47 protein-coding genes (1 of these 47 only partly in view) are annotated in these 57,671 nt (G+C 73.7%); 22 read left to right on the forward strand and 25 right to left on the reverse strand.

Translation table 11 applies throughout. The annotated features are described in order from the left end of the window. Positions 1–200: 200 nt before the first annotated feature. The 6 genes from AB0B76_RS37230 to eccD form a co-directional block, all read right to left on the reverse strand. Positions 201–1,112, reverse strand: coding sequence for a class I SAM-dependent methyltransferase (locus AB0B76_RS37230; RefSeq protein ID WP_360384466.1), 912 nt, complete (start codon positions 1,110–1,112; stop codon positions 201–203). Between the two features lie 93 nt (positions 1,113–1,205). Continuing rightward, a complete protein-coding gene (locus AB0B76_RS37235) occupies positions 1,206–6,143 on the reverse strand; it encodes a CHAT domain-containing protein (RefSeq protein WP_360384468.1) in 4,938 nt (1,645 codons plus the stop codon). Then, positions 6,140–8,146 (reverse strand): AAA family ATPase, encoded by a 2,007-nt coding sequence (locus tag AB0B76_RS37240; RefSeq protein ID WP_360384470.1) that lies wholly within the window; start codon positions 8,144–8,146, stop codon positions 6,140–6,142. The genes AB0B76_RS37235 and AB0B76_RS37240 overlap by 4 nt, the downstream gene beginning before the upstream one ends. After that, on the reverse strand, positions 8,143–8,964 hold the full coding sequence (locus AB0B76_RS37245; protein WP_360384472.1) for a hypothetical protein: 822 nt from the start codon (positions 8,962–8,964) through the stop codon (positions 8,143–8,145). Before AB0B76_RS37245 ends, AB0B76_RS37240 begins: the two co-directional genes overlap by 4 nt. 129 nt (positions 8,965–9,093) lie before the next feature. After that, positions 9,094–10,344: a type VII secretion-associated serine protease mycosin gene (gene mycP, locus AB0B76_RS37250; RefSeq protein ID WP_360384474.1), complete on the reverse strand. Its 1,251-nt coding sequence runs from the start codon at positions 10,342–10,344 to the stop codon at positions 9,094–9,096. Continuing rightward, positions 10,341–11,732, reverse strand: a complete 1,392-nt coding sequence (gene eccD, locus AB0B76_RS37255) for a type VII secretion integral membrane protein EccD (RefSeq protein WP_360384476.1) — start codon at positions 11,730–11,732, stop codon at positions 10,341–10,343. Before eccD ends, mycP begins: the two co-directional genes overlap by 4 nt. Positions 11,733–11,863: 131 nt before the next feature. Here eccD and eccCa point away from each other — a divergent pair, with 131 nt between their 5' ends. From eccCa to AB0B76_RS37295, 8 genes are all read left to right on the forward strand, one after another. After that, the gene (gene eccCa, locus AB0B76_RS37260) at positions 11,864–15,838 is read left to right on the forward strand and encodes a type VII secretion protein EccCa (RefSeq protein WP_360384478.1); all 3,975 of its coding nucleotides are present in this window, start codon (positions 11,864–11,866) and stop codon (positions 15,836–15,838) included. A 178-nt stretch (positions 15,839–16,016) separates the two neighbouring features. After that, positions 16,017–16,532 (forward strand): hypothetical protein, encoded by a 516-nt coding sequence (locus tag AB0B76_RS37265; protein ID WP_360384480.1) that lies wholly within the window; start codon positions 16,017–16,019, stop codon positions 16,530–16,532. A 38-nt stretch (positions 16,533–16,570) separates the two neighbouring features. Then, on the forward strand, positions 16,571–16,882 hold the full coding sequence (locus AB0B76_RS37270) for a hypothetical protein (protein WP_360384482.1): 312 nt from the start codon (positions 16,571–16,573) through the stop codon (positions 16,880–16,882). A 16-nt stretch (positions 16,883–16,898) separates the two neighbouring features. Then, on the forward strand, positions 16,899–17,201 hold the full coding sequence (locus AB0B76_RS37275) for a hypothetical protein (RefSeq protein ID WP_360384484.1): 303 nt from the start codon (positions 16,899–16,901) through the stop codon (positions 17,199–17,201). A 67-nt stretch (positions 17,202–17,268) separates the two neighbouring features. Further along, complete coding sequence (locus tag AB0B76_RS37280) at positions 17,269–17,613, forward strand: hypothetical protein (RefSeq protein WP_360384486.1); 345 nt, start codon at positions 17,269–17,271, stop codon at positions 17,611–17,613. A gap of 12 nt (positions 17,614–17,625) precedes the next feature. Beyond that, the gene (locus AB0B76_RS37285; RefSeq protein WP_360384488.1) at positions 17,626–19,209 is read left to right on the forward strand and encodes a hypothetical protein; all 1,584 of its coding nucleotides are present in this window, start codon (positions 17,626–17,628) and stop codon (positions 19,207–19,209) included. 13 nt (positions 19,210–19,222) lie between these two features. Continuing rightward, positions 19,223–19,558: a hypothetical protein gene (locus tag AB0B76_RS37290; protein WP_360384490.1), complete on the forward strand. Its 336-nt coding sequence runs from the start codon at positions 19,223–19,225 to the stop codon at positions 19,556–19,558. A 135-nt stretch (positions 19,559–19,693) separates the two neighbouring features. Next, entirely contained in the window at positions 19,694–19,834 is a 141-nt protein-coding gene (locus tag AB0B76_RS37295; RefSeq protein WP_360384492.1) for a hypothetical protein, read from the forward strand. 29 nt (positions 19,835–19,863) lie between these two features. Here AB0B76_RS37295 and AB0B76_RS37300 read toward each other — a convergent pair whose 3' ends face one another. From AB0B76_RS37300 to AB0B76_RS37310, 3 genes are all read right to left on the reverse strand, one after another. Further along, the gene (locus AB0B76_RS37300; RefSeq protein WP_360384494.1) at positions 19,864–20,592 is read right to left on the reverse strand and encodes a response regulator transcription factor; all 729 of its coding nucleotides are present in this window, start codon (positions 20,590–20,592) and stop codon (positions 19,864–19,866) included. A 268-nt stretch (positions 20,593–20,860) separates the two neighbouring features. After that, positions 20,861–21,670, reverse strand: coding sequence for an NAD(P)H-binding protein (locus tag AB0B76_RS37305; RefSeq protein ID WP_360384496.1), 810 nt, complete (start codon positions 21,668–21,670; stop codon positions 20,861–20,863). A 196-nt stretch (positions 21,671–21,866) separates the two neighbouring features. Continuing rightward, complete coding sequence (locus AB0B76_RS37310) at positions 21,867–22,103, reverse strand: hypothetical protein (protein ID WP_360384498.1); 237 nt, start codon at positions 22,101–22,103, stop codon at positions 21,867–21,869. 47 nt (positions 22,104–22,150) lie between these two features. On the opposite strand from AB0B76_RS37310, the gene AB0B76_RS37315 reads away from it, so the two are divergent. Both AB0B76_RS37315 and AB0B76_RS37320 read left to right on the forward strand, forming a co-directional pair. Continuing rightward, positions 22,151–22,321 (forward strand): RHS repeat domain-containing protein, encoded by a 171-nt coding sequence (locus tag AB0B76_RS37315; protein WP_360384611.1) that lies wholly within the window; start codon positions 22,151–22,153, stop codon positions 22,319–22,321. A gap of 60 nt (positions 22,322–22,381) precedes the next feature. Further along, a complete protein-coding gene (locus AB0B76_RS37320; protein WP_360384500.1) occupies positions 22,382–25,021 on the forward strand; it encodes a glycosyl hydrolase in 2,640 nt (879 codons plus the stop codon). A 451-nt stretch (positions 25,022–25,472) separates the two neighbouring features. Here the strand turns inward: AB0B76_RS37320 and AB0B76_RS37325 are convergent, their stop codons facing one another. The 5 genes from AB0B76_RS37325 to AB0B76_RS37345 form a co-directional block, all read right to left on the reverse strand. Then, positions 25,473–26,189 (reverse strand): hypothetical protein, encoded by a 717-nt coding sequence (locus AB0B76_RS37325; protein ID WP_360384502.1) that lies wholly within the window; start codon positions 26,187–26,189, stop codon positions 25,473–25,475. Between the two features lie 107 nt (positions 26,190–26,296). After that, positions 26,297–27,202, reverse strand: coding sequence for a hypothetical protein (locus AB0B76_RS37330; RefSeq protein ID WP_360384504.1), 906 nt, complete (start codon positions 27,200–27,202; stop codon positions 26,297–26,299). Next, positions 27,199–28,176 (reverse strand): 2OG-Fe(II) oxygenase, encoded by a 978-nt coding sequence (locus AB0B76_RS37335; RefSeq protein ID WP_360384506.1) that lies wholly within the window; start codon positions 28,174–28,176, stop codon positions 27,199–27,201. The genes AB0B76_RS37330 and AB0B76_RS37335 overlap by 4 nt, the downstream gene beginning before the upstream one ends. Positions 28,177–28,296: 120 nt before the next feature. Then, complete coding sequence (locus tag AB0B76_RS37340; protein WP_360384508.1) at positions 28,297–29,508, reverse strand: hypothetical protein; 1,212 nt, start codon at positions 29,506–29,508, stop codon at positions 28,297–28,299. Further along, positions 29,505–32,231 carry a hypothetical protein gene (locus tag AB0B76_RS37345; RefSeq protein WP_360384510.1) on the reverse strand — a complete coding sequence of 909 codons (2,727 nt, stop codon included), beginning with the start codon at positions 32,229–32,231 and terminating at the stop codon, positions 29,505–29,507. The genes AB0B76_RS37340 and AB0B76_RS37345 overlap by 4 nt, the downstream gene beginning before the upstream one ends. 137 nt (positions 32,232–32,368) lie before the next feature. Here AB0B76_RS37345 and AB0B76_RS37350 point away from each other — a divergent pair, with 137 nt between their 5' ends. Next, the gene (locus tag AB0B76_RS37350; protein ID WP_360384512.1) at positions 32,369–34,351 is read left to right on the forward strand and encodes a hypothetical protein; all 1,983 of its coding nucleotides are present in this window, start codon (positions 32,369–32,371) and stop codon (positions 34,349–34,351) included. Positions 34,352–34,374: 23 nt separating this feature from the next. On the opposite strand, the gene AB0B76_RS37355 is transcribed toward AB0B76_RS37350, so the two are convergent. The 5 genes from AB0B76_RS37355 to AB0B76_RS37375 form a co-directional block, all read right to left on the reverse strand. Then, entirely contained in the window at positions 34,375–36,429 is a 2,055-nt protein-coding gene (locus tag AB0B76_RS37355; protein WP_360384514.1) for a hypothetical protein, read from the reverse strand. Further along, on the reverse strand, positions 36,429–36,794 hold the full coding sequence (locus tag AB0B76_RS37360; protein ID WP_360384516.1) for a hypothetical protein: 366 nt from the start codon (positions 36,792–36,794) through the stop codon (positions 36,429–36,431). The genes AB0B76_RS37355 and AB0B76_RS37360 overlap by 1 nt, the downstream gene beginning before the upstream one ends. After that, on the reverse strand, positions 36,791–37,042 hold the full coding sequence (locus AB0B76_RS37365) for a hypothetical protein (RefSeq protein ID WP_360384518.1): 252 nt from the start codon (positions 37,040–37,042) through the stop codon (positions 36,791–36,793). The genes AB0B76_RS37360 and AB0B76_RS37365 overlap by 4 nt, the downstream gene beginning before the upstream one ends. 126 nt (positions 37,043–37,168) lie before the next feature. Further along, on the reverse strand, positions 37,169–37,867 hold the full coding sequence (locus tag AB0B76_RS37370) for a hypothetical protein (RefSeq protein WP_360384520.1): 699 nt from the start codon (positions 37,865–37,867) through the stop codon (positions 37,169–37,171). Continuing rightward, complete coding sequence (locus AB0B76_RS37375; RefSeq protein ID WP_360384522.1) at positions 37,864–39,102, reverse strand: type VII secretion protein EccE; 1,239 nt, start codon at positions 39,100–39,102, stop codon at positions 37,864–37,866. Before AB0B76_RS37375 ends, AB0B76_RS37370 begins: the two co-directional genes overlap by 4 nt. A gap of 100 nt (positions 39,103–39,202) precedes the next feature. Here AB0B76_RS37375 and eccB point away from each other — a divergent pair, with 100 nt between their 5' ends. The 3 genes from eccB to AB0B76_RS37390 are packed head-to-tail and all read left to right on the forward strand — an operon-like array spanning position 39,203 to position 42,347. After that, the gene (eccB, locus tag AB0B76_RS37380) at positions 39,203–40,585 is read left to right on the forward strand and encodes a type VII secretion protein EccB (RefSeq protein ID WP_360384524.1); all 1,383 of its coding nucleotides are present in this window, start codon (positions 39,203–39,205) and stop codon (positions 40,583–40,585) included. After that, positions 40,582–41,319, forward strand: coding sequence for a phytanoyl-CoA dioxygenase family protein (locus AB0B76_RS37385; RefSeq protein ID WP_360384526.1), 738 nt, complete (start codon positions 40,582–40,584; stop codon positions 41,317–41,319). Before eccB ends, AB0B76_RS37385 begins: the two co-directional genes overlap by 4 nt. Continuing rightward, positions 41,316–42,347 (forward strand): methyltransferase, encoded by a 1,032-nt coding sequence (locus AB0B76_RS37390; RefSeq protein WP_360384528.1) that lies wholly within the window; start codon positions 41,316–41,318, stop codon positions 42,345–42,347. Before AB0B76_RS37385 ends, AB0B76_RS37390 begins: the two co-directional genes overlap by 4 nt. 3 nt (positions 42,348–42,350) lie before the next feature. On the opposite strand, the gene AB0B76_RS37395 is transcribed toward AB0B76_RS37390, so the two are convergent. Together AB0B76_RS37395 and AB0B76_RS37400 are read right to left on the reverse strand one after the other, a co-directional pair. Beyond that, positions 42,351–42,959: a hypothetical protein gene (locus AB0B76_RS37395; protein WP_360384530.1), complete on the reverse strand. Its 609-nt coding sequence runs from the start codon at positions 42,957–42,959 to the stop codon at positions 42,351–42,353. 191 nt (positions 42,960–43,150) lie between these two features. Then, positions 43,151–44,383: an FAD-dependent monooxygenase gene (locus AB0B76_RS37400; RefSeq protein WP_360384532.1), complete on the reverse strand. Its 1,233-nt coding sequence runs from the start codon at positions 44,381–44,383 to the stop codon at positions 43,151–43,153. Positions 44,384–44,498: 115 nt separating this feature from the next. On the opposite strand from AB0B76_RS37400, the gene AB0B76_RS37405 reads away from it, so the two are divergent. The 5 genes from AB0B76_RS37405 (at position 44,499) to AB0B76_RS37425 (ending at position 48,188) form a co-directional block, all read left to right on the forward strand. Beyond that, a complete protein-coding gene (locus AB0B76_RS37405) occupies positions 44,499–44,846 on the forward strand; it encodes a DNA polymerase ligase N-terminal domain-containing protein (RefSeq protein WP_360384534.1) in 348 nt (115 codons plus the stop codon). A 101-nt stretch (positions 44,847–44,947) separates the two neighbouring features. Then, a complete protein-coding gene (locus AB0B76_RS37410; RefSeq protein ID WP_360384536.1) occupies positions 44,948–45,922 on the forward strand; it encodes an endonuclease/exonuclease/phosphatase family protein in 975 nt (324 codons plus the stop codon). Positions 45,923–45,968: 46 nt separating this feature from the next. Then, entirely contained in the window at positions 45,969–46,685 is a 717-nt protein-coding gene (locus AB0B76_RS37415) for a hypothetical protein (RefSeq protein WP_360384538.1), read from the forward strand. Positions 46,686–46,700: 15 nt separating this feature from the next. Further along, a complete protein-coding gene (locus AB0B76_RS37420; protein ID WP_360384540.1) occupies positions 46,701–47,483 on the forward strand; it encodes a DUF6193 family natural product biosynthesis protein in 783 nt (260 codons plus the stop codon). A gap of 48 nt (positions 47,484–47,531) precedes the next feature. Continuing rightward, positions 47,532–48,188, forward strand: coding sequence for a hypothetical protein (locus AB0B76_RS37425; protein ID WP_360384542.1), 657 nt, complete (start codon positions 47,532–47,534; stop codon positions 48,186–48,188). 68 nt (positions 48,189–48,256) lie between these two features. On the opposite strand, the gene AB0B76_RS37430 is transcribed toward AB0B76_RS37425, so the two are convergent. The 4 genes from AB0B76_RS37430 to AB0B76_RS37445 form a co-directional block, all read right to left on the reverse strand. Continuing rightward, positions 48,257–48,769: a hypothetical protein gene (locus AB0B76_RS37430; RefSeq protein WP_360384544.1), complete on the reverse strand. Its 513-nt coding sequence runs from the start codon at positions 48,767–48,769 to the stop codon at positions 48,257–48,259. 341 nt (positions 48,770–49,110) lie between these two features. Beyond that, a complete protein-coding gene (locus tag AB0B76_RS37435) occupies positions 49,111–49,467 on the reverse strand; it encodes an HTH domain-containing protein (RefSeq protein WP_360384546.1) in 357 nt (118 codons plus the stop codon). After that, a complete protein-coding gene (locus AB0B76_RS37440; RefSeq protein ID WP_360384548.1) occupies positions 49,464–51,233 on the reverse strand; it encodes a glycoside hydrolase family 76 protein in 1,770 nt (589 codons plus the stop codon). The genes AB0B76_RS37435 and AB0B76_RS37440 overlap by 4 nt, the downstream gene beginning before the upstream one ends. Positions 51,234–51,323: 90 nt before the next feature. Further along, entirely contained in the window at positions 51,324–54,527 is a 3,204-nt protein-coding gene (locus tag AB0B76_RS37445; protein WP_360384550.1) for a DUF5127 domain-containing protein, read from the reverse strand. A 195-nt stretch (positions 54,528–54,722) separates the two neighbouring features. Between AB0B76_RS37445 and AB0B76_RS37450 the strand changes: the two genes are divergently transcribed. From AB0B76_RS37450 to AB0B76_RS37460, 3 genes are all read left to right on the forward strand, one after another. Further along, positions 54,723–55,226 carry a SigE family RNA polymerase sigma factor gene (locus tag AB0B76_RS37450; RefSeq protein ID WP_360384552.1) on the forward strand — a complete coding sequence of 168 codons (504 nt, stop codon included), beginning with the start codon at positions 54,723–54,725 and terminating at the stop codon, positions 55,224–55,226. After that, on the forward strand, positions 55,223–56,356 hold the full coding sequence (locus AB0B76_RS37455) for a hypothetical protein (RefSeq protein WP_360384554.1): 1,134 nt from the start codon (positions 55,223–55,225) through the stop codon (positions 56,354–56,356). The genes AB0B76_RS37450 and AB0B76_RS37455 overlap by 4 nt, the downstream gene beginning before the upstream one ends. Before the next feature lie 113 nt (positions 56,357–56,469). Then, a protein-coding gene (locus AB0B76_RS37460) for a GH92 family glycosyl hydrolase (RefSeq protein WP_360384556.1) crosses the window boundary here: on the forward strand, positions 56,470–57,671 show its start. The gene runs 1,927 nt beyond the window's last position; 1,202 of the gene's 3,129 nt are visible here — the first part of the coding sequence; the start codon lies at positions 56,470–56,472; its stop codon lies off the right edge, out of view.

Below are 57,671 nucleotides of genomic sequence, written 5' to 3' on the forward strand. Positions count from 1 at the left end.
CCCGCGCCCAGCGGCCAGGTCCACCCGGAGGTGGCGACGTTGGTCAGGACGCCGGCGGTGACCGCGAGCAGGGTCGAGACGCCGGCCGTCAGCCCTTGATGGAGCGGTCTGCGGTTCAGCGCGGCCTCCGATCCCGATGTTGCCCAGGGTATCGACGAACCTGCCCACTGTCACCGCCGGAGGGCGCTCGTGTACGCCGGCTAGGGACCCTCCGGGGGAAGCTCGAAGTCCCAGACGATGACCGCGGGTACCGCCCACGCGGCCCATGCCGCCTCGGGCAGCAGCGCGATGAGCGACCACGGCCAACCGGCCCAGTCGCCGGGGTGCGCCTCCGCGAGAGGCACCGGCGGTGGCGGTGGAGGCTGGTCGGTGCCCGAGCCGCGCGGCTCCTCGCATGCCCGGATCCGGAGCCCGGCGGCCAGCGCGGCGCGTACGAAGTCGCCGGCGGTGTGCCGGTACGTGGCGACGACGCCGGGCTCGCCGTCCGGGCCGAGCGCGTGCGGGACGGAGCCGCGGAAGCCGATCTCGCAGTGCGCGTCGGAGATCACCGCGTGCCCGCCGGGGCGCAGGACGCGGGCGAACTCGGTAAGCACCGGCTCCAGCGAGGGCGAGTGGGACAGTGCGAGACCGGAGACGACGAGGTCGACGCTGTCGTCGGGGAGCGGCAGATCGCGCAGATCGCCCAGGCGGAAGTCGCCGGACGGTACCCGGTTGCGGGCCCGCTCCAGCATCTCCGGCGAGCTGTCCACGCCGATCACCGCGAACCCTTGCCCGGCAAGGTACTCGGCGTGCCTCCCCGTACCGCAGGCCGCGTCGAGGGCGTCGCCGACCGGCAGCGCCTCGATGCGCCGGTGCACGACCGGCTCGTCGATGTCGAACAGGCTGTTGCGCGGCTCGTCGTAGGTCGCCGCCCACTGCCGGTACCCGGTGAGCGTGTCGCCCCGCCCGACCGGTACCCCCTCGTGCCCGGTGAGCGCCGGGTTGGCCAGCAGGGCCCGTACCTCGGCCAGCCGCCGCTGCGTGAACTCCTCGTCGTACTCCCCGCCCCACGCGTGCAGGAGTGCGAGGCCCTCGATCCCGAGCAGGTACGCCAACGGATGCTGGTAAATCATGCGGCGACCATAGCCCGCCGCGCGATATCGATCCACGTGATTTCGGTCGGCCCGGGCGGTCACTGCCCGGGCCGCCGAGCCCGGCTCCGCGGACTAGACCGCGAGACGGAGTTCAGAGATCAGTTCGGCCCTCAATTCGTCCGGCACCTCGCGTTCGACGAGGGACAGGAGCTGCGCGTCAGTGACCATCCCGAAAAGCTGCCGGAGGGCGGCTACGTTGGCGTCACCCCACTGGCCGGTCGTCATCCGCTCGGCGACGGCGGTGCTCAGCTCGATCGCCATGGCCTCGCGGACCCGGCCGGCCTCAACCAGCAGCCCGGCGAGCCGGCGGCCGATCCGCCCCTTTTCGTACTGATCGCCGAGCGCGGCCATGATGTCGGCCGCCCGGCGGTAGTATCGCTCGGCCTCATCGGGCCGGCCGGCTGCTGCGGCGGTATTGGCCAGTTGCTCGAAGGCCCGGGCGCTGCGGTACTGATCGCCGAGCGCGAGCGTGTGTCTGAGGGCCGCCTGATGATGCGACGCCGCCTCGGTGTACCGATGCGTCTCCTGCAGCAGCAGTCCGAGTTGTTGATGGACGGTGGCGAGACCGTCGAGGTCATCCAGCCGGCGGAACAGGTCGAGCGCCTCGGTCAGGTCGGACTCGGCCTCGGCGAAGCGGCGTCCGGCCTGAGCCGCCACGCCGAGCTGGTATCGGGCGGCGGCCACGGTCGGAGCGCTGCCGGTCACCAGCGCCAGCCGGAACTGCGCCTCCGCCTGGCCGAGGTCGCCGGCGCGCAGCTGCGTCACCCCGAGCCGTAGGTGCGTTTCGGGCTCATCCTCGATCTCGGCCGCCAGTTGGTAGTACCGCGCCGCTCGCAGCAGGTTGCCGCGGCGCTCCTCGGCCTGGCCCAGCCCGATCAGGGCGGCGGCCTCCGCCGACCGATCGCCCAGCTCGGCCGCGAGGGCAAGCTCCGCTTGGCCGTGGATCTCGACCTCATCGAACGCGTGCCGCCCGAGGGCCAGCTCCCTCGCCCGGCGACGGACCTGGATGAGCTCTCGGCGCTGATCATCGCCGGTCGTGTGCGCGTGGTCGGCGATGACCCGCAGGAGCAGGGACCAGCGCGCATCTCCCTGCCCCGTCTGCTCCAGGAACGCATCGATCGGCCCCAGCACGGGCAGCACCGGCCGACCGGCGTTCAGCGCGTAATCGAGCGCAGTGTGCAGGTTGCCGAGCTCGATCTCGGTCAGCGCCCATGCGGCCACGCGCCGCGGTGGTTCGACATCGGCGAGCAGCTGTTCCAGGGCCTGCCCGACGCGGGTGTACAGATGGTAGTGGGCGGCTTCCGCCCGGGCGCGCAGCTCCGGCTCGTCCTGGAGCGCGGCCCGCAGGAAGAACACCAGCGCCGGGGCGAGCCGCAGGTAGGCGGAGTTGTCCGGGTGCGGGGTCGCCAGCCCGGCCTCGACGAGATCGCCGCCGAACATGGCGAGGTCCTCGTCGGCGAACTCGGCCGCGTAGTCGGTCAGGGTGTGGAAGAGGATCCAGTCCGCGAACGGGGCCAGGAGCAGCGCGGCCCGCCGTCGGCGCGGCTCGACGTGATTGTGGCTGATGTCGATGGCTCGCCATACCACCTCGAAGCGCCGGCCCTCCTCAAAGCGCCGGCCGTCGATCCCACCAAGCTTGGCCAGCAGTGTCGCCGGAGACTCGACGGACAGCCGGGGCAGCGCCACCCGCATCGCGAGCGGATGGCCGGCGAGCACCGTCAGCAGGTCGCTCAGCTCCGCGCCGCGGCGCTCGTCGGCATGTTCCCGCACGCTCCCCGAACGGAATCCCGACCTGACTATCCGCTCCAGCAGGCTGGACGCGGCCGGCGGGTCGAGGCCGTCGAGCTCGTGGACGTGGTCGGGCAGCAGGCAGGCCGGCCACTCGTCGCGGCGGCGGGCCGACATGAGCACCATCGTCCGGCCGCCGCGTAGCAGCCCCAGCAGGCCGGCCAGGCGGGCACGGTCGGCGCCGGGCAGCAGGTCGGCGTCGTCGATCACGATCAGGAACGGGTCCGCTCGAAGCTGCGCGGCGACCTGCGCGTCCCGGGCGGCCGGCGGTCTCGCGTCGCGGCGGGGCGCATCCGGACCCAGCAGCACCCGTGCGATGTCGTCGAGCAGGTCGCCGTCGGCACCGGTCCGATCGCTGGACATCCTGACGGTTTGCCGCGCGAGGCCGGTGCGCCGCCACCACCAGGTCGCGTGCGCCAGCAGCGCGGTCCGTCCGATGCCGGTCGGGCCGACGACCACCGCCTGGCGTACGTCGCCGTCGAGCAGCATGAGTCGCTCGATGGCGTGGATGTCCAGGTCCCGGCCGACGAACCCGTACTTGACGGGAGGTTCGGCGCCGGCGCCGGCCTGCCGCGCGTAGAAGTCGTCGCGTTCCCGGTCCGACATCGGGCGCAGGCCCAGCCGGACCGGGCGCCGTTCGAAGACCACGGGCAGGAGCCAGTCCTCCAGGTCGAGGGTGTAGTCGAAGTAGGCCTGCCGGGTCTTGTTGTCGTGGAGTACCTGCCGCATCGCCCAGGCCGCGGCGGCCGGGTCGGCGCCGCCGGCGAGCTGCCGGTAGAACTCCGGCATCGCCCGGGCGGCGGCGGACACCGTCACGGTGTAGGCCATGCCCACGGCCACCGGGGCTCCGGCGGCGACGAGCTCCTGGGCCAGGCCGACCTCGTCGTCCTCGCCCACCGCCGACTGGCAGGCGTTCAGCACCGCCACGCCGACGCGATGCTCGGCCAGCACCGCCGCGACCCGTGCGGCCGGGACCGGGTCGGCCTCGCCGTCGGTCCCGGTCTCGAAGAACAGGTACCCACCGGGCGGGAGCGGGTCGGGGCCGGTCACCGCCACCGGAAAAGCGTTGCGATTCGTCGGCTCGCCGGGATGTCCGGCCGGCCGGGCGCGCCGGGTGTCGTCCGCGACGAACGCTCCGTGCATGTCGAAGTGCACCACCTGATAGTGGCCGGTCCCGTGCCGCCGGGACGCGTCGCGCAGGTGGTCGCGCAGTGCCGCCCAGGTTCCGACGCCGACCAGGTCGACGACGACCGGGATCCGGGCCTGCCGGACCGCGTCCAGCAGGGGCCGGGAGATGGTTCGGTACCCGACGTCCGCGCGGCCGTCGGGCCGCGCGACGAGCACGAGGATGCGCAGCACCGACTGCTCGGCCGGCAGCTCGAAGCCCGGGCCGATGTCCTTCGGCCGCCGCAGCACGGGCATGCGCAACGCCACGAGCAGGTTGGCCGCCCGGTCGCGCAGCGCCTCCCAGTGCAGCCGCTGAAACTGCGGGGAGCCGGCGACGACCAGCCGGTACCCGTCGAATCCCCGCTCCCGGGCCCGGCGGTAGGCGGGCGCCGCGGCGCCGCCGAAGAGCTGCGCGAACAGTGCTTCGCCGTAGTGCCGGATCTCGGCGGCCGCCCGGGCCCGCCGGTCGTGGTCGAGGTACGGGTAGCGGATGTGGTCCTCGAAGTACCAGCGCAGCAGTTCCTCGGTGTCGGCGTGACCCGGGTCCGTGAGCGTCGCCCGGATCGCCTCGCCGCCGCCGAAGTTGATCTGAATGGTGAACGCGCCGCCGGGGTCGCGCGCCTCCTCGGAGATCAGGATCGTGTGCTCCTCCGGCCGGGGCGACAAGGTCCGTACGGTCCGGGGGACGACCGGCGTCTCGGCCGATCGTGTTGCCGCCGGCGGATTGTCGGCCGGTGCCGTGAGCTCGGCCGGCACCCGCAGGACGGCCACGCCGCCGGTGCCGGCCAGCGCAAACCGGCCGTCCCCGCCGGCGCCGGGCAGCGCGGCGAGGGCCCGTGCCGGCATGCCGGTGGTGCAGGACGCGACGGCGGCGCCGCCCACCGGGTCCCACACCCGTACCTCGCCCGCGTCGTCGGCCGACAGGAGCAGGGTGGCGCGACCCGGGTGCACCAGCGTCGCCAGTGCGTGCACGGCGTGGGCGTGCCCGGTCAGGGGCGGCCCGGCCGGTGCGCCGGCGGCCGGGTCCCACAGCCGGATCTCGCCACCGTCCCCGGCCGACGCGAGCCAGTTCCGGCCGTGGCCGACGGGCACGACCGCGAGCGCCCGGACCGAGTCGGCGTGGCCTTGCAGCACGGCCACCTGCCGCACCCCGAGCGGGTTCCACAGCCGGATCTCGCCGCCGTAGCCCGCCGACGCCAGCAGCGCCGGTCCGTCCGCGACGGGCACGACAGCCAGGGCGAAAATGGGGCCGGCGTGGCCGGTCAGCGTGGCGGCCGGTGCCCCGGCGGCCGGATGAACGAGGTGGATCGAGCCCCGCCGGTCGGCCGCGGCGAGCATGGAGCCGGCGTCGGTCGGCACGGCGGCGAGTGCCTGCACCACGCCTGACTGCAGGTTCAGCGCTTCGCCGGCGGCCCGGCCGCTGTCCGGATCGACGAGCTGGACCAGTCGCCCGGTGGCGACGGCGATCAGGGTGCGCCCCTGGTCCGCCGGCAGCGCGGCGAGCGCCGATGGCCGCAGCTCACCGATCGACTCCGCCCGGCCGGTGTCCGACTCGTAGAGCCGGATGCCGGCGGGCCGGTCGGTCGTCGCGAGCCGCGTGCGCTGACCGGGACCCGGCAACGCAATCAGCGTGTCGAATCCGTCCTGGTACAGGGCGAAGCGCCAGTCGGCCCAGTCGGTGTGCAGCCACGAGCCCTGAGGGCCGATGGCGACGCCGGAGGCCTGGCCGGCGAACTCGAGGCTGGCCATCCGGGCGGCGGCGCCGGCGTCCGGCGGCAGGCTCGCCTCGACGTGGGCCCAGGCGGTCAGGTGGTCCCGCGCTCGCTCGGCCGGCACCGCTTGCGACAGCAGGTGACCGATCCGGCGGCTGGTGTCCCACCGCAGGAACTCCGGGGGAACATGGGCCGCGTCCAGGACGAGCCCGCGTGCGGCGTGGTCGGCCAGGTAGCGGCGCAGGTACGGATGGGGTGCGCTGTCCCCGCCGGCCCGGACGAGGCCGGCGAGGGCGTCGGCGATGCGCCGGTGGACCTGGACGTGTTCCGGGTTGATGGTCATGGGCCGCCCTCGCCGGGCTCGAGGCTTTCCGGGGCGTTGCGGAGGGCCTCGGCCACCCGCTCGTGCAGCGGGCGGTACACCATCCGCTCGTCTAGGACGTCCGTCACCAGGTATCCGCCGAGCCGGCTGTTCAGGACGTCGGCGATGACGGCGCCGGCGTCCGGCCAGGGCCGGCCTCGGACCGCCGTCGCCGCCACCGGCCACACCTCGGCCCACGGCAGGCCGGGGCCGAGCGCGAACGCGGTCGCGCGCAGCACCGCCACGAGGTCCGCCACGGGACGGCCCGTTTCGCCGGCGACGTCCGCGAGGTCTTCCCGCAGCAGGCCGAGGGTGCCCTCGTTGAGCCGGGCGAGCCAGTCGGGGTCGTCGAGGCGTTGCTGTGCGGATGCCTCGCGCAGGCGCCGGGCGGCGACCCGGGCGTCGAGGAAGGACGGCGCGACCGCCTTGGCAACGGTCGCCGCGGCCGCCTCGGCATCGTCCGGGTGGTCCGCGTATGGGCTTCCCGGATCGCCGGCGAGCAGTGCCCTGACGTACTCGGTGATGTCCGGCACGACGTCGTCCCGGTCGACGCGGAGGACCTCCGGCCGGCCCAGCACCGGGCCGAGCGCGGTGAGCAGGTAGTCGGGGCCGGTCGCGTCGATGCCCTCCGCGATGCCGCCGGGGCTGCGTACCCCGATCAGCAGTCGCACGCCGGGGGCGCCGGACGGCGTCGTCACCTGGCCGAGCGGCGTGAACAGCTCGCTCACCAGCCGCAGGGGGTGGGCCGCTTCGTCGACGCCATCGATGACGAGCACGGTCGTGCCGCCGTTGGCCGCCGTCTGGTTCAGCCGGTCCAGCAGCGGGGACGGCGCCGCGCCGGGCGACTGCGGCAGCCGGGTGGCGATGTCCTCAGCGATCTCTTCGGGCCCGCGATTGCGGGCGGAGACCGCCACTTGCACCGCATTCGGCTCCGGCCGGAGGTCGGCCGGCTCGTCCGCGACGAGCTGGGCGAAGCGGGGTTCGGCCAGGAACCGCGGGTCGCTGAAGGTGACCACGCGCGCCAGCAGCGCCGACTTGCCGGTGCCGGCGGCCCCGGTGATGATCAGCGCCCGGGCGTCGCCGGCCAGGAAGCCCACGATGCGACGCATGATCTCGGCGCGCGGCGCCGCGTACCAGCCGGGGTCCGCTCGGCCGACGCGGCCGGCCGCCCGTTCGAGCCAGTACTGCAGTTCGGCCTCGTTCGGCGCGAGCTGGCTGCGGGCGGCGGCGACGATCGCCGGGCGCCGCGGCACCGGGTTGGGCAGGCACGGGCTGGGCGTCGTTCCCGAGCTCATGCGCGGCCACAGCACCTGCGGCTCGGGCACCTTCGCCTCGCCTGCGGTCAGCTGCAGCTCCCGGAGGAACTCCTCGAGGGTCAGCATAGGCGCGGTGTACCCGGACACGTCACGCAGCCGCTGCAGGGTCTGCTGCAGCAGGCCGGTGAACTGGCCGATCCGCGGCCGTTCGGCGAAGTCGCACGCGGCGATGACGACCAGCGAGCGCAGGGTACGGCGGGCCCTCTCGAGGTCGTGGGTCAGGCCGCTGAGCTCGGGGTCGAGCGCGCCGGCGTGGCAGGTGTCGATGAGGACGAGGACATGTTCGGCGTTCGAGTCGAGTATCTCGGCGACCAGCCGCCCGGTCGGGATCGCCGTGGCCAGCAGACGCTCGCGGTCGGTGTCGGGCAGCAGCAGGTAGTGCGTCGTGGATTCGCCACGCATGCCGTGGCCGGTGATGTACAGGACCAGGATGTCGGCGGGCAGCAGGTCGCGCAGGGCGTGCTCGGCCAGGAAGTCCTCGACGTCGCGTCGGGTCGTCGGGTACAGGGCCTCGTGCAGGTCCTCCTCGAAGGCGTCCTTTTCGAGGGTCTTCACGTCGAGGAGCCAGTCGCGGAGGATCTTCACCTGGCCCTCGATGCCGCGCACGAACGTGTCGTCGGCGTCCGAGTAGTCGCGGGCGGCGATGGTGACCAGGCGGCGGCGGGTCACGGCAGGCTGTCTCCGAGCGCCCGGCCGGCGGCGGCGCTGCTCAGGTAGCGGACCGCGCCATGGGCGTCCTGCCAGCCGTTGTCGGCCTTTTCGTCGGTGATGTCGGCGCCCAGTCCGGCGAGGCCCCGGCCGGCGGTCACCGCGTCGTTCGGGTCGTAGACGTTGCGCCACGACCCCACCACGGCGGCGTCGAGCCGGCCGGTGTCGCTCAGCGCCTTGCGGACCGACGCCCAGCCGAGCGGCGAGCCTGCGGTGACGAGCGCGTCGGCGGTGATGGTGCCTCGGCGCAGCATGTCGTACGCCACGACACTGCCCAGGGAGTGGCCGAAGAGCACACGGGTGCCGGGCGTGACCGCCGCGCGGACCTTGGCCCGGATCACCTTGCCGAGATCGGGGCGGTGCAGGTAGGCGTACACCTCACGGAGGACCCGGGCGGCGAGGCGGCCGGCGCCCGTGCCGAAGACGGCGTCGATCGCGGCGATCCGACGGATGAGCCACTCGGGCGCGGCGGGCAGCCCACTCAGATCCCCGGTCGGCGTCTCCGGCGCGCCGGCGGCGACATCGTCGAGGGCGGAGGCGAGCCAGTCCGCCTCGTCCGCGTCCATCGGCTCCGCGTCGATCGGTTCGTCGGGGCCGAGGAACGGGTACGGCTTCGTGATCACATCGGCGTAGTAGCCGACGCCGAAACCGTCGATGGCCAGAGCCCGGCGCTCGGCGGCGGCCAGGCCGACGTTTGCGGCGTCGTGCCACAGCAAGCGCAGCCGGTCGGCCGGCGTCTTGCGCTGGCCGATGCCGTGGACCGCGACTACCAGCGTCACCGGGCACTCCCAACGCTTAGGGGACGGCGACCACACACAGTATCGGCGCGTTCCCGGTGCGTCGAGCACCCGATCGGCTGACGGCCGCGGGCCGGGCGGGCGCTTCCCGCGCGCGGCGGCCGGCCCGGCTCAGGCCAGCCGGATGTCCGGCGGGTCGACCACCGGCTCCGCGGGCGTCTCCGGGCCGCCCGCCCCCGCCCGCCGCTGCCGCGCCGCCCGCAGTGCCAGCCGCCCCAGGTACGCCAGGACCGCCGCCAGCATCAGGATGCCGAACACGCCCAGCAGCACGCCCCAGCGCTCGGCCAGCCCGCCGCCCTCGTCCGGCCGGGGCAGCACGCGCACCTGGCCCACCGGCGCCGCCGCGGCCGAGCCGCTCGGGCTCGGCGGGGCCGATGCGACCCGCGCGGTAAGCGCCGCGAACGGGTCCACCATGCCGGCCCCGACGCGGTCGTCGCGGGCCGCGCCGAGCGGGACCGCCGTCGCGGTGAGGCGGCGGACGACCTCGGCCGCGGACAGGCCCGGGAAGCGGGACCGCACCAGGGCGACGACGCCCGAGACGAGCGCGGTGGCGAAGCTGGTGCCGCTCACGCCGACGTACCCGCCGCCCGCCGACGGCGCCGTGAGGCCCTCGCCCGGTGCGGCGATGCCGACCCAGTCGCCGCGGTTGGACTGGGCCAGCGGGGTGCCGTCCTGCTTGAGCGCGGCGACCGCGAGGACGCCGGGGTACGCGGCCGGGTACCACTTCGTGTCCCCGGTCGACGACTCGTTGCCCGCGGCGGCCACGACGACGACGTTGCGGCTCAGCGCGTACTGGATCGCGTCGCGGATCTGGGGGCGGTCCACCGGCAGTGCGAACGACAGGTTGAGGACCTGGCCCGACTCGGCGCCGGTGCGGATGGCGGCGGCGATCATCTCGGGGGTCGCGTTGTCGATGCCGCCGGGGAAGCGCACCGGGGCGATCATCGCGCCCGGCGCCACGCCGATCACGCGGTCGTCGTCGGTCGGGCGGGCCGCGATCAGGCCGGCGACCGCGGTGCCGTGGCTGTTGCCGTTGTCGCCGCAGTCGCCCACGCCGCCCGGGACGCGCTGCCAGCCCGGCGGGGTCTGCGAGCCGACGTAGTCGAAGCCGGGGGACAGGGCCGGCTTGAGCTTGGCGTGGTCGTCGACGCCGGAGTCGACCACGGCCACGGTCACGCCGGCGCCGGTCGACAGGTCCCAGGCCCGCTCCAGGCCCAGGCGGGCGATGGTCGGGTCGCGGGGCGCGTTGGCCGGCAGCGGCTGGCCGTTCGGCGGCGGGTTGCGGCAGCCGGCCGGGGCCAGCGCCGGCACCGGTGCCGGGACGAGCAGCACGGCGACGGTGGCGAGGGCGAAGAGCCTCACGCCCGCAGATCCATCAGCGCGCGGTAGACGTCCCAGACGGCCAGAGCCAGCGGTACCACGGAAAGCATCATCATCGTCTCGAGCACATCCAGGCTCCGGGCCAGCCGCGGGGTGCTCTTGCGCCGCCCGGTCAGCCCGCCGATCACGGCCGCGAGCAGCGCGACGGCCGCCAGCACCGGGGCCAGCACGCCGGTCAGCAGGGCCGTGTGCCCGGCGAAGCGCACGACGAGGATCGCGGCGCCGGCGAGCAGCGTGGCCGAGACGGCGATCGCGACCGCCGCGACCTGCTCCCGCTCGCGGAACAGCCGCCCGCGCAGCAGCGCCAGCAGCGTGAGGACGCCGGCCAGCAGCCGCGACCACAGCGAGGAGTCCGCGGCCAGCACCAGCGCGCCGCCGGCGACGACGGCCTGGCAGCCGGCGAGGAGCCCGGACAGCAGCCGCCGGGCGCGGGCGATCTGGGCGGTGGCCCGCTCGAGGTCGAGCTGGCCCTGCACGCCGGCGAGGTCCTCGGCCGAGCGGGGCAGCGGCTGGCGGGGCAGGCGGGCCGAGCGCAGCGCGAGGGCCGGCAGCATCGTGGTCGCGGCCAGCGCGAGCGGGGCGACGGCGGCGGCGGCCGCGGCGGGCCGGGTGTCGGCGAGGATCGCGATGAGCGCGCCGAGGCCCGCGCCCAGGGCGGCGATGCCCAGCGCGGCGAAGACGTGGTCGCCGCCGCCGACCACGGCCGGGCCGACCGCGGCCACGAGCAGCGCGGCGGCGCCGGCGATGAGCAGGTGGCCGCGGCCCCAGTCGCCGCCGAGGAGCTCGGCCGCGCACAGGGCCGCGCCGGGCACCGCGAGCGCGGCCGCGAGGGTCGCGGCCGGCAGGTCGTTCGCGGCCCGGGACATCGCCCAGGCGACGGCGAGCAGCAGGGCGGCGACGCCGCCGGCGAGCGCGCCGGGCAGGATGCCGCCCGCGGCCGCGAGGGCGCCGAAGACGCCGAGCATCGCCACGGCGACGAGCACCGCGCAGGCCAGCCGCAGCTCCCGGCTGCCCCAGGGCCGCAGCACGCCACCCTCGGTGATGAGCTCGACGACGTCGTCGTAGACGGGCGGCGCGATGTGCTCGGACGCGCGGTGCAGCACCAGCAGGCCGCCCTCGGCCACCCCGGCCTCGGACAGCGTCGTGCCCGGGTCGAGGCGGTCCGCCTCGGCGGTGGACAGCGCCCAGCCGGCCGCGTCGGTGTCGGCCTGCCCGACCTGCCGCAGCAGCATGGGCAGCAGACGCGCCAGCGGTACCGCCGACGGCACGGCCAGATCGACCTGCACGCCGGGCGCGGCCAGCCGGATGCGGCAGAAGGCGCCGCCGTGTCCGGTGTCAGCGGGCGGTAACGTCGCCGTACTCCGTGTCATCAAGGTCCCCCGCGGCCGATGCCGGTGCTGCTCGTGTCCCCTTGTCGTGCCGGTCAGTAGGGTAACTTCATCGATCGAAGAGTTCCACCGGCCGCAACGGCGGTCACATTACGTCACACGGGGGTTCTGAGTTGCCCACCACCGCGTTCCGCCGCCCGCCCCGGGTTCCGCGGCCGAGCGTGCCGGAGGGTGAGGTACTGCTGCAACCGCCGCCCGAGGTCCACCGGGCGGACTCCGGCAACGTCTGGCTGACCGCGCTGCCCGCACTGTCGGGGCTCGGTTCGGTGGCGTACCTCTTCGCCGCACCGCCCAACCCGATCACGTACGTCGCCGGCTCGTTCTTCCTGTTCTCCTCGCTGGCCATGGTGGCCGGCTCGCTGCTGCGGGCCCGGGCCACCGCCCGCGCCGACGCGGAGAACAACCGCCGCGACTACCTGCGCTACCTGACCCGGATGCGGGAGCGGGTGCGGCGCACCGCCGACGCGCAGCGCGAGGCCGCCGCCTGGGTCGCGCCCACGCCCGACCAGCTGTGGGCGGCCGCGGCGAGCCCGCGGCTGTGGGAGCGGCGCCCGCTCGACCCCGACTTCGGCTGGCTGCGGCTCGGCCTGGGCCCGCAGTTCCTGGCCACCCAGCTGGTGCCCGGCGAGACCGGCCCGGTCGAGGACCTCGACCCGCTGTGCGCGCTGGCCCTGCGCCGGTTCATCGCGAGCCACTCGGCCGTGCCCGGCCTGCCGGTGCAGCTGTCCCTGCGCCGGTACGCCGCCGTGGCGCTCTCCGGCGACCGCGACGAGGCCCGCACGCTCGCCCGGGCCCTGGTCGCCCAGGCGGTCACCTGGCACGCCCCGACCGACCTGCGGGTCGTCGTCTGCACCGCCGACGCCGACGCGTCGGGCTGGTCGTGGGTGAAGTGGCTGCCGCACGCCCAGCACCGCACCGAGGTCGACCACGCCGGCCCGGTCCGGCTGGTCAACCCGTCGCTGGCGGCGCTGGAGGACTGGCTCGAGGACGAGCTGGCCAACCGGCCCGGGTTCAACCGGCACGCCGCGGCCGACCCCGACGTGCCGCACCTGCTGATCGTGCTCGACGGCGGCCTGACCACGGGCCTGGAGCTGCTGCTCAACCCCGACGGGCTGCAGGCGGCGACCGTCGTCGACCTCGACGGGCGCACCGCCGAGCTCGTCCGCGGCCACGGCGTCGAGCTGGTCGTCGCCGACGGGCGGCTCGACACCCGGGTCGGCACCAGCCTGACCCCGCTCGGCCGGCCCGACGTGCTGCGGCCCGCCGTGGCCGAGTCCCTCGCCCAGCAGATCGCCGAGTTCCGCCTCGACGTGGCCACCGCGCAGGCCGAGGATCTGTCCACTGTGGACCAGACGCTGCCGGGGCTGCTCGACATCGACGACCCGGGCCAGCTCAACCTGCCGGCGCTGTGGGCGCCGCGGCCCCTGCGCGACCGGCTGCGGGCCCCGATCGGCATCGCCGCCGACGGCGCGGTGCTGGAGCTGGACATCAAGGAGTCCGCGTACGACGGCATGGGCCCGCACGGCCTGCTCATCGGGGCAACCGGCTCGGGCAAGTCGGAGCTGCTGCGCACCCTGGTGCTGGCGCTGGCCTCGACGCACGCGCCCGAGCAGCTCAACCTGGTGCTCGTCGACTTCAAGGGCGGCGCCACCTTCGCCGGCATGGCCGCGCTGCCGCACGTCGCCGCGGTCATCACCAACCTGCAGGACGACCTCGCGCTCGTCGACCGCATGCAGGAGGCGCTGTCGGGCGAGATGAACCGGCGGCAGGAGATCCTGCGCGCGGCCGGCAACCTCGTCTCGGTGCGCGACTACGACCGGGCCCGCCAGCGCGGCGCCGACCTGCCGCCGCTGCCGAGCCTGTTCATCGTCGTCGACGAGTTCTCCGAGCTGCTGTCGCAGAAGCCGGACTTCGCCGACCTGTTCGCCCAGATCGGCCGGCTCGGCCGGTCGCTGGGCCTGCACCTGCTGCTGGCCTCGCAGCGGCTCGACGAGGGACGGCTGCGCGGGCTCGAAGCGAATTTGTCGTACCGCATCTGCCTGCGCACGTTCACCGAGCAGGAGAGCCGCACCGTGCTCGGCGTGCCCGACGCGTTCAGCCTGCCCAGCGCGCCCGGGCACGGGTACATGCGCGGCGAGTCGGCGAACCTGCGCCGCTTCCGTGCGGCCTACGTGTCGGGGCCGTACGGCAACCGGGAGCAGGTCGGCGACCAGCTGCTGGCCGGCGGGCTCGAGGTGCGGGCGTTCCGGGCCGAGTACCAGCCGAGCCCGCAGGCGGCCCCGGGTACCACCGCGCCCTGGCCCGGCTCGAGCCCCGAGGACACGACGGAGACGATCAACCTCGCGGAGGCGGAGGCCGGCGGCCGGACCATCCTCTCCACCATGGTCGGCCAGCTCACCGGGCAGGGCATGCCGGCCCACCGGGTCTGGCTGCCGCCGCTGGGCGCGCCCGACACCCTCGACACGCTCGTGCCCGACCTGCGCGTGCGCCCCGGCCGCGGCTACGGCGCCGACCCGCTCTCGCCGCCGCTGCGGGTGCCGGTGGCCATCGTGGACCGGCCCTTCTACCAGCGCCGCGACCCGATGTGGGTCGACCTGGCCGGCTCCGGCGGGCACGCGGCGATCGTCGGCGGCCCGCGCTCGGGCAAGTCCACCCTGCTGCGCACCCTGATCTGCGCGCTCGCGCTGCGGCACACCCCGGCCGAGGTGCAGTTCTACGCCCTGGACTTCTCCGGCACCCTGTTCGGGCTGTCCGGCCTGCCGCACGTCGGCGGGGTCGCGGGCCGGCAGGAGGCCGAGGTCGCCCGCCGGATCGTCGCCGAGGTCACCGCCGTCATCGAGGACCGCGAGCGGCGGTTCCGGGAGCTGGGCGTGGACACGATGGCCGACTACCGGCGGCTGCGCGAGGCCGGCACCGTCGACGACGACCGCTTCGGCGACGTGTTCCTCGTCGTCGACGGCTGGTCGGTGGTGCGGCAGGACTACGAGGACGTCGAGACGTCGCTGATCAGCCTGGCCGCCCGGTCGCTGACCTACGGCGTGCACCTGATGCTGACCGCGAACCGCTGGCTCGACCTGCGCTTCGGCCTGCGCGACCTGATCGGCACCAAGCTCGAGCTCAAGCTCGGCGACGCGCTCGACTCCGAGATCGACCGCAAGGCCCAGCTGACGGTGCCGGGCGACCGGCCGGGCCGGGGCGTGAGTTCCGACAAGATGCAATTTCTGGCGGCGGTACCGCGAATAGACCGCCGTCGCCAGGCCGACGACCTGTCCACCGGCGTCAACGGGCTCGTGCAGGCCGTCACCGACTACTGGGACGGCCCGCCGGCGCCGCCCGTGCGGCTGCTGCCGCATCTCGTCGAGTTCGCGGACCTGCCCAAGGAGTCCAAGGAGCAGGGCATCGTCCTCGGCCTGGAGGGCCGGCGGCTGCGCCCGGTCGAGTTCGACTGGCGCGAGCCGGGCCTGGTCGTGTTCGGCGACGCCGAGTGCGGCAAGACCTCGACGCTGCGGATGGTGGCCCGGCAGGTGGTCGACACCTTCGAGCCCAAGCAGGCCAAGGTGATCCTGTTCGACTACCGGCGCACCATGCTCGGCGAGTTCGAGGGCGAGTCGCTGCTGGGCTACGCGGCCAACCAGACGCAGGCCGAGGAGCTCGTCGCCGGCCTGGTCGAGGGCTTCACCAAGCGGCTGCCCGGCGCCGACGTCACCCCGCAGCAGCTGCGCAACCGCACCTGGTGGACCGGGCCCGACGTGTACGTCGTCGTCGACGACTACGAGCTGGTGACGGCCGGCAGCAACCCGCTGCTGCCGCTGCTGCCGTTCATGGCCCAGGCGCGTGACATCGGCATGTACCCGTACGTCGCCCGCCGGGCCGGCGGCGCCGCCCGGGCCCTGATGGACCCGTTCCTCGGCGCGATGCGCGAGCTGAGCTACCCGGCGGTGGTGCTCAGCGCCCCGCGCGACGAGGCGCCGATGTTCGGCGTGCGGCCGGCGCCGCTGCCGCCGGGGCGCGGCACGCTCGTGCACCGCCGCTACGGGTCGGTCCCCGTCCAGCTGGCCCGGCTCGACGCCCGTCCCGACACGGATTGAGTCCGCTGGGACGGACAAAGGTTGCCAAGGCCGATATATTGATGAAGGTATCCGACGGGGGAGCCTGGTGTTCAAGGTCATGAAGGAGCGTTCAACCGCGCGGGGCGTTCGTGCCGCAGCCGGCGCGGTGGCGGTGCTTGCACTCGTCGCCGCCTGCTCGGACGCGAAGGATCCGCAGGTGGGCAACCCCGCGACCTCGGCTCCCGGCAGTCCCGCGGCGCCCGCTACGACGGCCGCGCCGACCACCTCGGGGCCGCCGTCGGCGAGCTACACCAAGCCGCCGTCACGCGGTCTGACCCGCCCGGCGGGCGTCGCCGCGGTGTCGAACTCGACCTGCGGGTATGCCCAGGTCGCGATCCACTTCGTCGGGGCGTCCTGGGGTAACAACCAGGTGCCGTACGTGACGAAGGGTCAGAAGGTGCCCGACGACGTCTGGGCGGAAGGGGTAGGCCTGCTGCCCACCTACAAGGGCGGCATCGAGGACTCCCGGTCCCGGCTGAAGAGCCAGAAGGTCCCCGAGAGCTACGTGGTCTACCAGGACATGGCCGACGCGGACGCCGCCATCGACGCCGCGATCGCGGCCTCCAAGGCCAAGGACGACTCCAAGGTGATCCCCGTGTACATCGCACTGCGTACGGCCGAGGACCACTTCACCGAGTCCTGCGGGGTGCTGGAGGACAAACCGGCGAGCTGAACGAACCACCACCTTGAGGAGGGTGCGAAGTGTCCGGTGTGAAGATTGATCTGGCGGCCGTTCTGTCCGCCGAGAGCGTCGTGAACCAGGCGGTCTCCGAGATGGAGGGCGTGACCCAGAAGATCCTCGCTCAGGCGGGGCTCAGCGAGGCCGCGATGAAGGCGCCGGCGGGGCAGATCACCTCGTCGACGTTCTCCGGCCTCGGCGGTGGCGGTAAGGCGCTGTCCGAGACGCTGACCGAGCTGCAGAACGACCTCGCCGCCCTGCGGGCCACCGCGGAGTCCGGGTCCGACCAGGCCACGCAGGCCGCGAAGGCCGGCGTCGGCTCGTCGGTCGCCAACGGAATGTGAGAGAGAGGGTCATCGTATGAGCGGCAACGGCTACATCGAGTTCAAGAACGACGACATCGTCAACATCGCATCCGTCACCAAGAACTCCCAGGCCGACTGGGACCGCATCTGGGAAGGCGTGCGCAGCAAGCTCACCGGGGTCGTGTCCGAGGCGCTCGACGCGCTGACGGGCTCCTCCCTGGAGGACCGCGCCGCGCGCTACCACCAGCGCACGGCGCAGTACACGGCCGACCTCAACTCGCAGCAGGTCGCGGTGAACAACGTCGCGTCGATCTCGGCCGACACCAACCAGCAGATGAGCCGGGTCATCGCCGGCTGAACACGGGCAGGACGGGCCGGGTCAACCACCCGGCCCGCTGGTCACGGCGCCTCTGGAGGGAATGACGGTGGGCGACGCGTACGGATGGACCGACAACGGTCGGCAGGTCTTCGACCCGCTGCGGCTGGAGAAGGCCGCCGCCGACCTTCGGAAGAACCAGGCGCCGGCCGACCTGCGCCAGCAACTGGTCGACAACCTGCTGCCCAGCGCGGCGGTCGGCCAGATCCCCGGCGGGCAGGCGGCCTACTCGCGGCTGTACGAGGCGACGCACGCGATGCTCGGCGAGCTGGAGAAGGTCGGCCTCGACCTCTCCGACCTCGCCAGCCGCACGCTCGCCGCGGCGCAGCTGGCGCACGACGTTGATCCGGCCACCCAGGCCGCGGCGCGCCGCGGCCACTCCCGCGCCGAATAACCCGGAGCGATCATGGCCAACTACGACTACTGGACAGCCAAGGAAAAGCTCGAGAGCGGCCAGCCGTACACGATCGAGTCGGTCGCGACGACCTGGCGCAACTTCGCCGAGGCGGTGCGCGGCGCCTCCGGGCACCTGCAGGGCACCGCGGACGACGTCACCGCGCAGTACGGCGAGCCGTACCAGAACTTCGGCGACCGTGCGGCCCCGCTGGCGAAGTGGATGACGAACGTCGGCGGCTACGCCGACCAGGTGGCGGGCGGCCTGTCGAAGGCGTCCACCACCGGCAGCAACGCCCAGATCACCATGTACGAGGAGGACTACTCCTTCAGCCAGGACGTCGACCGGATCCTCGGTCCGGAGGACGCCCTGTCGATGGGCAAGGTCAACGCCATGAACCGCCGCGAGGCCCAGGCCGCCGCGGTGCTCAACGGCGAGATCGAGAAGTGGTCCACGGCCTACGACGCGTTCAAGCCGGGCTCGCTCGACGCCGCCCCCACCCGGGCCGGCGGCGGCTCCGACACCGGCGGCTCCGGATCCGGCAGCGGGTCCGGCGGCTCGAACGGCGCCTTCATCGGCTCCGTCTCCGGCGGTACCACCACCACCGGCAACGGCTCCCAGGTCGGCTCCGGCACCTACCCCGGCAGCTCGGTGCTCGGCCCGGACGACGGCGACTTCGGCGGCTGGGTCAAGGACCCGCGCACCGGATACCTGATCGACCCGGCGACCGGCCAGGAGTTCGACCCGACCACCGGCCGCTGGATCGACCCGGTCACCGGCAAGCCGTTCGGCGACGTGGAGCAGTACGCGTCGCGGCTGGAGGGCCTCGACGGGGGCAACCCCTCGACCGGCCTCCTCGGCGGCGGCAACCTGTCGCTCACCCCACCGCTGGCGGGGGGCGGCGGGGGCGGCGGCACCACCGGTCTCGCGGGCATGTACGGCGGGCTGGTCCCGCCGAGCCTCGACCCGAACAACCCGGCCTCCAACCAGCTGCGTCAGCAGGCCGCCGACCGCATGGCGGCCAAGGCCTACGCGGCCGAGCAGCTGGCGCTGAAGGAGGCCAGCCAGGGCGGCCGGCCGTTCGTGCCCCCGATGTCGGCCGGCGGCCAGACGGGCGGCCTCGACGGGCGCCGCAGCAGCGTCCGCAAGTCGCTCGTCACCGAGCCGGAGTCGACCTGGACCAGCCGGGCCCGGGCCACCGCACGCTCCGGCGGCGGGTCGGCCCAGGAGGAGGCGCTGCTCAACGGCCGCGCCGGACGGCTGGGCCGGGCCGGTGGCGGCCGGGGCATGGGCGGCGTGGCGGAGGAGCTGACGTACCCGGGCTCGGGCGCCACCGCGGCGGCCGGGGGACGCACGGGCGGGGCCGTACGCGGCCGGGCCGGGCGCCTGCCGGGCGAGCCGCTCGAGGCGGCCGGTGGCCGTGCGGGCGGGGCGGCGGGCCAGGGCGGCCGCGGGGCGTACCTGCCCCCGACCCAGGCGGGCCACGGCGACGAGCACAAGGACAAGCAGCGCAAGCGCCCGGAATGGCTCGTCGAGGACGATGTATGGTCGGCGAACCTGGACCAAGCCGGCCCGCGCGTGCTGGGCGAGGACTGACGAGGAGGCCGTCGTGGCGGACATGTCGTACGACACCGAGACCCTGCGGCAGGGCGGCCGGACCAGCCGCCAGGCCAGCGCGCAGGCGGACACGGCCGGCCAGACCGTGAACGGCACGCTCGTCTCGGCGGGCGCGTTCGGCGACGTCGGCCCGGCGGGCGCCCTCGCCAACGTGCTCGACCAGGCGAAGGCGGAGCACGCCAAGGGCGCCCAGTCGGCGTCGGTGAACACCGACGTCCACGGCCAGCGCGCCGACACGACGGCGGCGGCGGGCGACGAGCTCGTCCAGGTGACGACGGCGGCCGCCCAGACCGGCGTGTCGAAGTCGGTCGCCGACGGCATGGCCTGAGCGACAAGCACGATATCCGGGGCCGCGGGCACACGCCCGCGGCCCCGGCCCGCGTACACGCGGCGTTGGCCGTGGACCAGGCGGGGCCGGATCGCGGAGGCGGCGGCCGGCGCGCCGGAGCATCAGCTGCTCGTGGTGACCGACTCGACAAGCGGTGAGACCAACCTCTTCGACCTGGCCGTCGAGCGGAAGGCGCCGGAGGTACGCCCCAGCTCCAACGGGACGGACTACGACCGCCTGCCGTACCGGCCGGGCGTGGCGACACTGCAGCGCTAGGCGACACGGCGGTGCCGGTGGGTTCGACATTAGGCCTGCAGCAGTAGGGCTTCCGCCTCGGCGACGATCGGCTGGATCCCGGCCCGGGGCGGGAGCACCAGCGTGTACCCGACCTGCCGCACCGTGCCGATCATCGACTCGTACTCATTGCCGAGCTTCGCGCGGAGCCGCCGCACGTGCACGTCGACGGTGCGGTGACCACCGAAGTAGTCGTAGCCCCACACCTCCCGCAGCAGATGGTCACGGGTGAACACCCGGCCGGGGTGCTGCGCGAGGAACTTCAGCAGCTCGAACTCCTTGTACGTCAGGTCGAGCGAGCGGCCCTTGAGCTTGGCGGCGTAGGTGTCCGGGTTGATACTCAACGCGCCGGCGTTGATCAGGCCGGCAGACGCACCGGCCGCTGCCGAGGCCGCCTGGGTGGCCAGTCGCAGCCTGGACTCGACCTCAGCCGGGCCGGCATCTGCCAGTACGACATCATCGAGGCCCCAGTCGACGCCGACGCCGACCAACCCGGCTTCCTCGACCACGGCGAGCATCGGCACGCGCAGCCCGGTCGTGCGCAGCATGCGGCAGGCCCCGCGGGCCTCGATCAGCTTGCGCCGGGCATCGATCAGCACCACGTCGAAGTCCGGGCCCGAGCCCCAGGCGCGCACGTCGTACGCGACGAGCCGTCGCGAATGCGCCAGCAGGTCCAGGGCGGGCAACACCCGGCTCGCCGGCCCATCGGCTAACTGGGCCGTCACCACCAGGATCTCCATATGTCCCACCTCTCGCTCAACCGGGAATCCAGCCAGCGCGAGCGTCCACCACCATTGTTTCGGCCGCGGTGTTCGAGACCCCGGACGTGGCGTAACGCGCATCCCGCGGTGCACGACGTACGGCGCGGCGCCGCGCCGCCGGGCTCTGCCGGGCTGCTCTGGTGCTGCTCCAGCGACTGCGTGCCGTCGACCGGCACCGGCCAGGGCACGGCAACGGTGCTGGCAGGAACTGGTCACCGGCCACGACGATGGCCGGCCCGGTCGGGCGCTACGCGCTGAACTCGGCGGCGTGGGCCTGGCACCACGCGGCGAATGTGCGCGGTGGCGTGCCGGTCGCCCGCTGCACGTCGTCGGTCACATCGGACTCGTCCAGGGCGCCCTCGGCGTAGAAGTTCCAGAACGCGTCGGCGTAGGGCGCGGGCATCGAGGCGAGTTGTTCGGCTCTGGTCTCTTCGTTCCGCAGTGGTACCGCGACCAGCTTCCGGCCCAGCGCCGCGCCGAGGATGGCCAGCTGTTCGGCGGGGCGCAGCGGCTGCGGGCCGGTCAGGCGGTAGGTCTGGCCGGCGTGGCCGTCGCCGGTCAGCGCGGCCGCGGCGACCCGGGCGATGTCGAGCGGGTCGATCACCGAGGCGGCCACGTCGGGGTACTGCAGGCGCACCTCGTCGCCCTGTCGCAGTTGCGGCAGCCAGCCCAGGGCGTTCGTCGCGAACGCGCTCGGCCGCAGGATCGTCCAGTCGATGCCGCCGGCCCGGGCGGCCTCCTCGGAGCGGATCATGTACTCGCTCACCGCGTTGGTCAGGTCGCCGCTCGCCGCCGAGCTGCCGGACAGTTGGACCACCCGCCGTACCCCGGCCGCCTTCGCCTCCGCGTAGAGGCCGGGCATGTCGGCGTAGCCCGGCAGCAGGAACAGGCCGTCGGCACCCTGGAGGGCCGGGCGCAGCGACGCTGGGTCGTTGAGGTCCTCCCCGTCGGCGCGGCGAAGGGGGCGTACCGCCTGGCGGGCCTCGCCGAGGACCCGGACGAGCTCCGCGCCGATGTTGCCGGTTGCCCCGCTCACCACGATCATGCCGTCCAGCATTCTGGAAGTACACCTCGCCGGCAACTCACACGTCGGTGCCTGGTCCGGGCGAACTTTCGACGCCGGTTCACCGGCCTCGTCGCCGGTACTGCCAGGGCTCTGTCCTTCGCCGCCGCCGCGTCGACGGCTGTCGTAGCCGCTGGCATCGCGCGCGGTTGGGGGATCGCGGCCGGCGCGACGACCATGTTGACGGCATTCACCGGGTGGCCGCCCACCACGCGGAGGCCAGGTGGATCACGGCGCCGGCGGCCGCGCCGATGGCCATGCCGGTGTTGCGCCTGCGGGCACCGAGCGCGCTGTCGCCGGCCTGGGCGAGGCCGAGCACGACGAGCAGCGGCACGAGCACCGGCCACCGGTGCTGGGCCAGCACGACGAGCGCGACGACGCTGAGCGGCAGCGCGCGTACCGCATATGCCTTGGCGTAGAACGACACGCCGAAGGTGACTGCCTCGCCTTCTGGGCAGCCCGACGAACCGTTCCATCTCCTACCAACGCCGCAGGCGAAGGAGACGAGCTTGTTACGAGCTCGTCACGTACGACGACGCCGGCCGGCTCACCAGAAGCACCCAGCCGGGCGGGCTGGCCACCGCTTACACCTGCGACACCACGGGCCGGCGGGTCGCCATGAACAGCGGGCGCGACCTGGAGTAACGCCGCGGGTGCCTCTCTCGCTTCCTCATGGACACCTCAACGCCGGAGAGGAACCGACAAATGGCAGTATCCCGACGGCGCAAGGGCGCTATCGCGCTCGGCGCCGTGGCGGTCGTGGTGGCGTTAACCGCCGTCACCGCGACCAACCACGAATTGCAGGAATTTTTCGGCATAGCCCACGAACCGGGCGAGGGCCTGCCGTTCCAGCCGCGCGAGCGGGCGGAGATGATCGCGGGCGAGGACCCCGCGGAGGCCGGCGAGGAGGCTTTCGAGGCCGCCACCATCGCCGAGCAGTTCTCCCAGGCCCGCTACGCCCCCGGGATCGTCGCCCCGGGCGCGTACGGCGCGGCCTACAGTCAACTCACCGCCATGCCGTCGACGGCCGGCAACTGGCGGGAGATCACCAAGCTCAAGTACGACTCGGACGACCCGCGCTACCGGGACTACGCGTCGAACTCCTCCGGCGGTTCCGGCCCGGTCACCGGCCGGATGACCGGGCTCGCGGCGGACGAGGCCGGCTACGTCTACGCGGCGGGCGCCGACGGCGGCGTCTGGCGCTCCAGCACCGGCGGCGGCAACTGGACCCCGATCGCCGACGGCCTGCCCAGCCTGTCCAGCGGGTACCTGGTGCTGGCCGGCGACGGGTCGCTGTGGTACGCGACCGGCGAGGCGAACACCGGCGGCACCAGCTACGTCGGCGCCGGTGTGTACCGGCTGGCCAGCCCCCGGACCGGCAGCTTCAGCCTGGCCGACCGGGTCGGCGGGACCGAGCTGGAGAGCACCACGATCAAGAAGCTGCGCTTCTTCGACGACAAGGTGTGGGCCGCGACCAACCGCGGCCTCTACTCGCACCCGATGGGCAGCACCGCGGGCGCCTGGAAGCTCGAGTTCACGCCGAACCCGGACTACCTGCCGGGCGGCTCCCAGGCGGGCACGGCGAACGCCGCGTACAAGAACATCGTCAACGACGTGGCGGGCGACCCGCACAACGGCAAGCACGTCATCGTCGCGTCGGCGTGGCGCTCCGGCGACACGTACAACGGCTTCTACGAGACCGCCGACTACACCGCGGGCGGCTGGAGGAAGGTCAACCCGACCGGCTCCATCCCGGCCGACGATATCGGCAACGTGACGTTCGCGTTCGCCGGTGATGGTTCGAAGCTGTACGCGATCAACCAGTCGCCGCGGTTGCTGAACAAGGCCTCCGGCACGGTCAACAGCTACCTCGACGGCGTGTACGTGTCGAACAGCGGTTCCCCGGCCGGCCCGTGGAGCAAGATTGCCGACTCGCAGAAGCTCGCGAACTCCGGCTCGGCGCTCAAGCAGTCGGTCGGCGGCAAGGGCTACGGCCCCGGCATCCAGGCCTGGTACAACCAGTTCCTGCAGGTCGACCCGGCCAACCCGATGCACGTCTGGCTGGGCCTGGAGGAGGTGTACGAGACCACCGACGGCGGTTCGTCGTGGAAGACGGTGGGGCCGTACTGGAACTTCTACTTCTCCTGCTGGAGCATCTACGACGCGAAGAACGGCTGCCCGAAGACGACCCACTCCGACCAGCACTCCGTCGCGGTGGCCGGCGGCTCGGTGTACGTGGGCAACGACGGCGGCGTCTTCAAGCGCCCGGTCAACGGCAAGACCAACCGCGAGGGGCACGCGACCGACTGGGTCAGCCTCAACGACGGCACGATCGACGCGTTGCAGTACTACTCGGTCTCCGTCGGCAAGGACCCGGCCGCGAACGGCGTCGTGGTCAGCGGCGGCCTGCAGGACAACGGCGCGTCCGTGCTCCGCGCGAACGACACCGTGATGGGCTCCAACTTCGGCGGTGACGGCGGCGACTCCCTCGCCGACCCGGCCAACGGCTGCAAGCAGGTCCAGGAGTACACCAACCTGGCCATGCGGGTCACCGAGAACTGCAACGCCAACACCGGCGACGGCACGCTCAGCCAGTCCACGTCGCGTGACATCCAGCCGTACACCGCCAGCCCCGGCGACGAGCCGGCCCGGTTCATCGCGCCGTTCGCGGCCGACGACCACAACAGCTCGGTGTGGGTGGCCGGCGGCCAGCACATCTGGGTCAACACCAAGGGCTTCGCGATCCAGAACGGCAAGGGCTGGAACAACGTGTACGACTTGGGCGCCGGGCACCTGGCCACCTCGGTGAGCGTGTCCAACGGCGTCGCGTACGTGGGCTGGTGCGGCCAGTGCAACAACGCCGGCTTCGCCCGCGGCATCGCGGTCGGCAAGGTCAACGACCCGGCCAGCTGGCACCAGGTCACCCTGCCGATCGACGGCACGGTGCCGAACCGGTACGTCTCCGGCTTCGGCGTCGACCCGGCGGACGCGGCGCACGTGTTCGTCGCGATCAACGGCTTCAACCGCCGCTTCACCGAAGGCCCCGGCGCCGGCGTCGGGCACGTCTTCGAGTCCAAGGACTCCGGCACCACCTGGACCGACGTCACCGGCAACCTGCCGGACGTGCCGTCCAACGCGGTGAAGATCCTGCCCAACGGGGCCCTGGTGCTCGCCACCGACCTGGCCACGTTCTACCGCGCCGCCGGGCAGACGGGCTGGCAGCGCCTCGGCGCCGACCTGCCGCTGACGGTCGGCATGGACGTGGAGTACTCCGCGTCCGACAACACGGTGTACGTGGCCACGCACGGACGCGGCATCTGGGCGTTCAGCCTCGGCCAGCTCTAACCTCCCAGCTGACCGACGACCGGGGTGATCCCGCCGCCACCGGCGGCCGGGATCACCCCGGTTCGGCGAAGCGCCCTATCACTGCGGCAGCCTGACGCGCATCGCCAGTTACGGCGACCCGGAGCGATGATGTCCAACGTGACGCGCCTCGTCGGCGCCGGGATCCTGCCGTTCGTCGTGCTGGGCCGGCTGCTGCACTACCAGCTCGGCGCCTCGGTCACGGCGTCGGTGTGGACGAGCGTCGGGGCGGCGTTCGCCGCCGTCATCGCCGGCATCGTCGTCTACTACAAGGTCGACAATCGTCCGGCGAAACCCCGTCCGCAGCGGACACCGACGGCTCCGACGGTGGCGCAGGTCTCCGCGGTGTCGCCCGCCGCGGGCTTCGCCCCTGACTTCACGCGCCCTCCACGTCGAGCGGGCCGGCGATACGAAGGAGCACACCGCGTAGCGCTCACGCCCGGCCGCCGGGGCGCGGCGAGTGCTCCGGCGGCAGCAGCGCCCGCAGCCAGCCGGGCGTGGAGGGCTCGGCGCGTAGCCGTTGCACGCACCGCGCCCACTGGCCGCCGTAGGTGTGGAACATCGTCGAGGCGAGCCAGCGCCGCGGGTCCTCGTGGTCAGGCCCGCTCGTCAGCACGCGGCAGTCGAGCGGTCCGAGCAGGCCGACCCGCCATCCGCCGGACCAGGCGGCCTCGGAGAACGCGAACTCGTGCCGGTGGTAGGCGTCGGGCGTCACCGATCGCAGCCACGCGGCCAGGTTCGCGCGCAGCGGGTCGGTCAGCAGTGAGCCGTGCCGCTCGGGCAGAAGCCCGGCCCAGTGCCGGCAGAACTCGTGCCGCATCAGGATCACACCGCCGTTGAGCGGCATCTCGATCTCAGGCGCGTATGCGAGGTCGTACCCGCGGCGGAAGACCCACCGGTTCGCGCAGGCGGCGACGTCGGCCTCGGCGAACCGGTCGGCGAGGGGGCGGACCGGGCCGAAGAAGATGGTGTCGCTGTCCAGGTAGAGCACCCGTTCGGTGCGGACCCGCCGCAGGTACACACAGTTGTCCTGGAAGTAGCCCGACGCGCGGTGCCGGGGCGGCACCGTCTCCACGAGGTCGGCGAGCTCAAGCAGCGAGCGGTGCCGCGCGGCCGGCCAGCCCGGCTCGGCCACGATGATGACGTGCACGAAGACCTGTGGGTCGTGGTGGCGCAGGGAGGCGAGGCTGAGCCGCAGTCGGCTCAGGTGCGGCTCGTCCGGCGTGACCAGGTAGACGCAGGACAGCCGGTCGCGGGTCAGCGCAGTTCCCCGGCGAAGTCCGCGTCGACGTAGTGGAACAGGATCGACGTGGAACTGTGCCCGGCGGGCAGCGGCCGGCGGGCGTGCGGGATGGTCCGGCCGCGGAACAGCACGCCGTCGCCGAGCGCCTGGTACAGCATGAACCGCCGCTGCGGCAGGTGCAGCTCCAGCGGCCACGGCGCCTCGACCGCGGGCTCCGGCGCATAGTCGACGAGTACGGACAGTGTGTGCTCGCACTGCTCGCGGTCGCGGTGCGGCGGAAGCACGGCGCCGTCCCGGTAGCCGGCGAGGTAGCTGTACGAAGCGGTCACCGGCCGCCCGGCGACCGTCGACATGAACCCCTCGAGCCGGCGGTGCAGGAACGCGGCGATCGGCTCGTTGTGGGCCACGTACCGGTCCGCGGACTGGCCGTCGCCGAGCCGGAGCCGACCGGTGCGGGCCAGGCGGCGATAGTGCTCGCGCAGCCGGCCGAGGTGCAGCGGCGGGATGACGCCGGCGACCCGGGCGAACCCCCGCGCTTCGTAAGCGACGGCCTCGTCCGCGCCGCCGCGCTCCCCGCCATCGGGTGCCGACAGCACGCCGGCCGCGCACAGCACCCGCTCCCGGTCGCGGCTGGGCAGCGAGCGCAGCGGCCGGCCGGGCTCGGCGCCGTCGAGCAGGTCGAGGACATCGGGCTCGAGGTCGTACGGCAGCACCGCGCCCGTGCGCCGGTCGGGCACCCACACTGTTGCGGGGCCGTGGGCGACGTCGTCCGGCACGCCGAACTCGGGCGGCCCGTCGGTCCGCTCGACCCGCACACCGGCGGCGAACACCGTGCCGGGATCGGCCCGGAGCGCGCCGAGGAGCCGCCGCGGCACGAGATGGCCGGGCTGCTCGGCCATGCGGACCCGGTAAGCGCTCACCAGTGGATCCACCCGTTGGCGGTGAACCGGCCGTCGGCGAACGCGCCACCGGGGCAACGAACCGGGGTCACCTCGTGCAGGAGGCTCCCGCGGAAGAACACCACCGTGTTCTGCCGCGGGACCACGGTGTGGCACCGCTCCTCCGGCGGGTCGGCGCTGTAGCGCTCGGTGGCCCAGACCTTCAGCTCGCCGCCGGTGAACGGGGTGGGGTCGGCGTGGCAGAAGTAGACATAGCTCAGCCGGCGGGTCCGGTGCCCCTGCGTGGAGCTGTCGCTGTGCGTGCGGAAGAAGCCGCCGTCGTTCGTGACGGTCAGCTGCACGTCGATCCGCCCCGGCCGGACCTGGTGCAGGCCGAGCCGGGCCAGCACGTAGGGCAGCGCCTCGGCGACCCGGTCGCGGATGAGCCGGGCGACGGCGCCGGGCGGTTCGAGCACGACCGAACGGCGGCTGTCCGGGTCCACCAGGCTCTCGCCGTCGCGCATGATGATGCTGGGTTCGAACTGCGACTCGTGCTCGAGCATGTGGCCCCGGATGAGCTCCAGCTCGGGTACGGCCAGAAACTCCGGCAGCTCGACGGCAAGCTCCTGATGGTCGCCGAGCCAGAGCGCCCGCGGGTCGACGAGCCAGTCGTCGGACCCCGGCGTGCGCGGGTCGTACGGGAGCGGATCGTCGGCGGGAGTCACCTGACCCGGCTCGTGCGACAACGGAATGACGCCGGGGATCTCGCCCGGCCGCACCGGCTCGGCCGGGAGGTAGAACGGCAGGTCGATCGGCTCGATCGGGGTCGGCCCGTGGGGCGTGTCGATCGGCTCGATCGGGGTCGGCCCGTGCGGCAGGTAGTAGGGAAGGTCCGCCGGCGCGATCGGCGTCGGGCCGATCGGTTCGCCCGGCCAGACGATCGGAATGTCCGAGACCTCGCCGCCCGGTGTCGGCGCAAGACCTGGTGTGGACTCGAGAGCCGGTTCCTCGCCCAACGCGGTGCCTCCGTCCGGATGCCGAGCGGCCGGCCCGAGTATATGGGCGGGCCGGCCGTGATCGGCACCGGCGCGCGCAGGCCCATCCGTTCGTGCACATTCGCGCGCAGAACCAAACCCCTAGGGCGCGGGGGCGCTCTCGTTGCCCAGGGTGCCGTCCGGCCAGGACAGGATGCGGCAGAAGGAGGCCGGGCGCGGGCAGTGCAGGCCGCGCTCCCGGGTCAGGTCGTGGGCCTTGGGGTCGCCCTCGGCCACGGCGCCGAAGCGCGTGCCCAATGACTGGTCCGCGGCGGCCGTCACCGCGACGCGGCCGTCGTCGGTGATGGTGCGGGAGCGCTCCACCGCGCCGCCCCACATCCAGGCCGTGTCGGCGTTCGGCGCGGCGGTGTGGTGGTAGGCGGTGCGGATCCGGCCGCCGGCGATCGAGTCCACCGTGAACCAGTCGTTGACGCTGTGCAGGGCCTGGGGCTGGCCCGGCACGAGGGTGGCGAAGCCGCCGCGGCCGGTCGGGGTCAGGTCGAGCGGGGGGTCGGCGGGCATCAGGGCCTGCGGGGCCGCCTTGCGCGCGGCGGCGGTCCGGGTGTCGCCGGCGTAGAGGCGGGTGCCGTCGGTGATGGCGTACGCCGTCGTGGAGCCGAACGCGAAGGGCCGTACGGCCGCCGGGACCCACGCGGGGCGGCCGTCCGCGCCGATCACGAAGCCGCCGGCGCCGGGCGGGGCGGTGAGCGGGGTGCAGGGCTCGCCGGACTTCGGGGGCAGCGAGCGCGTACACCAGGCGCCCTGGTCGTTCTTGATCAGGGCCAGGTCGCGGCCCAGGCCCATGGTCGTGCCGGCCCAGTCGGTGGGCGTGATGCGGCCGGCGGCGACGTCGACCAGCGGCAGGCCCGGCGCGGCGAACCAGCGCAGGTCGGGGGAGAGGAACTGGGTGCGCAGCAGCAGGTCGAGGTCGGTCAGGAAGGGCGGGTAGCCGGCGCCGTCCTGCTGCATGCCGAGCACGTGGTCCTGCCCGCGCAGTACGCCGGCCGCGGGCGCGGGCAGCGGGCAGTAGGAGCGGGTCTGGCCGGTGCGCACGTCGATCGCCGTGAGGGCGGCCGGCAGGGACGCCCGCGCGTCCTGCTCGACGTCGGCGCCCGGGAGCGGGCCGGCCCACAGGATCGCCAGGCCCGCGCTCGGGCCGCCGGTGAACAGGTCCACGCGGCACGGGGCCGGGGCGCCGGCGCTGGTCGGCGTGGGACCGGGCGCCGGGCCGGACGACGTGCACGCGGCGAGCAGGGCCAGACCGATCAGCACCGCGGCGCGGCGCGCCGCGGTGCCGAGACGAGCCGGCGTCACTTGACCGGGATGACCGGGGCGGTGGTCTCGGTGTCGCCCTTGCCGTCGGGAACCTGCCGATCCTGGTACCCGCCGTCCCAGGTGGTCGGCTCGTGGTAGGTCCAGCGGGTCTCGTCGCCGTAGTAGATACGGTACTGGTCGTCGGTGTTTGACCAGTTGCCGCCCGAGTCGCCGAGCGAGCCCACCTGGGTCGCCCCGGTGCCGGAGGCGTCGGTGGCGAACTGGGTGTTGTACCCGCCGCCGTGCTGGTTGCTGTCGGTGTCCGGGCCGCCGATCGTGCCGTCGACGGTGCGGTTGCCGAGGTCCTGGGTGTACGGGTCGAGGTTGTTGTAGATCGCCCGGACCGTCGACTCGGGATACTGCCCGTCGGAGTCGACGCTCACCGGGACCAGGCCGCCGTGGCCGTCGCTGACCATGATCGGGTGGCCGGTCGCGTTGCGGGCCCCCACCGTCATGTTCACGATGTTGTCCTGCACCCGCGCGTGCGCGGCGGCCTCGGACGTGTTGGCGTTGGCCAGGTCGTTGACGTACCCCTGCAGGTTGGTGATGTAGGTGTTCTGGTCCGGCGCCCCCGGCTCCTGGATCGCGGCGTCGGTGATGATGCCGAACGCGGTCGAGCCGACGCTCAGCGCCGTGCTGTACGGCCCCGGCAGCGGAGCCAGCCCGGCGATGTCGAACAGCGTGCTGACGCCGTCGACGTAGCCCTTCTTGGTGTTGTAGTCGGACATCGCCTGCGCGTAGGCCAGGTCCTCGGCCATCTTCTTGGTCTGGTCGGCGGTGGCGCCTTCCTTGACCGCGTCGTTGAGCACGCCGGCCGCGGCGGCGTCGGTGCTGCTCGTGAGCCGGATCGCGTCGGCCATCGCCTGCTGGTAGACCGGGTCGTGCGGGTCGGTGTGCCCCTGCGCCATCACCATCTGCAGGTATTCCTGGCCGCGCGTCAGCGTGCCCTCGCGGAAGTGCTGGTAGACGTCGGGGTCGCTGGCCGCGACGAACTTCAGGAAATTGCTGCGGGTGGCCGCGTCCATCTGGAAGCCCGAGATCTTCGTGCCGTCGGGCAGCGTGATCGTCTGTACGCCGTTGGGGCCGGTGTCGTACTGCGCGAACGAGTCGACATAGGTCATGCCGACGTTCGCGATCGCGCCCTTGACCTTCTCGTTGGCCATGTGCGCGAGGCCGTTGTAGTCGGTCCCGGCGTCCTGCACGATGGCCAGGCCGGCCTGGGCCGCCTTGGTGTCGTCGAGGCCGTGCCCGCGCATGCTCGCCGAGATCAGCACATCGGCGGCGCCCTGGCCGGACTGCCAGTTCATGCCCATGACCTCGCGCCGCTCGGCCGCGTTGTTGACGATCCAGTCGTTGGTGAACGTCCGGTTGCGGGCCACCACGCCGAGCGCGTCGGACGAGAGCTCGTCCGGCATGAGCTTGTTCCAGTCGTCGGCCGACAGCTCCTTGAGCGACCCGTTGTACCCGTGCGCGATCGGGAAGTCGGCCTTGTAGTTGGCGTACATGACGTTCATCTGATGCTTCCAGCGCAGTGACGCGTCCTTGAGGTTGGACGCGAGGTCGTCGCTGGGCTTCACCGTGTCGCTGGAGTAGTCGTTGAGCAGCCCGACGAAGCCCGCCGCCTTGAGCAGGGCCGGGTCGGTCTTCGGCGGGAACTCGTCGCCGAGGTGCCGCTCGCCCGGCGTGGCCCACAGGCCCGCCTGGTCGCTCGGGTCGGTGACGCCGAGGTTGCTGGCGATGATGTCGCGCGCCGACTTCGGCAGCTCGTTGTAGGGCACGTTCTGCGAGAGGTTGAGGAAGCCGTCGCCGACGCGGCTGACCATCTGCACGAACGGGTTCTTCTGGTCGGGCTTCTCGCCCGGCTTGACCCCGGTCTGCTTGTCGGCCCAGTCCTTGATCTCGCCGAAGTGCGGGGTGATCTCCTCGTAGTACCCCTTCAGCCAGTTCTTCTCCGCCTCGGTGAGCGGGACGCCGGCCTTCTGCTTCGCGTTGAGCAGGTTCAGGTACTGCGTGTTCTTGTCGAAGGCGGCCTTGGCCGCGGCCGGGTCGCCGTTCTTCGTCGCCGCCACGGTGCCGTCGGCGGCCGCCTTCGGGTCGGGCACGTCGACGTCGCCGGGGCCCTCGTCGAGCTGGGTCGGCGGGATGTACCCGAGGTCGGCCATCGCCTTGAGGTGGTCGGACAGGTACTTCTCGTAGTCGCCGATCGACGTGTTCAGCGGCCCGCCGGCGTCCTTGACCTTCTGTACCGCCCGGGAGATGAACGGCGCCATGTACTGCTGGCGGTTCTGCTGGAAGTCCGGGTCGTTGTGATACTGCCGGACCTGCTGGTTCCACTCGCCGATGATCCCGTTGACGTCGTTCTCCAGGGTGGTGACCTGGGTCTTTGCCGTCGACGAGCGCTGCGAGAGGTCGCTGGCCGTCTCCGACAGCAGCTTCGCGATCTTGCCGAGCTTCTCGCCGTTGTTGCCCAGCTGCTTGCTGGCCTCGGCGACCTGCGCGTTCACGTCGATCGGCGTCGCGTTGTTCACCTTGTAGCCGTCGCCGGCGGTCTCCAGGCCCTTGGTCGCCAGCGTGACGGCGTCGCCCTGCTGGGCCGCGGCCTGGTTGAACCCGCGCGCCATGGCGTAGATCTCTTCCGGATCACCGGCGGTGAACTGGTCGCGCAGCTTCCAGGGGTCCACCCCGGCCGCGGCGACCAACGACTCCTGCGAGAAGTCACCCATCGATACACTCCCCGTTTCCTGCCCCCCGCGGGCGGCGCTTCGAAGGATCACGGTTACCCCGTATTCTGCCATGCACGTCGATAAGCCGCGGCCCCGGCGATTCCGCCCGGCCGCGCCGGATGGGGGGTCGGTGCGTCATGCAGCCTGCGGCACGGGGGGTGGAGCACCTGCGCCGGTTGCAGCACCCGGGCGGGAGCTGGAGCGACTTCATGGTCGCGGTCGGGTGCTCGGACACGTGGGTCACCGGCTACGCCGGCACCGCGCTGGCCGCCGCGGCGAACGCGCAGCACCTGCCGCCGCCGGTGCGCGCGGCCGCGGCCGAGGGGGCCGACGCGGCCGCCGGCTGGCTGCTGGGCGCGGCCGGCCCGGGCGGCGTCTGGGGCTACAACCGCGGCGTCGCGCCCGACGCCGACTCGACGGCGTGGGCCGTGCGGCTGCTGGCCGCCCGCGGCCGGCCGGTGCCGCCGCCGGCGCTGGCCTTCCTGGCCGCGCACGAGACCGGCACCGGGTACCGCACCTACCGCGACGTCGCCCGCACCCGCCGCTGGTCGGAGCCCACGCCGGACGTGTCGGCGGCGGCGCTGCTGGCCCAGCACGAGGCCGGCGTGCTCGACCGGGCCGCGCTGGCCGACGGCTTCCTGCGGCTCGTCGCGGGCTGGCAGAAGCCGCCGGGCCGGTGGACGAGCATCTGGTGGGCCGAGGACGGGTACCCGACCGTGCTCGCGCTGGAGGCGTGGGCGCTCGCCGGCCGGCCCGGCCTCACCCCGGTGCCCGCGCCGGTGCGCCCGCCGGTCACCGCGTTCGGCCACGCGCTGTGGCTGCAGGCCCTCGTGCTCACCGACGCGCCCGCCGACGCGGCCCCGCTGCTGGCCGCCGAGCGCCCCGGCGGCGGCTGGGCCGGCGACGCCGAGCTGCTCGTGCCCGACCCGAGCGGCGGCGGCCTCACCGAGCGCAGCATCGACTCCCGCGGGGTGTTCACCACCGCCACCGCGCTGCGGGCGCTGCTGGCCGCCGGGCCGCTGCCGTCCGCCCCGCCGGCGCCGGTGACGGCCGCGCCCGGGCGGGACACGCTCGGGCACGGCTACGACCGGCTGATCGGGCAGGTCGCGGCCGACCTCGGCGTCGAACCGTCCCGCGCCGTCGCGGTCTTCGGCGAGCTGACCCGGGAGTCGCTGGCCGCGCCCGCGCCGTGGCCGAGCGCGCAGCTGTCCGGCCTGGCCGGCGGGCTGCCGGTGGAGCTGTCGGTCACCGACGGGGCCCCGGCGCTGCGGTACACCGTGGAGGTGGGCGACCCCGTCCTGCCGGCGTTCTCGCGGGCCGTGAGCGGCCTGCACGCGATCGGCCGGGCCGCCGGGCTCCTCGGCTGCGAGCAGGCGTGGCTCGACGCCCGCCCGGCCCTGCAGGCGATGGTCGACCCGGCCCTGCCGGTGCCCGAGGGCAACCGCTTCTGGGTCTGGGCCGGCGTCGACGCCGAGGCGGGCGGGCGCGAGGTCCTCAAGGTGTACCTCAGCAGCCTGCACCACCACCTCGACGACGGCGGGGCCCTGCGGCGGGTCACCGCGGCGCTGCGCGGGCTGGGCCTGCCGGCCGGGGCCCCGGCGCTGGACGTGCTGGCCAAGCTGGAGGGGCACGGCTTCTGCCAGGAGCTCGGCATCGGCCTGGCGCCCGGCGGCCGCATCGGCGTCAAGGTGTACTACGAGCTGCCCGGCTGGCGCCCGGAGCTGGTCACCGCCGTGCTCGCCGACGCCGGACTGCCCGCCGGCCTCGACCCGGTCCGCCCGGCGATCCCCGGGGTGCTGACCGAGGAGGTGGCGGCCACCCACCGCGCCGGCATCATGCTGCGCGTCGATCTCGCCACCGGCCGCATCGGCGAGGTGTCGACCGCCTCCGGCTTCATGCGGCCGATGATCGGCCACCCCGAGATCGCCCGGCGGGTCGGCGCCTGGCTCGGCACGACCGGCGACCGCCGTGCCTTCGACGCGGTCGCGGCGCGGCTGCTGCCGGGCTGGCCGGAGCGGACGGGCCGCCTGCACAGCCTGTTCACGCGGGCCCGCTCGGCCAAGGGTGCTCGCACCACGGTCTACCTGCGCCCCGCCCTGCCGGAGGGGCCGCCGGCCTGACGGGCCGGCCGGGACAGGACCGCTCAGGCGGGCACGGCGACCGGCGGCCGGACGCGGATGCGCAGCTGCGGGGCGGCGTACCCGACGAAGGCCATGCCGAGCGGGTCCCCTTCGGCCAGGAGCGTGAGCCGGGCATCGAGCAGGGCCGCCGCCAGTGGGTCACGCCGCTCGACGAAACACTCCAGGAACGCCCGCCCGAACCGGGCGCCGAGCCGCTCGTCGGTGGTGATCTCGGTGCCGATGAGGCCCGAGGCGCGGGCGACGCGGACGAACGCGTCCACGAAGTTCATCGCCACGCGCGGCTCGACGGTGGCGGTGCGGCAGCCGTTGAGGAACACGAGCGGGTGGGTCCGCGGCCAGTACACACCGCCGTCGGCGATGAGCTCGTACCCGATTCCCGGCGAGCCGGACTGCCCGACGACCACGGCGGGAAGACCGGCGCGGTCGCTGCCGTGGCAGTACAGGTAGACCAGGTGCGGGCCGAAGGCCCGGTCCCGCAGGCCGGCCAGCAGTGCGTCGCGGTCGTCGTAGCGGCGGTGGGTCGCGCCGAGCGACGCGACCCACTGTTCGTGAGCGCCGGCGAACTCGTCGGCCACGCCCACGATGACGTTCGGCCGGTCGGTCACGTCGAGGTACCGGCCGTCGGGGCCGTCGTCCGGGACCGCGTCGCCGGCGACGGCGTAGGTCAGCGACTGCGGCAGCGCGACCGCGTGCCGGAAGCCCCAGAACCCGCCGGGGCAGACGATGTTCGGATCGCGGTACGCCGGGCACTCACCGCGGAAGCACGCCGTGGCCGCCAGTCCGGCGCCCGACCCGGCCGCACCGATCGCGGCCAGCGCGTCCGGGCACACGCGCAGCCGCTCGCGGACCGTGTCCAGCGGGTAGTCGTAGAACAGCGCCACCGGAACGGTGAACGTGAGGCCGCTCTTGCCGGCCACCTCGACCACGCCCGGCCGGCGCATGAGCGACTGGAGCCCGCTGATCGGCGGGTCGACCTCCCGGGGCAGGGGCGGCTCGACCCGCTCGGCGAAGCGTCCGGCGGTGTGCGCCCAGAACCGGTACCCGGACAGCGCCATGGTGATCAGGTCGTCGTGGAACGTCGAGCCGGGCAGCCGCCCGTACCGGTACCGTGCCCCCTCCGTCCAGCCGCCGGCGTCGCCCCAGGCGACGTGGGACAGGGTGCGGCGGGCCCGGTCGATCTCGTCCTGCAGCTCGCCCCGGTCCAGCACGACGTCGGCCTTGAGCCGCTGCTCGCCGAAGAACCGGAAGGCGCTGGTGCCGTCGCCGTTGTCGTTGACGAGCACCGACAGGCGCAGGGGCTCGACGTCCGTCAGGGTGTCGTGGTCGAGCGCGCCTCCGGCGACGTAGTCCACGACGGTCCGCAGGGCCTCGGGCGCCGTGCCGCCGGCTCGCACGGTGACCTCGACGACCCGGGACTGCAGCAGGGTCCGGCGGCAGTACACGTTGCAGCGCAGCCGGAACCGGCCCTCGCGGGCGGGGGTGCGGAACGGGAAGCAGAGCCGGTCCGAGCCGGTGTAGCGGGCCGCGGGCTGCTCGGCGATCCGGATGCCGCCGGGGTGCACGGAGAGCACGCCGACGTCCGCGGCCGGGTCGAGGACCAGCTCGTCCGGGTACGCGAAGACCGCGACGTGCAGCTCCGTGCCGGGCCCGGCGTCCGGCGGCGGGACGAGCGCCCGGAACGAGGTGTCGATCGCGCCGCGCCGCGGCCTGGCCCCCGTCGCGAACCAGAACACGTAGTCGGTGCCGGGCTCGAGGCACCGATCCGGGGCCAGCGTCCTTCTCGGCCTCCCGTGCCCGGCGATGCCGGTGCTCACCAGCGGCCCGCTCGTCGCGTGCCGCCGGGAGAGCCGCCCGAGCACCCACCACACGACGGACGGCGGGTGGACCATCGCCAGCTCCAGGCCGGAGTGGGTCCACCACCGGGCGGACGACCAGCGCCGGATCTCATGGGATCGCCGTTGGCGCCACGCCTCCCGCAGCCCCCACGCCGCGGCCAGCAGGACCGCGCCGAGCGCGAACTGGCCCGCGTCGAGGAGCCAATGCAGCCAGCCGGGCATCAGAGGCCCGCGGCCGCGTTCTCGCCCGCGAGCATCGGGTGGGAGCCGTCGTCGGCGATCTCGTGCTCGTCCAGCGCGGGCCGGCGCCCGTCGAGGAAGTACGCGGCGGTGAACCCCTTCGCGCGCCACACCATGATGACCAGCAGCACGAAGTACACGAAGAACCCGGCCGCGAGGCCCAGCCCGTAGGCGGCGAAGAGCCGGGTCTTCTCGGGGAACAGGGCGAGGACGGCCCCGCCGCCGAGGGCGCCGACGATCGTGGCGACGTCGGCGAGCTGCACCGAGGCGCGGTACCGGTTCACGTAGTAGGTGAACCAGCCGATCACGGCGCCGAACGCGAACGCACCCCACTCGATGAACGTCACGGCAACTCCTCCTGGACGGCGGCCGCCCGGGCCCGGTGCCGGACGAGCCGGTGTGCGGTGCAGCCGAGCAGCGCGCCGAGCGCCGCCGGCCCGGCCGCGGCCGGACCGCCCGCGAGCGCGGCGATGCCCGCGGTGAGCACGAGCATCAGGACGCCGCCGGCGACGCGCCCGCGGTCGCGGCCGGCGAGCGCGCCGAGCAGGAACCAGCCCGGCACGGTGCCGTACGCGATCACGCCGCAGATCAGCACGCCGCCTCCGCTCGGGGATGGCGGGACCCGGCCCGCATACGCATCGTAGGCAGGCGATATCGCGGAGTGGATCGCCCGCCCGTGCACCGCCCGCGGCGATCCGGCGACCGTCGTCGACCCGAACGGCTACGGGGTGCGCGGGAACAGGATCGGCAGCACCCCGTGCCGGTCGGCCAGCGCGATCTCGCCCGGGCGCAGCTCGTCGGCCAGGGCCGCGTCCGGGTGCCCGAAGCGCCGCGCGACCACGCCCGAGTACCCCTGGCCGGTCAGCAGGATCGCGTCCACGCGCGACCAGAACTCCGTGCCCTCCGGCGGGGCCGCGCTCACGTGCACGACCGTGCACCACGGGTGCTCGCCGACCCACATCGGCGGCGGGCTGGGGTGGTCGACGACGAGGACCTGCGGGCCCGGGTACGTCGCCGGGGCGCTGCCCGGGGCCGGGGGCCAGTTCGACGGGCCGTCCAGCCACGTCAGGCCCGGGCCGGTGATGAGCGTGCGCAGCGTGGCCCAGTAGCGGTCGTCGGCGGTGAGCACGGCGACGTGGCAGCCGACGCCGACCAGGCGGTAGACCAGCGCCGCGGCGAGCGCGGGGTGGCCGAGCACGCCGAGGCGGACCGGGTGCGGCTGGATCGCGGCGACGGCGGCGGGGCGGCCGGCGCGGTCGGTGCCCAGGTACAGCCCGCCGATCGGGATGTCGAGGGCCAGGCCGACGTGGCCGGGGGAGTCCCAGCGTACGGACGGCAGCATCGTCAGGTCGGCGTCGCCGGGCGCGGCCGGGCGCGGGGCCGGGGCGGCCGCGCGGGGGCGGGTGTCGCGGCGGCTCATCGCGACGTCCAGCCGATGGCGCCGGTCAGCGGGCGCGGGCCGCCGCCGAGGGGGAGGGTGGCCAGCACGCCGGCGGCCTGGGCGCCGGGCAGCGGGGTGGCCAGGCCGGCGTCGAGGAGGCGCTGCCGGGCCTGGCGCGCGTCGGCCGGGTCGGCGCCGACCACGCGCAGCGCGGCGCGGGTGCGGGCGGCCGGGCCGTCCAGCTCGACGGCGAGCGACAGCACGGCCCGGTTCGCGGGGCCGCGCGCGACGGCGTCGAGCAGCGCGAGCCAGCCGGCCGGGGACGCGACCGCCGCGCCCAGGCAGTGGTGGTGGCCGCCGCCGGTGACCCACGCGTCGCGCCGGACGGCGCCGTCGGGGGCGGGGTCCCCGACACCGCGCAGCGTTCGGGCCAAAGACGGAGCATCCATCGGTACCGTCGACACGCCCTGACCCAGCAGACGCACCCGGAGCCGGGCCAGCGCCGCGGCGACCGCCAGCCGCGCGCCGTCCGCGCCGCCCTCGCCCCGCCGCCGGGCCGCCTCGGGCGCCCAGATCGGCTCGTAGCGCACCGACACCCAGGCGCGGCGCATGAGCGGGATGCCGGCCCCCGGCCACGGGTCGCGGGCCTGCGGCACGGAGCCGTTGCCGTTGGTGCGGGCGACCCCGAGCTGCTCGATCAGCACCTGTACGCCGGCCAGCGGTACGTCGTCGTCGGCGGCGAACGCGGCGAGGCGGCCCAGGTCCACCCGCACCGGCGTGCGCGTGTCCAGCTCGAGCGCGGCCGCGAAGCCCTGCCCGTCCCACGCGACGCCGAGCGGGTGCCCGTTGCGGTCGGTGCATTCGGCCACCTCCAGCCGCGGCGCGATCCGGGCCGCCGCCCCCAGCTCGGCCGGGCCGCCCAGCACGGGCGCCGCCGCGACGGGCGGGGGAGCCGTCAGGCCGGCCACGGGCGGCGCGGCCGCGGGCGGCGCGGCCGCGGGCCGGGCGGCCGCGAGCACGCTCGCCGCCGCGTCCCGGCGCACGCGCGCGGCCAGCAGGTCGGTCAGCCAGCGCCGGTCCCGGCGGGCCAGCGTGACCGCCAGCACCAGGACCGCGACGCCGACGAGGGTCCAGCCGCCGACGCCCAGCAGGGCCCCGCCCGCGACCGCGGCCCCGACGGCCGCCTCGAGCGCGAGCAGACGCCCCCGGCCGATGCGCAGCCGCCCGCCGCTGCGACGGGGCCGCGCTCCCGCCTCGTACGCCTGTACCGCCACTTCCGCCGCCCCGTTCCGGTCAGTGGTATCGATCCGTTGCCCGTATCATGGTGCCGCAGGACGCACCTGGACAACTCGACGGTGAGGATGCAGCGACGCGATGGCGACCACCCGGGACCACGTCGCCGCCTACGACTACGAGAGCCGCCGGCGGGTGACGAGCCTGGTCCTGGGCTCCGACGAGGCCGGCCAGGACCCGCACCGCCGCCTGAACCGCACGATGGTCGGCAGCACGGTCATCGCCGTGCTCGTCATGGCCGGCTTCGGCGTCGCCGGACTGCTCGGCGGCGGCAGCGGCCCCTCGCTGCCGGACTCGGGCGCGGTCCTGGTCAAGGGCAGCGGCGACCGGTACGTGCTGGTCGACGGCGTGCTCCACCCGGCGCTCAACCTCAGCTCGGCGCTGCTCGTCGGCGGCGGCCGGCCCACCGAGGTCCGCTCCTCGGCCCTCGACGGCAAGCGCCGCGGCCTGCCGGTCGGCATCCCCGGCGCGCCCGACGGCATCCCGCAGCGCCTGGCCGCCGGCCCGTGGACGGTGTGCATGCTCCCGTCGGGCTCCCAGGTGGTGCGGCCCGAGGTCGAGGTGCTCGTCGGCCTGCCCGCCCCGGCGCCGGGGGCGCTCGGCGCCGAGTCCGCGGTCGTGGCCGAGGACGGCGGGACGACCTGGCTCGTCACGCTCGGCCGGCGGTACCGGCTGACCGGCAACACCCGCGCGCTGCTCGGCCTGCAGGACGCCCGCCCGATCGCCGTGCCGCCACGCGTGCTCGACACGCTGCCCGAGGGCCCGGAGATCGCGGTGCCGGCCGTGCAGCACGGCGGTGCCCCGCGGACGACGCTGCCGGTCCAGGCCAACGTCGGCGACGTGCTCCAGACCCAGGGCACCGGCCAGGGCCCGGGCTACTTCCTCGTGCAGTCCGACGGGCTCAGCTCCGTCTCGCCGCTGACCGCCACGCTGCTGCTGGCCGGCGACAGCAAGCTGGTGAAGGCCGACCGCGGGGCCGTCAACGCCGCGACCTCCAAGCAGGCCGTGCCGGGGAGGTCCGGCTGGCCCAAGGAGGTACCGAAGGCGGTCGACCCCGTCCGCGGGCAGCCGCTGTGCATCTCCACCACGCCCGGCACGCCGCCCGGCGACGCGCCCTGGGCCGTGTCGGTGAGCCTGCCGCCGGAGATGCCGGCGCCGTCGTCGGCCCCGCCGATCGCCACCAAGGCCGGCCCCGACACCGACCTGGCCACGTCGGTCGCGATCGTCCCGGGCACCGGCGCGCTGGTGCTGGCGACGACGACGGCCGGCCAGGACGGCGGCTACAACCTCGTGACCGAGTCGGGCCAGCGCTTCCCGATCGTCTCCGCCGACGCGGTGGCCCGCCTGCAGCTCAACCCGGCGTCGGCGGTCCGCCTGCCGCTGCCGTTCGTGGCGCTGCTGCCCTCCGGCCCGACGCTCGACCCGACGGCGGCGGCGCAGGAGTACCAGGGGACGCACCCGTGACGCTGGAGGCCGACGGCTTCGTCGTCCTGCCCGCGCTGCTCGCCGGCGAGCGGCTGGCCGCGGCCGTCCGGCACGCCGACGACCTGCTGCACGGCGTCGGGTGGAGCGGCAACGACTTCGACGGGCGGAAGACCCGGCGCGTGTACTCCCTGCTGAGGAGCGTCGGCGCCTTCGAGGCCCCGCTGACCCACCCGGCGGTGCACGCGCTCGTCGCGGAGCGCCTGGGCCCGGTGTACCAGTTCGGCATGCTGTTCCTCACCGCGGTCGACCCGGGCCAGGGCGCCCAGTCGCTGCATTTCGACGCGGGCGTTTACCCGCTGCCCCGCGACGTCGAGGCGGAGACGAACGTCATCTGGGCCCTCGACGACTTCACCGCGGACAACGGCGCGACGACTGTCGCGCCGGGCAGCCACCTCTGGCCGGCCGGGCGGCGCCCCGAGCCGCACGAGCTGGTCCCGGTCGTGATGCCCGCCGGCAGCGCCGTTGTGTACAGCGGTCGGCTGTGGCACGCCGCCGGCGAGAACCGCGGCCCGGCGACCCGCCGCGCCCTGATCTGCGAGCACGTCCTGCCGTGGCTGCGGCCCGCCGACAACCACACCCTGGCCACCGGGCCCGAACGGCTGCGGAGTCTCACGCCGCAGCTGCGCCGCCTGGCCGGGGTGGCGCCGGCGAGCGAGTACCTCGGCCTGGTCGGCGGCCGGGACCCCGAGCAATGGCTGGAGGCGGCCCGATGAGCGAAGAACCGAGCCTGTGGGCGGCGGCGGACCTGCTCACGCCGATGGCGATCCGGGTCGCGGCGACGCTGCGGCTCGCCGACCACATCGCCGCCGGCCGGACCACCGCCGACGCCCTCGCCGACCGCGTCGGCGCCGACCCGGAAGCGCTCGCGCGGCTGCTCGGGCACCTGGCGACGGCCGGCGTGGTGACGCGGGCCGAGACCGGCTACGCGCTCACGGGCCTCGGCGAGCAGCTGCGCGACGACCACCCCGGCGGCCAGCGGCCGTGGCTCGACCTCGAGGGCTCCGTCGGCCGCGCCGACCTGTGCTTCACCGACCTGCTGCACACCGTGCGCACCGGCGAGCCGGTCTTCCCGCGCCGCTTCGGCCGGCCGTTCTGGGAGGACCTGGTCGCCGACCCGGCAAGGCAGGCCCAGTTCGACGGCCTGATGCGGTCACGGCTGACCACCGCCGGCCCCGACGTCGCCGCCGCCTACCCGTGGGCCGCCCTCGGCCACGTCGTCGACGTGGGCGGCGGCGACGGCAGCCTGCTCATCGCGATCCTGGCCGCGCATCCGGGCCTGCGCGGCACCGTCGTCGACCTCCCGGGCGCCGTGGACCGCGCGGAGCGGGCGATCGCCGCGGCGGGCCTGGCCGACCGGGCCGGCGTCGCCGCGGGCAGCTTCTTCGACGAGCTGCCGCCGGGCGCGGGCGGCTATGTCCTGTCGGGTGTACTGCACGACTGGCCGGACGAGGACGCCGAGCGCATCCTGCAACGCTGCGCCGACGCGGCCGGCGACACCGGCACCGTCCTCGTCTGCGACCACATCGGCGACACCTTCGACACCGAGGGCGACCTGCGCATGCTGTGCTACTTCAACGGCCGCGAGCGCACCCTGGAGCACCTGCGCACCGTGGCCGCCCGGGCCGGCCTCGCCACCGTCGACGTCACCCCGGCCGGCTCGCGCTCCCTCGTGGCCCTGCGCCGCGCGGCGGGCACCGTTCGCCCTTCCCGGCCGGGCGTGGGGTCCGAGGCCGGTCGGTGATCGTCAGTGCAGCAGCCGTTGCGCCCAGTAGACCTGGCCGTCGGGACCGACGCTGATCAGGGCGATCAGCAGGTCCTCCACCGCCTTGGGCGCGGCGGGCACGAGCAGCTCGGGCGGGGTTCCCGGGCGCGCCGGATGGAGCACGGTCTGGAACGTCACCGGTGACGCGTCGACCGACCACACGCAGACGGCGCCGGCCGAACTCCACAACGACCCGTTGACCTCCCGCACGCCGACGCCGCGCAGCCACGGGTAACGCCTGCCGGCGATCTCGAGCGATCCGTCCCACCCGGCATTGACACTGCCGGGCCGGGCCGAGGTGACCGCGATGAAGCTTGGCGCGAGATGACTGCGCTTGTCCAGCAGCACGATCCGCAAGGAGCCGCCCGGCTGCGGGTGCGGTGGCCGGGTCCAGGCGACGCGCCCGAGGAAGATCTGGTCGCCGGCTCCCGCCACGATCGCGCTGACCGGTTCGAGCGCGGCGTCCGCCGTCGCCTGATCGACGAGCTGCAGCGTCGCTCGAGCGCTCAGCACCTCGGGCCCGTACGGCGGCCGGTTGTGCCACCACCGCCAGCCGGCCACGCCGGCAGTTCCGGCGACGAGGATCGCCACGCTCAGCATCAGACCCGCCCGTCGGTGCACACCGCAGTAGAGCACAGCACCGCCTGGCCCGCGTGCCGTTGCATCACTACAGCTGCGAGGCGCCGCCGTCGACGGTCAGCTCGGCGCCCGTGGTCGCCACAGGGCGTGACGACCTTCGGGCCGGCCGTCGCGCGAGACCCGCGGCAAATGAGTATGCGTTGCTACAGCGACGACTGCGGTCCGGCCGCGGCCCGGGAATCCGGCACCCCCGCGTAGTCAGGCAGCTCGACGCCGTTGATCGCGCGCTCGACCAGCTCGGTGAGCGCCTCCATGTCAGGCTCCGGGATCGGTTCGGCGCCCGGCCCCGGGGCGTCGAGGCTCTGCACATGCATCCGGCCGATCTCCTGGTTCGCCTCGACGAACGAGCGCATCCGCCCCTCGAACGCGGCGAACCCTGCCTCCGGGTCCCAACCGGCCGTGGCCAGCTCTCCGGCCAGCAGGTAGGCGCCGACCAGGGCCAGCCCGGTGCCCTGCCCGGACATCGGCGACGAGCTGAACGCCGCGTCTCCGAACAATCCCACCCGACCGCTGCACCAGCGGTCCATGACGACCTGGCCGACCTGGTCGAGGTAGAAGTCCGGGCTATCGTCCAGGTGCGCGAGGAGCCGCGGAGTCAACCAGCCGAAGCCTGCCATCCGCTCCCGCAGCAGCCGCTTCTGCGCCGCGACGTCGCGGTAGTCGACGTCGAACGTGGCCGCGGGGAAGGAGAACATGGCCATCGCCCGGGTGGCGTCCTGAATGGGCCGCAGCAGTGCGGAGCGTCCGGACTCCTTGTGCTGGCACTCGAGCAACCAGCGGTCCAACCCGAACTCGTTCGGCACACTGTAGAAGGCCAGCACGAGCCCCAGGTGGCGGACGAACCGCTCGTGCGGCCCGAAGACCATCGCCCGCAGCGCCGAGTGCAGCCCGTCCGCCCCGACCACCAGGTCGAAGCGCCGCCGGTCGCCGCCCGCGAAGGCCACGTCGACCCCGTCCGCGTCCTGGGTGAGTTCGGCGATCCGGTCGCCGAAGACGTACTCGACACCGTCTCGGGTGTCGTCGTAGAGCACTCGGGACAGATCCCCGCGCAGGATCTCGATGTCCGCTATGTATCCGTCGCCGCCGTGATCGTCGGCCCGGAAGGTCTCCAGCACAGTCCCGTCCACGTCCACCGTGTAGGCGCCTGCGGTTTCGGTGCGGGCCGCACGCACCGCCGCGTCCAGCCCCATCCGCCCGATGACGTCCTTGGTCACCCCGCGCGCGTCCACCGCCTGCCCACCGGGACGCAACTCGGGGGCCCGCTCCACCACGGTCACCTCGGCCCCCCGCCGATGCAGCCAGTGAGCCAGCGCGGGCCCTGCGATACTCGCCCCCGTCACCAACACCCTGATGCTGCTCACAGCGCCCCCGCTCACCTGCCTGGCTCACCTGTCCGGATCATACCGGCGCTCACGGTGCCGGCCGGCCGGTGACTACTCATCGGCGGTGCCCGGATCGGCGGGAACGTCCGTGTGGGGCAAACTGGGAGGTGTGGATGATCAGGGGCGGGCGACGTTTGTGCTGCACGAGCATCACCAGCCGCGGCACCACTTCGACCTGCGTCTGGAGGAGGACGGCGTTCTGCGGTCGTGGGCGGTGCCTCGCGGCCTGCCGGAGGACCCGAAGCACAACCGGCTGGCGGTCGCGGTGCCGGATCACGATCTCGAGCACCTGACCTACACCGACGCCGGCAAAGAGATCGCCGATATCGGCTGGTGGCAAGAGGTGGATCGCAACGACAGGCGCATCGTCTTCACGCTGCACGGCCGGGGCGCCCCGCGAACGTACGCACTGATCAGGACCGGCTCGGACTGGCTGTTGCATCTCATGAAGGACTAGAGATCGGTCCGAAGTGAGTGGTTCGCCGGCCGGCTTGCCCATCCCCTACCCTTTGCGGGGTGATCGGCATCGGGGAATCTTTGCCGCCGGCGTCGCCTGCTGTGACTCGGCAGCGGCGCCGCTGGCTGACCGTGCTGTTGTGGATGCTCATCGCGCCGTTCGCGGCGTGGGCGGCGGGGCGGGTGTTCGGTCTGGAGAGCGGCTACCCGACGGTTCAGCTGATCGCCTTCACCCCGTACGCCGCGGTGATCTCGTTGGTGCCGCTGGCGCTCGCGGTACTGACGAAGCGGATTTGGGCGGCGGTCGCGGCGGCGGGGGTGGCGGTCGCGTTCGCCGTGTGTGTCCTGCCGCGCTGGATCGCCGACACCGGCGGCGGGGTTCCGGCCGGGCCGACGCTGCGGGTGATGACCGTCAACATGCTCTACGGCCAGGCGGACCCCGACCAGATCGTGCGTCTCGTCCGTGACGGCGATGTCGATCTGCTCGCCGTCCAGGAATACACCGAAGCCGGGCGGGCCGCACTGCGCGCGGCCGGGCTGGAGGAGGCACTGCCCGACGCGGTCGCCTACCCGCGGGCCGACGCGGGCGGGTCGGCCGTCTACAGCCGCTTCCCGCTCGCGGCCAAAGGATATCGGCACCTCGCCGGCGGCTTCATGCAGGCGCACGCCAGCGTGCAGGTCCCGGGCGCCGCGGAGGTGTACGTCGAGTCGGCGCACCCGTGCGCTCCGATGGGCCGCGCGTCGGACGCCTGCTGGCTGGCCGATCTCGCGGAGCAGCCGGCGGCGACGCCAGGCGGGCCGGTCAACGTGCTCATGGGCGATTTCAACTCGACCCTCGACCACAAGGCGTTCCGGCGGGTGGTGGCGAAGGGGTACGACGACGCCGCTGACATCGCCGGTGCCGGGCTCTCCACGTCGTGGCCCTACGACGACCGGTGGTACTTCCCGAGCGTGACGCTCGACCACGTCCTCGCCGACAAGCGCGTCGCGGTACGAAAGGTCGTGGTCCATCGCGTCGCGGGCAGCGACCACCGGGCCGTGTACGCCGAACTGGTGCTCCCGAAAGCCGGCGGCTGACCCGTCGGCAAGATTCCTGGCGGTCGGCACCCGGTAGCATCCGGCGATGGGTTTCAGCCTCGACGTCGGCCTGTTCCTGTGCACCGATCCCGACGGTGAGGAGCACTGGCCGCTCGCCGCCCGCGAGGCCTACCTCGACACGCTGAACGAGGCCCTGCGGGGTCTCGGCCTGGCCGAGCACCGGGAGCCCCGCGCACTCGACGAGATCGACCCGGGCACCGATCCGTGCCCGCTGGGCGAGTCGATGGGTCCGTACTCGTCCCACGCCCGCCGGGCGGACCGGCTCGACTGGCTGGCCCGGCACGTCGCGGTGGTGGGTTCGGCACCGGCGGCCGAGCCGCCGTACGAGCCCGGGACGTACCAGGCGTACGACGCCTTGCCGGACCGCGGGGCGGCCTTCGACCACCTGCTGGCCGCCTGCCAGCAGGAGGTCGTCGTGCTCCCGCGCCGGCTGGAACGGGTGCTGTGCGCCGACTCGCCGGCCGGGGTCCTGTGCTTCGTCTCGGCGCACCGGTTGCGCGCCGAGGCGGCGGCGCTGGCGTTCGTGCTGCGGTACCCGGACCCGTCGGAGCCGGCCTCGCCCGTGGTGGACCCGGTCACCGGCGACCCGATCGGGGATCGGTCGTTCGCCGGCCTGGACACCCGCGTGGCGGAGGACGCCGAGTCCTGGCAGCGGTGGGCCGACGAGTCCGTACTCTGCCACCGGCTGCTGCGGTGCGCGGCCGACATCCTGCGCACCGGCGCACTGGGCCACACCAGCTGAACGGAGAACTGCCGCATGCCGACGTACCCCGAGCCCGCTGTTCTGTATCCGGAGGTTGCCGCCACCGGCAGCCTCGCCGCGGCGCTGCGGGCCGTGGCCGCCGCGCACGGGCTGGCCGTTCCGGTGCCGGTCGCGGAGTCCGGGTCGCTGTACTCGGCGGTCGTGCCGGCCGCCGTCGCGCACCGCGAGGAGCTGCAGGTGTCCGCCAGCCGTGTCGAGCGGCTCTGGCGCGTCACCGGCCACGAGCGGGCTCAAGGCTTCACCGTGATCGAAGGGCAGACGCCGGATCTGGTGCAGGTCGCCCGGGCCGCGCAGGGGTGGCACGACGGGACGGCGCTCGCCGGGATCGTCGCGGCGGCGGCGTTCATGGAGCTGACCGGGCGGTCGGAGCGGCCCGGCAGCGAACCGGCTCAGATGGCCGAGGCGGAGTGGGAGCAGCTGCGCCGGGAAGCGGCGGAACTGGCGCTGAAGTGGACCTGGCCCGAGTACGAGGCGCTGGTCGAGGCCGCGTACGCCGAGCCCCGGCTGCGGCGGCTCTACCCGTTCACGACCCACGTGGCCCTGCGGTTCTCGACCCGGACCCGTCCCGCGCTGGACATCGTCCCCGTGTGCCTGCACGCCGGGCGGGGTCCGAACTTCTCGGTCACCCGGGGGTTCGCGGCCGACGGGGACGGCCCGCTCGCCACGGCCGCCACCGCCGAGGAGGCCGTGGCCCTGGCGGTGCGCCACCTGCCGCCCGGCATCGGCCCCGTGACCTCCGGCGACCCGGACGCGCTGCACCGGCAACAGCAGTCGTAAATGCGGCAGCAACGGCGGTGAGCGGCGAACTGCGACTACAACGGCGATATGGACCTCATCGCCAGCGCCGACGTCGCCGCCGACAACATCCTCGACTACTCGGTCACGCCCGCCGCGCAGTCGTACGTGATCGGCGAGCACATCGTGCGCATTCCCCGCTGCCGCGTGCTCGCCGTCGCCTGCCTGTCCGACGTGCAGCCGCCGGAGTACCCGTTCCCCCAGGTACCGTCGGCGCCCTGGCACTACTCGGTCGCCGCGCACTCCTTCGTCGGGTTCCGCCACGGCGGCACGGGCGTGTGGGAGTACCCGGCCGCGTCGCGGGCCGAGCACGACGACTGCAAGGCCGTGAGTTTCCGGGTGTACGTCGGGCAGGGCTGGGCCGCGGTCAACGGGCTCGTCTTCCAGACGGGTCTGGTGCCGCCGCAGTACGGCAAGGTGACGCTCGAGGACTACCGGCTCGTCTTCGACGCGATCACCGGCGCGATCCACTTCACCCTCACCGTGTCCCGCACCGGGGAGGCCGACGAGCCGGACCTCGACCCCGACGAGTACGCGCTGGCCGCCGCCCGCGAGGCGGCGCCCGAGGGCGTGCAGCTGCGGGTCCGCCCGCTGGACCGGCCGCTGCCGGCCGGCCGGCACTTCCGGGTCGACGCCGCCTCCGGGGCCGTCGTGGAGGTGGCCCAGCGCGAGCCGAAGAGCCGCTGAGGCTGTACCGAGGCGCCGCGAACCCGTTCAGTCGATGTCCGGGTCCAGGAGGGCGGCGGTCGTGGACGTCAGGTCGACGGTTCCAGGTCCGCGAGGAGGTACGCGACATCGAGGCCGGTACGGAGGTACTCCACGAACGTCTCGTTGTTCAACGCCCGCGGCGACCGGCGGCGGCGAATCAAGCCGATGGCGTCGTCGGGCCGGTGGCCGAGCAACACCAGCGCGTGGCCGATGACCAGGCCGGAGCGGTTGTACCCGCGATGGCAGCGCACGAGCACGCGCAGGCCGGCGTGAACGGCAGACGCGGTCAGCTCGGCCACGCGGCCGACGGCCTGTATCTCGTCTGCGCGCAAGGGCTGGTCGGGAACGTCGACGCAGTGATGCTCCACGCCGGCCGGCGGCCCATGCCCGTGCCGTTCGTGGAGGCTTACCACCACGTCGAACTCGTCGCCGACGACGACCGGCAACACGGCACCGCCGACACCGGCGTAGTGGTGGCCACCCATCCGGAGCCGCGTGACGATCTCGTTCCAAGGGTCGCCCGCGAACGGCTCCCCGCGGTCCCTGGCTCGGGTCTTCAACACTTCCTCCGCTCGGCGATAGTCATACTACGCCGGGCCGAGCGGCTACCATTTTCCAGTGATCCGCGCGGTGGTCTTCGACGTTGGCGAATGTCTGGTGGACGAGACTTCGACCTGACGGTGGCGCGGGCGGAGCGAGCGGCAGGCGGCAAGCCGCCACCGACACCCGTCGACGCGGCGGCCGACCCCGTCCCGGCGCGCCCGTTCGATGCCAGGACGCGCCGGCGTAGATCTTGAGGGGGTGTGGGTGGAGCGAAGCTCCCCCACTGCGAGCGCCAGCGAGCCAGGAATTCAGCTGGGGTTTGGGTGGAGCGGAGCTCCCCCAACGCGAGCGCAGCGAGCTATGAGGCCGCCAGGCGGTGCAGCAGCAGGCGTTGCTGGCGGGCGTACGCGCGCTGGCCCAGCTGCCGCAGCTGTTCCCGGCTCCGGGCGCCCCGCAGGTAGTGGTCCAGCGGCTCGACCGTGTCGCCCAGGGGCTCCTCCACCGCCGGGACCACCGCGTGCGCCGCCAGGCGGTACGCGCCCGCCCGGCCCGGGACCGCCTCGATCGGCAGGCCCGCGGCCGTCAGCAGGTCGATGTCGAGGTAGATGGTGCGTACGTCCACGCCGAAGCGGCAGGACAGGGCCGCGGCCGAGACCCACGGGCGGGAGCGCAGCTGGAGCAGGATGCCCACGTGCCGCGCGTGGCGCGCGCTCACGATGCCACCAGCAGGGCCTGCAGGGCGCTCGCCTGGGTGCGCCAGTCCGGCGGGGACGGCGGGCTCGCCCAGCGGCTGCCGATGCGGTTCATCGGGTCGCGGGTCGGCCACAGGGAGTTGGCCTGGGTGTCGGCGAAGGATTGGAACTGGCCGGCTTCGGCGAGGTACCGCATGAACACGCCCTTGAATTGTTTCTGGTTGTCGTCGCAGGACTGGCCGGGGTCGCAGGACTCGGCCAGGACCCCGTTGCGCACTAGGGAGGAGCCGACGGCGGCGCTGCCGAGCCGGCGGGCCGCGTCTTGGTAACTGACGGTGCCGGTCGCGCGGTACAGCTCCATCGCGGCGCCGATCGCCAGGCCCTGGTTGTACGTCCACACCGTCTGGCCGTTGTTGTGGCAGTCGGTCGTCAGGCCGTCGTTGACCAGGTTCGCGGCGTTGACGAGGCCGCTGTTCTGGAACCAGTTCCAGCCGGTGACGGCCTTGTTGAGCCACGCCGTGTCGCCGGCGATGCGGTTGTGCAGCGCGGCGGTCAGGCGCAGGTACAGCCCGATCGTCACGGCGTTCTTGTAGGTCCGCTCGCGGTCCCACCAGACCCCGCCGCCGCACGTCGAGGTGTCCCAGAAGCCGGACACGTAGTTGGCGATCGTCACGGCCTCGTTCAGGTACGTGACGTCGTGGTTCAGGTCGTAGGCGTCGATCCAGGTCAGGCCCCACCAGGCGGTGTCGTCGACGGACCGGCTGATGAAGTGGCCCTCGACCGGGTCGGAGGAGCGGGCGCCGGCCGGGAAGGCGACCCGGTTGACGTCGAAGGTGCGCTTGACCGCCCAGGCGTAGGTTTGGTCGCCGGTGCGGCGGATGTACTGGATGACCGTGCTGAGCGCGACCGCCGAGTTCCACCAGCTGGACGGGTACCAGGCGGGGTAGGGGTCGTAGGAGTACATGAGCGCGTCGGCCGCGGCCCGCATGCGAGCCGAGGACGGGCGGGCCCACGCGGTGCACGCGCCGTTCTGGCTCTCGACCGCCCGGCCGCAGGCGCGCACCGCCCCGCCGTACAGCAGCGACGTGGGGTCGGTGACGTTGAAGCGGTTCGTGCGGCCGCTGGTGGTACGACCCAGGGACGATCCACCCGGCCAGCTCGCGCCGGCGTCGAAGGAGCGGTCCAGCCACACCTCGTCGCCGGCCCGGTTGTTCGTGATCGTGCCCCAGGCCAGGCCGCCCGCGTCGACGTGCAGGGCGATCGTGCGGCCGCTGAGGGTCACCGCGCGCACCGGGTCGGCGTCCGTGCCGCCGGTCGCGTTGTCGCAGGTCGCGGCGCAGACCGACGCGTGCACCCAGCCCGTGCAGGCCACGGCGTGGGCGTCGCCGCAGGCGCGGACCATGCCGTGGCGGTGGTGCGAGGGGTCGGCGAGGTTGTACATCAGGGTGCGCGTGCCGGTCCAGGTGGCCGGGATGGCCGCCTTGCCCAGCAGCCCGTCCCAGGTGGCGCCGCCGTCGAAGGAGCGGTCCAGCCAGACCGACTCGCCCTCGGTGCCGGCGTCGATCGAGCCCCAGGCCATGCCGTCGAGGTCGGACAGGTGCAGCACGATCCGGCGGTTGTTGATGAGCAGCGTGCCGACCGGGAACGTCTCCTGGCGGGCCAGGGACGGGTCGCGGGTGTCGCAGTACTGCGCGCAGACGGCGGTCGCCGCCTGGGCGGTTGCGGGCGCGACGGCGAGGCCGGCGACGAGCAGCAGCAGGACGGCGAGCGTTCGTTGGATGGCGGCCACGATAAACTTCCTTTACAGAAAGCGCTCTCACAACGTTGTACGTCGGTGCTCAGCCCTCGGTCAACAGGCAAACTTCCTGCCAGATACGGGTTACGCGATGGCGCGGACGTCGGCGTCGGTCAATGCCCTGGTCCAGACCCTCACCTGGTCGATGCGGCCGGGGAAGTGGTCGGCGTCGCCGCCGTTCCACTTGCCCCGGCCGATCGTGAACGCCCCGCCCGCGGCCCACGCGGCGCCCATGGCGGCATCCGCCACGAGAGAACCGTCCACGTAGAGCCGCAGCCGGCCGATGGACGCATCGCGCACCCCCACGAGGTGCGTCCACCCGCCGGTTCGCGGCGGGAACGGCGACACCGCCCGGGTCGCCGCGGCGTTCGCGGTGTCGGCGGCGAGCATCGCGAACGCCCATGCGTTGTCCGCCGCCGAGTACTGCAGATAGAACCCGCTCGCCTGCACGCCGTCCTGCGCCGCCACCGTGGCGAAGTTCGACGTCGCCGCGAGCTGGACCCACGCCGAGACGGAGAAGCTCGCCGCGGTGTCCACCAGCCGGGCCGCGGTCGCGAAGCCGGTGCTGCCGTTGAGCTCCAGCCCCGTGCCGCTGTAGCCGCCGCCGAGCGCCGCGCCGCCGCTGAGGGTCAGGGACGCGTCGGCGGAGTCGAAGGGGTACGCCGCGACCTGGCTCGTGGCCAGGCCCGCGGCGGCGGCGATCGTGGCGGCCGGCAGCGCGTGGTCGTAGGTGCGCACGTCCTCGACGGTGCCGGCGAACGTGTCGGCCGCGGCCCCGTTCCACCTGCCCCGGCCGATGACGAGGGCGCCGCTGGCGGGCCAGCCCGAGGTGTACCCGACCTGCCCCTGCAGCACCCCGTTGACGTACAGGCGCAGCTGGCCCGCCTCGGCGTCGTACACCCCGGCCAGGTACACCGCGGTGTTCAGGGCCGGCGCGGCCGAGGACAGCGCCCGGGTCGAGCCGGTGTTGTCGGCGTCGGCGGCCGTCATCGCGAACGCCCACCGGGCATCGCTGCCGGAGTACTGCAGGTAGAACCCGCTGACCCGGGCGCCGTCCTGGCTGACCGCGGTACGGAACCCGGAGAGGTCGGAAGGGTTGACCCGGGCCATGACCGTGAACGAGCTGTCGGTGCGCACCACCGGGAGCTCGGACGCGGCCGGCGTGCCCAGCGGCCACGACCCGGTCAGGCCGTTCGGCGTGTGGCGCAACGTCAGCAGGGCGAAGGCCCCGCCCACGACCGGCCGCGCGGCGAAGCCCGACTGGTTGCCGCTGTCGGTGTCGTACCAGTCCGTGAACGGCACGCGCGCCGGCGTGGTGTTCGCGAAGGTGTACGCCTTGCCGATGAGCATGTCCCGGGCTGCGCTCTGCCCGGTGAGGAACGCCGCGGTCCACAGCTCCCAGTCGACCTTCGTGTACGTGTGCCGCGGGTCGAGCGGCACCCCGTAGGCGTGCTGGTTCTGCAGGTACCAGGCCGCCTCCTCGGCCGCGACGGCCGGCGGCACGAGGTTGGTGCCCGCGACCCGGTCGGCGAAGCCGTTGTACTTCAGGCTCCACGTCGAGTCCGCGCCGTCGTACGTCAGCTTCAGGTGGCTGTGCGCGCCGTTCTGCGCCATGGCCGCCCACTGCGCGATGTACTGCCGCGCCGTCGCCGCGTAGGTCGAGGCCTGGCCGGCCCGGCGCGCGATGTCGGCCATCGCCCCGATGCCCACGATCCCCTTGAGGGCCAGGTTCACGCTGTGCGCGATGAACCCGGTGAAGTCGTCGGTCTGGTTCTGGTTGCCCGGGTCCGGCAGGTTCGCCACGAGGTAGTCGGCCCAGCTCTTGAGCTTCGCGTAGTGCGCCGTGGCGTACGCGCTCGCCCTGGCCGCCGGCAGGCGCGAGAGCAGCGCCGCGACCATCACGAGCATGTTGGCCGACTCCTCGACCGGCATGTCCTCCTCGTCCTGGCCGATGCGTCCGAAGGCGTTGGGGTACACGCCGAGGTCGTGCGGGGCGAACGGCTTGTCGAAGCCCTGCACCTCGGTGTAGTCGAACAGCGGGGCGAGCAGCAGCTCCAGCCAGCGCGGGCTGAGCTGCAGGAAGGCCGGGAACGCCGGGTAGATGACGTCGACCGTGCTGAAGTCGCCGTTGGAGGAGATCTCCTTGAGCATCACCCAGGGCGCGCCGCCGCGGCTGACCAGCTCGGTACCGCCGAAGGCCTGGCGCACCACCAGGGCGCAGAGGGCGGCGTACTGGTCGTTCGCCGCCGCCCGCGCCCAGGCGTTGATCTGGGCGTCGAGGGCGGCGCCGACGGCCCGGGCGGTGTCGCGGTCGGCCCGGAACCAGGCGAGCATGTCCGGCCAGGCGGCCCACTGGGTGCGCCAGTACGGGTCGAGCTGAGCGCCGAGGTAGGACACCGCGGGCGTGCGCACGTGGCCGATGACGAAGACGACGGGGCCGCTGCCGGCCGGGCCGACGGCGCCGAGGGCCCGGTTGAACGCGAACACCGGCCAGCTCGCGTTTATCGCGCGGGGCTGGTTGGCGTCGGCGGTGTTCGGCAGCGCGCCGGTGCCGGCGGCCGCGGCCCGCACGGTGGCGTCCGCCCCGGTCTGCCAGGTCAGCCCGGCCACGTCGTCGGTGCTGAAGACGACCGTGCCCCACGACGCCTGGTCGTTGGTCTCGGCGAGCACGGACGGCGCGGCGGGCTGGAAGGTGTGCACGCGCTGGGAGCCGGCGGTCTGCGTGGCCCACGTGATCTGCTTCGCGCGGTCGCCGTGCGCCCACTCGCCGGAGACGTCGACGTAGAGGCTGACCTGGTGCGTGCCCGCGTCGGCCGAGGTTGCGGTGATGCTCAGGTAGGACATCGGCACCGACTGCCGGCGCAGGTTCGCCGGGTCGACGGGGGAGAAGAACTCGACCTCGAGCCGCACCGGGCCCGCCGTGATGGTGAAGGTCGAGCGGGTCGCGGTGATCACGAGCGCGGTCTGGGTGGCCAGGGGCCAGCCGCCGGACGGGGCGCCCATGAAGACGTACGGCTGGCCGTCGACGCGCACGATGCCGGTGATCGCGGTGACCGCGCCGGCCCAGAACGTGGGCCAGTTGCCGGGCAGGGTGTCGGCGCGCAGCCAGGTCGACAGGTACGGCGAGCGCACCGCGAGGGGCGTGGCCGGCGGCCGGATCGGGGCGAACGTGGTGGCGGCGTGCGCGGCCTCTTCGAACAGCAGCGGGCCGAGCGCCGAGCCGGTGATCCCGCCGAGGGCGGCCAGGCGGAACAGGTCCCGGCGAGTGGGGTGCGATGGCGGGCTCACGTGACGTAGCAAACATTTTCCGATGCAAAGTGTCAACGATCCCCATGGATTTTCATCGGTACCTGTTTGAAGTTGTTGAGTCCGTGAAATGCGCGCGGCACTTTTGCCAACCATTGACAGATCGAAATCGCATACAACCCGAGCGCTGCGCGGCCGCCTCTACCCTGTGACCGCCGGCCGAAGGGATCGCCAGCGTTGCGACCAGAACCCGAGCACGACTACACGCAGTACGTGGCGGCGCGGCTGCCGCGCCTGCACCGCATCGCCTACCAGCTCCTGGGCGACCGGCACCGGGCCGACGACGCGGTGCAGGACGCGCTGACCACGCTGTACCAGCGCTGGACCCGCATCCGCGAGGTGCGCAACCTCGACGCGTACGTGCACACCATGGTCGTGCGGGCCGCGCTGTCCGACCGGCGCCGGTTCTGGTCCCGGGTCGCGCTCTGGGACAGCCCGCCGGAGGTCGTGCGGGAGCCCGACGGCCCGGGGGTCGAGCAGGCGATGGTGCTGCGGCAGGCGCTGCGGGCGCTGCCGGAGGGCCAGCGCACCGTGCTCGTGCTGCGGTTCCTGTGCGACCTGCCGGTGGAGGAGGTGGCCGGGGTGCTCGGCCGCTCGGAGGGGACCGTGAAGAGCCAGACCTCCCACGGACTGCGAACGCTGCGCCGGATGCTGCTCCGCGCCGAGGAGAGTGTCGTATGAACCCGCTGCAGGAACTGCTCGACGTGGACGCGCCCGGCACCGAGCTGACCGCCGAGGGCCTCGTGCGGATCGGGCGGGCGCGGGTGCGCCGCCGCCGCAACGCGATCGCCGGCGTGGCCACCGCGCTGGTGCTCGTCGTGACCATCGGCGCCGCCGCGCTCGCCGGCGTGCGCTCGCCCGTCCCCGACGACCGGCCGGCCCACCCCGGGCGGACCCCGTCCGCGCCGGCACCGTCCTGCCGCGCCGAGGTTCTGCCGGTGCCCGGCAACGGCGAGACCCTGGCGCCGGTCGTGGACCCCACCGGGCACTGGGCGGCGGCCCGGCTGGCCGACGGCCCGGGTGTGGCGGTCTGGCACGACAGCGAGCTCGTGGCCGTGCGGCGGGACATCGCGGTGACCGCCCTGGCCGGGATCGCCGCGAACGGCACCGTCGCCCTCGACGGCGCGAGCCAGGGCGCGATGATCATCACGACGGAGTTCGACCAGATCATGACCAGGCCGACGGGTCTCGCCGGCGACGTGCGGTCCGAGGGCTCCGCCGTCAACGCCGCCCGCGACGTGGCCGGCACCGCCACCTTCGACGGCGGCCGGCGGGCCGTGCTGTGGCCGTTCCGGGACCCGGGCCGTCCGGTGCTGCTGGCCACCCCGGCCCAGCACGGTTCCGTCGCGCTGGCGCTCGGGGCGGACGGGACCGCCGGCGGCTACGTGACCGACAACAAGACCGTCTTCCAGCCGTACCTCTGGCGGCCCGACAGCACCGCCGTCGCGCTACGGCTGCCGGGCGGCGACACCAACGGCAGCGTCGACGCGATCGTCGGCCGCTGGGCCGTGGACTTCGGCAACGGCGTGCGGTGGCCGCTGGACGGGGCGGCCGACCCGGAGCCGCAGCGCTTCGACCGCGGTCCCGGCCGCGTCGGCGCGATCGCCGCGGACGGCACGGTCGCGGGCGGCAACGGCACGTCGCCCTACCTCGCGGGCCCGCGCGGGGCCGTCCGGCTGCCCGCGCTCGAGGGGTTCGGCTACTACACCGTCGGCGGCCTGAGCGAGGACGCGCGGGTGGTCGCCGGGATGGCGATGCCGCACGGCGGCCCGGGCGGTGGCACACCGTTGCGGTGGATTTGCGGGGAGTGACGAGGGTTTGACCAGCGTCTGTATTGACAAATGTTGACCAAACGCGGATCAGGGACTATGAATGTCCATCGAGAGCGCTCTCCCGTCCTCACCGCCACCGAACGGGAGACACCATGCCCCGATCCCGCAAGGTCGACCGGCTGCTCGCCGGCGCGGGAGCCGCCCTCTTGGGCAGCACCCTCGCCGTTGTGCAGTTCGCGGCCCCCGCCCAGGCCGCCGACCTCAACCTGACCCAATACGTGAATCCGCTGATCGGTACGGACGACAGCAACTCGCCGAACCCGGTCGGCGGCGGCGCGGGCGGTAGCACCTACCCCGGTGCCACCGTTCCCTTCGGCATGCTGCAGTTCAGCCCGGACACGCCGACCGCGTCACCGTCCGGGTACCGGGACAAGGACCGGACCATCGAGGAGTTCAGCCTCACCCACTTCGACGGGGCGGGCTGCTCGAACAACGAGGACATCGGGCTGCTGCCGGTCACCGGCGCGCTCGGCACCTCGCCCGGCACCGGGTGGACGGGCTACGCCTCGGCGTACACGAAGAGCAACGAGGTCGCCCAGGCCGGCTACTACAAGAACCGGCTGGACAAGTACTCGACCGACGTCGAGGTCACCACGACCACCCGCACCGGCGCGATGCGCCTGGCGTTCCCGTCCAACACCCAGTCCCGGCTGCTGATCAACACCAGCCGGAGCGCCACGGGCAACCGCAGCGGCGGCATCAGCATCTCCGGCAGCAACGTCACCGGCAACGTCACCGCCGGCGGGTTCTGCGGCTCGTCGAAGACCTACCCGATCTACTTCTCGATCCACTTCGACCGGGCCCCGGCGTCCTTCGGCACCTGGAACGGCTCGACGATCAGCAACGGCTCGGCGAGCACCTCGGGCACCAACACCGGCGGCTTCGTCACCTGGGACACCACGTCCAACGCGACAGTCAACGCCCAGATCGGCGTCTCGTTCGTCAGCGTCGCCAACGCGACGGCGAACCTCAACGCCGAGACCGCGTCGTTCGACACCGCGCGGACCAACGCCAACAGCGCCTGGAACAGCGCGCTGAACCGCATCCAGGCCACCGGCGGCAGCGCGACCGAGCTGCAGAAGTTCTACACGTCGCTCTACCACGTGCTGCAGAGCCCGAACGTCTCCAGCGACGTCAACGGCCAGTACCGCGGCTTCGACAACGCGATCCACACGGCGACCCACAACGTGTACCAGAACTACTCGGGCTGGGACATCTACCGCTCCTGGGCCGCGCTCGTGGCGTTCATCGCACCTGACATCACCAGCGACATCATGAAGTCGATGGTCCTCGA

The organism is Dactylosporangium sp. NPDC049140, from assembly GCF_040648435.1.

Bases quoted from the DNA above. Each gene is read 5' to 3' on its own strand.
- eccD (WP_360384476.1), bottom strand. From the start codon at position 11,732: ATGACACGGAGTACGGCGACGTTACCGCCCGCTGACACCGGACACGGC.
- AB0B76_RS37320 (WP_360384500.1), top strand. From the start codon at position 22,382: ATGGCAGTATCCCGACGGCGCAAGGGCGCTATCGCGCTCGGCGCCGTG.
- AB0B76_RS37415 (WP_360384538.1), top strand. From the start codon at position 45,969: ATGGGTTTCAGCCTCGACGTCGGCCTGTTCCTGTGCACCGATCCCGAC.
- AB0B76_RS37390 (WP_360384528.1), top strand. From the start codon at position 41,316: ATGAGCGAAGAACCGAGCCTGTGGGCGGCGGCGGACCTGCTCACGCCG.
- AB0B76_RS37275 (WP_360384484.1), top strand. From the start codon at position 16,899: ATGAGCGGCAACGGCTACATCGAGTTCAAGAACGACGACATCGTCAAC.
- AB0B76_RS37230 (WP_360384466.1), bottom strand. From the start codon at position 1,112: ATGATTTACCAGCATCCGTTGGCGTACCTGCTCGGGATCGAGGGCCTC.
- AB0B76_RS37345 (WP_360384510.1), bottom strand. From the start codon at position 32,231: ATGGGTGACTTCTCGCAGGAGTCGTTGGTCGCCGCGGCCGGGGTGGAC.
- AB0B76_RS37305 (WP_360384496.1), bottom strand. From the start codon at position 21,670: ATGCTGGACGGCATGATCGTGGTGAGCGGGGCAACCGGCAACATCGGC.
- AB0B76_RS37455 (WP_360384554.1), top strand. From the start codon at position 55,223: ATGAACCCGCTGCAGGAACTGCTCGACGTGGACGCGCCCGGCACCGAG.
- AB0B76_RS37300 (WP_360384494.1), bottom strand. From the start codon at position 20,592: ATGGAGATCCTGGTGGTGACGGCCCAGTTAGCCGATGGGCCGGCGAGC.
- AB0B76_RS37425 (WP_360384542.1), top strand. From the start codon at position 47,532: ATGGACCTCATCGCCAGCGCCGACGTCGCCGCCGACAACATCCTCGAC.
- AB0B76_RS37370 (WP_360384520.1), bottom strand. From the start codon at position 37,867: ATGAGCCGCCGCGACACCCGCCCCCGCGCGGCCGCCCCGGCCCCGCGC.
- AB0B76_RS37235 (WP_360384468.1), bottom strand. From the start codon at position 6,143: ATGACCATCAACCCGGAACACGTCCAGGTCCACCGGCGCATCGCCGAC.
- AB0B76_RS37355 (WP_360384514.1), bottom strand. From the start codon at position 36,429: ATGCCCGGCTGGCTGCATTGGCTCCTCGACGCGGGCCAGTTCGCGCTC.
- eccB (WP_360384524.1), top strand. From the start codon at position 39,203: ATGGCGACCACCCGGGACCACGTCGCCGCCTACGACTACGAGAGCCGC.
- AB0B76_RS37420 (WP_360384540.1), top strand. From the start codon at position 46,701: ATGCCGACGTACCCCGAGCCCGCTGTTCTGTATCCGGAGGTTGCCGCC.
- AB0B76_RS37350 (WP_360384512.1), top strand. From the start codon at position 32,369: ATGCAGCCTGCGGCACGGGGGGTGGAGCACCTGCGCCGGTTGCAGCAC.
- AB0B76_RS37285 (WP_360384488.1), top strand. From the start codon at position 17,626: ATGGCCAACTACGACTACTGGACAGCCAAGGAAAAGCTCGAGAGCGGC.